Annotated in this window: 44 protein-coding genes, 2 tRNA genes, 3 rRNA genes, 4 pseudogenes and 1 riboswitch (1 of these 54 cut by a window edge); of the genes and pseudogenes, 22 read left to right on the top strand and 31 right to left on the bottom strand. The window is 39.7% G+C overall.

Annotated features, from left to right (window positions below):
• On the bottom strand, nt 1-1,614 hold the 5' portion of the coding sequence (locus QUE03_RS07205; protein ID WP_286266590.1) for a SufS family cysteine desulfurase. Its footprint begins 21 nt before the window's first position; the window shows 1,614 of its 1,635 coding nt (coding positions 1-1,614); it begins with the start codon at nt 1,612-1,614; its stop codon lies beyond the left edge, outside the window.
• 158 nt (nt 1,615-1,772) lie between these two features.
• On the opposite strand from QUE03_RS07205, the gene QUE03_RS07200 reads away from it, so the two are divergent.
• A complete protein-coding gene (locus tag QUE03_RS07200; RefSeq protein ID WP_286266588.1) occupies nt 1,773-1,988 on the top strand; it encodes a hypothetical protein in 216 nt (71 codons plus the stop codon).
• A gap of 8 nt (nt 1,989-1,996) precedes the next feature.
• Here the strand turns inward: QUE03_RS07200 and QUE03_RS07195 are convergent, their stop codons facing one another.
• The 10 genes from QUE03_RS07195 to rimP form a co-directional block, all read right to left on the bottom strand.
• A complete protein-coding gene (locus QUE03_RS07195) occupies nt 1,997-3,553 on the bottom strand; it encodes a hypothetical protein (protein WP_286266587.1) in 1,557 nt (518 codons plus the stop codon).
• A 37-nt stretch (nt 3,554-3,590) separates the two neighbouring features.
• Nucleotides 3,591-4,472 (bottom strand): lipoprotein NlpI, encoded by an 882-nt coding sequence (nlpI, locus tag QUE03_RS07190; protein WP_286266585.1) that lies wholly within the window; start codon nt 4,470-4,472, stop codon nt 3,591-3,593.
• Nucleotides 4,473-4,635: 163 nt separating this feature from the next.
• Nucleotides 4,636-6,759, bottom strand: coding sequence for a polyribonucleotide nucleotidyltransferase (gene pnp / locus QUE03_RS07185; protein WP_286266583.1), 2,124 nt, complete (start codon nt 6,757-6,759; stop codon nt 4,636-4,638).
• A gap of 230 nt (nt 6,760-6,989) precedes the next feature.
• Nucleotides 6,990-7,895, bottom strand: a complete 906-nt coding sequence (locus QUE03_RS07180) for an alpha/beta hydrolase family protein (RefSeq protein WP_286266581.1) — start codon at nt 7,893-7,895, stop codon at nt 6,990-6,992.
• A 159-nt stretch (nt 7,896-8,054) separates the two neighbouring features.
• Nucleotides 8,055-8,324 (bottom strand): 30S ribosomal protein S15, encoded by a 270-nt coding sequence (gene rpsO / locus QUE03_RS07175; RefSeq protein ID WP_286266579.1) that lies wholly within the window; start codon nt 8,322-8,324, stop codon nt 8,055-8,057.
• Nucleotides 8,325-8,475: 151 nt separating this feature from the next.
• Entirely contained in the window at nt 8,476-9,429 is a 954-nt protein-coding gene (truB, locus tag QUE03_RS07170; RefSeq protein WP_286266577.1) for a tRNA pseudouridine(55) synthase TruB, read from the bottom strand.
• 2 nt (nt 9,430-9,431) lie between these two features.
• Nucleotides 9,432-9,827, bottom strand: coding sequence for a 30S ribosome-binding factor RbfA (gene rbfA / locus QUE03_RS07165; RefSeq protein WP_286266575.1), 396 nt, complete (start codon nt 9,825-9,827; stop codon nt 9,432-9,434).
• Nucleotides 9,828-9,939: 112 nt separating this feature from the next.
• Nucleotides 9,940-12,612, bottom strand: a complete 2,673-nt coding sequence (gene infB / locus QUE03_RS07160) for a translation initiation factor IF-2 (RefSeq protein ID WP_286266573.1) — start codon at nt 12,610-12,612, stop codon at nt 9,940-9,942.
• Nucleotides 12,613-12,633: 21 nt separating this feature from the next.
• The gene (nusA, locus tag QUE03_RS07155) at nt 12,634-14,127 is read right to left on the bottom strand and encodes a transcription termination factor NusA (RefSeq protein ID WP_286266571.1); all 1,494 of its coding nucleotides are present in this window, start codon (nt 14,125-14,127) and stop codon (nt 12,634-12,636) included.
• Between the two features lie 24 nt (nt 14,128-14,151).
• Nucleotides 14,152-14,607 carry a ribosome maturation factor RimP gene (gene rimP, locus QUE03_RS07150; protein ID WP_286266569.1) on the bottom strand — a complete coding sequence of 152 codons (456 nt, stop codon included), beginning with the start codon at nt 14,605-14,607 and terminating at the stop codon, nt 14,152-14,154.
• Between the two features lie 426 nt (nt 14,608-15,033).
• On the opposite strand from rimP, the gene QUE03_RS07145 reads away from it, so the two are divergent.
• The 8 genes from QUE03_RS07145 to nth all read left to right on the top strand — a co-directional run bounded on the left by QUE03_RS07145 (nt 15,034) and on the right by nth (nt 23,620).
• Nucleotides 15,034-16,917: an EAL domain-containing protein gene (locus QUE03_RS07145; RefSeq protein WP_286266567.1), complete on the top strand. Its 1,884-nt coding sequence runs from the start codon at nt 15,034-15,036 to the stop codon at nt 16,915-16,917.
• 189 nt (nt 16,918-17,106) lie between these two features.
• Entirely contained in the window at nt 17,107-17,688 is a 582-nt protein-coding gene (rsxA, locus tag QUE03_RS07140) for an electron transport complex subunit RsxA (protein ID WP_286266565.1), read from the top strand.
• Complete coding sequence (gene rsxB / locus QUE03_RS07135; protein WP_286266563.1) at nt 17,688-18,245, top strand: electron transport complex subunit RsxB; 558 nt, start codon at nt 17,688-17,690, stop codon at nt 18,243-18,245. The genes rsxA and rsxB overlap by 1 nt, the downstream gene beginning before the upstream one ends.
• Before the next feature lie 11 nt (nt 18,246-18,256).
• Entirely contained in the window at nt 18,257-20,560 is a 2,304-nt protein-coding gene (gene rsxC / locus QUE03_RS07130) for an electron transport complex subunit RsxC (RefSeq protein ID WP_286266561.1), read from the top strand.
• Nucleotides 20,561-20,563: 3 nt separating this feature from the next.
• Nucleotides 20,564-21,625: an electron transport complex subunit RsxD gene (gene rsxD / locus QUE03_RS07125; RefSeq protein ID WP_286266559.1), complete on the top strand. Its 1,062-nt coding sequence runs from the start codon at nt 20,564-20,566 to the stop codon at nt 21,623-21,625.
• Complete coding sequence (gene rsxG, locus QUE03_RS07120; protein WP_286266558.1) at nt 21,622-22,257, top strand: electron transport complex subunit RsxG; 636 nt, start codon at nt 21,622-21,624, stop codon at nt 22,255-22,257. The genes rsxD and rsxG overlap by 4 nt, the downstream gene beginning before the upstream one ends.
• Entirely contained in the window at nt 22,254-22,961 is a 708-nt protein-coding gene (locus QUE03_RS07115; RefSeq protein WP_286266555.1) for an electron transport complex subunit E, read from the top strand. Before rsxG ends, QUE03_RS07115 begins: the two co-directional genes overlap by 4 nt.
• 26 nt (nt 22,962-22,987) lie before the next feature.
• Nucleotides 22,988-23,620, top strand: a complete 633-nt coding sequence (gene nth, locus QUE03_RS07110) for an endonuclease III (RefSeq protein WP_286266553.1) — start codon at nt 22,988-22,990, stop codon at nt 23,618-23,620.
• Between the two features lie 122 nt (nt 23,621-23,742).
• On the opposite strand, the gene QUE03_RS07105 is transcribed toward nth, so the two are convergent.
• Nucleotides 23,743-24,555 (bottom strand): enoyl-CoA hydratase/isomerase family protein, encoded by an 813-nt coding sequence (locus tag QUE03_RS07105; protein WP_286266551.1) that lies wholly within the window; start codon nt 24,553-24,555, stop codon nt 23,743-23,745.
• Nucleotides 24,556-24,698: 143 nt separating this feature from the next.
• On the opposite strand from QUE03_RS07105, the gene QUE03_RS07100 reads away from it, so the two are divergent.
• Together QUE03_RS07100 and QUE03_RS07095 are read left to right on the top strand one after the other, a co-directional pair.
• Complete coding sequence (locus QUE03_RS07100) at nt 24,699-25,649, top strand: LysR family transcriptional regulator (protein WP_286267785.1); 951 nt, start codon at nt 24,699-24,701, stop codon at nt 25,647-25,649.
• Nucleotides 25,650-25,709: 60 nt separating this feature from the next.
• A pseudogene (locus QUE03_RS07095) lies at nt 25,710-25,880 on the top strand (endonuclease III); the annotation flags it as partial.
• 288 nt (nt 25,881-26,168) lie between these two features.
• Here the strand turns inward: QUE03_RS07095 and QUE03_RS07090 are convergent.
• Entirely contained in the window at nt 26,169-27,857 is a 1,689-nt protein-coding gene (locus tag QUE03_RS07090; RefSeq protein WP_286266549.1) for a glycoside hydrolase family 113 protein, read from the bottom strand.
• Nucleotides 27,858-27,922: 65 nt separating this feature from the next.
• Nucleotides 27,923-28,008, bottom strand: a riboswitch (cyclic di-GMP riboswitch).
• Nucleotides 28,009-28,279: 271 nt separating this feature from the next.
• Here QUE03_RS07090 and QUE03_RS07085 point away from each other — a divergent pair.
• Nucleotides 28,280-28,525, top strand: a pseudogene (locus QUE03_RS07085) (endonuclease III); the annotation flags it as partial.
• 93 nt (nt 28,526-28,618) lie between these two features.
• On the opposite strand, the gene QUE03_RS07080 reads toward QUE03_RS07085, so the two are convergent.
• The 7 genes and pseudogenes from QUE03_RS07080 to maoP all read right to left on the bottom strand — a co-directional run bounded on the left by QUE03_RS07080 (nt 28,619) and on the right by maoP (nt 35,460).
• Nucleotides 28,619-29,377 (bottom strand): GGDEF domain-containing protein, encoded by a 759-nt coding sequence (locus QUE03_RS07080; RefSeq protein ID WP_286266547.1) that lies wholly within the window; start codon nt 29,375-29,377, stop codon nt 28,619-28,621.
• A 214-nt stretch (nt 29,378-29,591) separates the two neighbouring features.
• Nucleotides 29,592-29,891: pseudogene (locus QUE03_RS19635) on the bottom strand (transposase); the annotation flags it as partial.
• A gap of 207 nt (nt 29,892-30,098) precedes the next feature.
• Nucleotides 30,099-30,530 carry an FAD synthase family protein gene (locus QUE03_RS07075; RefSeq protein ID WP_286266545.1) on the bottom strand — a complete coding sequence of 144 codons (432 nt, stop codon included), beginning with the start codon at nt 30,528-30,530 and terminating at the stop codon, nt 30,099-30,101.
• A gap of 244 nt (nt 30,531-30,774) precedes the next feature.
• Complete coding sequence (locus QUE03_RS07070; RefSeq protein ID WP_286266543.1) at nt 30,775-31,440, bottom strand: CDP-alcohol phosphatidyltransferase family protein; 666 nt, start codon at nt 31,438-31,440, stop codon at nt 30,775-30,777.
• A gap of 500 nt (nt 31,441-31,940) precedes the next feature.
• The gene (locus QUE03_RS07065) at nt 31,941-33,932 is read right to left on the bottom strand and encodes a flavohemoglobin expression-modulating QEGLA motif protein (protein ID WP_286266540.1); all 1,992 of its coding nucleotides are present in this window, start codon (nt 33,930-33,932) and stop codon (nt 31,941-31,943) included.
• Complete coding sequence (gene gshB, locus QUE03_RS07060) at nt 33,916-34,962, bottom strand: glutathione synthase (RefSeq protein WP_286266539.1); 1,047 nt, start codon at nt 34,960-34,962, stop codon at nt 33,916-33,918. The genes QUE03_RS07065 and gshB overlap by 17 nt, the downstream gene beginning before the upstream one ends.
• A gap of 156 nt (nt 34,963-35,118) precedes the next feature.
• Complete coding sequence (maoP, locus tag QUE03_RS07055) at nt 35,119-35,460, bottom strand: DUF413 domain-containing protein (RefSeq protein ID WP_286266537.1); 342 nt, start codon at nt 35,458-35,460, stop codon at nt 35,119-35,121.
• A 315-nt stretch (nt 35,461-35,775) separates the two neighbouring features.
• Between maoP and QUE03_RS07050 the strand changes: the two genes are divergently transcribed.
• Nucleotides 35,776-36,606 (top strand): LysR family transcriptional regulator, encoded by an 831-nt coding sequence (locus tag QUE03_RS07050; protein WP_286266535.1) that lies wholly within the window; start codon nt 35,776-35,778, stop codon nt 36,604-36,606.
• A 100-nt stretch (nt 36,607-36,706) separates the two neighbouring features.
• A pseudogene (locus QUE03_RS07045) lies at nt 36,707-36,888 on the top strand (endonuclease III); the annotation flags it as partial.
• 798 nt (nt 36,889-37,686) lie between these two features.
• Here QUE03_RS07045 and QUE03_RS07040 read toward each other — a convergent pair.
• The 3 genes from QUE03_RS07040 to QUE03_RS07030 form a co-directional block, all read right to left on the bottom strand.
• Nucleotides 37,687-38,922: an FG-GAP repeat protein gene (locus QUE03_RS07040; RefSeq protein WP_286266533.1), complete on the bottom strand. Its 1,236-nt coding sequence runs from the start codon at nt 38,920-38,922 to the stop codon at nt 37,687-37,689.
• A gap of 463 nt (nt 38,923-39,385) precedes the next feature.
• Entirely contained in the window at nt 39,386-40,381 is a 996-nt protein-coding gene (locus QUE03_RS07035) for a YncE family protein (protein WP_286266532.1), read from the bottom strand.
• A gap of 180 nt (nt 40,382-40,561) precedes the next feature.
• Nucleotides 40,562-41,449, bottom strand: coding sequence for a LysR family transcriptional regulator (locus tag QUE03_RS07030; RefSeq protein WP_286266530.1), 888 nt, complete (start codon nt 41,447-41,449; stop codon nt 40,562-40,564).
• A 126-nt stretch (nt 41,450-41,575) separates the two neighbouring features.
• Between QUE03_RS07030 and QUE03_RS07025 the strand changes: the two genes are divergently transcribed.
• Both QUE03_RS07025 and QUE03_RS07020 read left to right on the top strand, forming a co-directional pair.
• Nucleotides 41,576-42,061: a VOC family protein gene (locus QUE03_RS07025; protein ID WP_286267784.1), complete on the top strand. Its 486-nt coding sequence runs from the start codon at nt 41,576-41,578 to the stop codon at nt 42,059-42,061.
• A gap of 166 nt (nt 42,062-42,227) precedes the next feature.
• The gene (locus QUE03_RS07020; protein WP_286266528.1) at nt 42,228-42,926 is read left to right on the top strand and encodes a DNA alkylation repair protein; all 699 of its coding nucleotides are present in this window, start codon (nt 42,228-42,230) and stop codon (nt 42,924-42,926) included.
• 77 nt (nt 42,927-43,003) lie between these two features.
• Here the strand turns inward: QUE03_RS07020 and QUE03_RS07015 are convergent, their stop codons facing one another.
• The gene (locus tag QUE03_RS07015) at nt 43,004-43,540 is read right to left on the bottom strand and encodes an NADPH-dependent FMN reductase (RefSeq protein ID WP_286266526.1); all 537 of its coding nucleotides are present in this window, start codon (nt 43,538-43,540) and stop codon (nt 43,004-43,006) included.
• A 260-nt stretch (nt 43,541-43,800) separates the two neighbouring features.
• Between QUE03_RS07015 and QUE03_RS07010 the strand changes: the two genes are divergently transcribed.
• Nucleotides 43,801-44,217: a VOC family protein gene (locus QUE03_RS07010; RefSeq protein WP_286266525.1), complete on the top strand. Its 417-nt coding sequence runs from the start codon at nt 43,801-43,803 to the stop codon at nt 44,215-44,217.
• A gap of 53 nt (nt 44,218-44,270) precedes the next feature.
• Here QUE03_RS07010 and QUE03_RS07005 read toward each other — a convergent pair whose 3' ends face one another.
• Nucleotides 44,271-45,389, bottom strand: a complete 1,119-nt coding sequence (locus QUE03_RS07005) for a pyridoxal-phosphate-dependent aminotransferase family protein (protein ID WP_286266523.1) — start codon at nt 45,387-45,389, stop codon at nt 44,271-44,273.
• A gap of 241 nt (nt 45,390-45,630) precedes the next feature.
• Here QUE03_RS07005 and QUE03_RS07000 point away from each other — a divergent pair, with 241 nt between their 5' ends.
• Entirely contained in the window at nt 45,631-46,950 is a 1,320-nt protein-coding gene (locus tag QUE03_RS07000; protein ID WP_286266521.1) for a M28 family metallopeptidase, read from the top strand.
• Nucleotides 46,950-47,990, top strand: coding sequence for a 2-dehydropantoate 2-reductase (locus QUE03_RS06995; RefSeq protein ID WP_286266520.1), 1,041 nt, complete (start codon nt 46,950-46,952; stop codon nt 47,988-47,990). Before QUE03_RS07000 ends, QUE03_RS06995 begins: the two co-directional genes overlap by 1 nt.
• A gap of 5 nt (nt 47,991-47,995) precedes the next feature.
• Here QUE03_RS06995 and QUE03_RS06990 read toward each other — a convergent pair whose 3' ends face one another.
• On the bottom strand, nt 47,996-48,367 hold the full coding sequence (locus tag QUE03_RS06990; RefSeq protein ID WP_286266518.1) for a GNAT family N-acetyltransferase: 372 nt from the start codon (nt 48,365-48,367) through the stop codon (nt 47,996-47,998).
• Between the two features lie 251 nt (nt 48,368-48,618).
• On the opposite strand from QUE03_RS06990, the gene QUE03_RS06985 reads away from it, so the two are divergent.
• The 3 genes from QUE03_RS06985 to QUE03_RS06975 all read left to right on the top strand — a co-directional run bounded on the left by QUE03_RS06985 (nt 48,619) and on the right by QUE03_RS06975 (nt 51,805).
• Nucleotides 48,619-50,472, top strand: a complete 1,854-nt coding sequence (locus tag QUE03_RS06985) for a DUF885 domain-containing protein (protein WP_286266517.1) — start codon at nt 48,619-48,621, stop codon at nt 50,470-50,472.
• A gap of 170 nt (nt 50,473-50,642) precedes the next feature.
• A complete protein-coding gene (locus QUE03_RS06980) occupies nt 50,643-51,233 on the top strand; it encodes an AAA family ATPase (protein WP_286266515.1) in 591 nt (196 codons plus the stop codon).
• Between the two features lie 176 nt (nt 51,234-51,409).
• Complete coding sequence (locus tag QUE03_RS06975; protein ID WP_286266514.1) at nt 51,410-51,805, top strand: ExbD/TolR family protein; 396 nt, start codon at nt 51,410-51,412, stop codon at nt 51,803-51,805.
• Nucleotides 51,806-51,879: 74 nt separating this feature from the next.
• Here QUE03_RS06975 and rrf read toward each other — a convergent pair.
• From rrf to QUE03_RS06950, 5 genes are all read right to left on the bottom strand, one after another.
• Nucleotides 51,880-51,994 (bottom strand): 5S ribosomal RNA (rrf, locus tag QUE03_RS06970).
• A 162-nt stretch (nt 51,995-52,156) separates the two neighbouring features.
• Nucleotides 52,157-55,037 (bottom strand): 23S ribosomal RNA (locus tag QUE03_RS06965).
• A gap of 389 nt (nt 55,038-55,426) precedes the next feature.
• Nucleotides 55,427-55,503 (bottom strand) — tRNA-Ile (locus tag QUE03_RS06960).
• Nucleotides 55,504-55,532: 29 nt separating this feature from the next.
• A tRNA-Ala gene (locus QUE03_RS06955) sits at nt 55,533-55,608 on the bottom strand.
• A 105-nt stretch (nt 55,609-55,713) separates the two neighbouring features.
• Nucleotides 55,714-57,256, bottom strand: a 16S ribosomal RNA gene (locus QUE03_RS06950).
• The 16S, 23S and 5S rRNA genes sit together here with 2 tRNA genes alongside, the layout of an rRNA operon.
• Nucleotides 57,257-57,671: the final 415 nt, after the last annotated feature.

The raw sequence follows: 57,671 nt of genomic DNA, 5'->3' as shown, positions 1-57,671 counted from the left end.
TTTTTCGACAATCGCACGCAAGCCATTTCCACGTGACGGGCTCAAGTGCTGGATCAAGCCTAATTCAGTAAAGTACCCCTCAATATCAACTGCTCCTATTTGTTCTTTCGTTAAGTGTTGAAATTTCGTCAAGACGATATAAAGCAAACCTCTAATGATCTTCGCGTCGCTGTCAGCAGAAAAGGTATATCTGCCCTGTTCATCAATATGATACGTTAACCAGGCTGAACTTTCACATCCATCAATGGCTGTAGCACGAGTCTTTAATTCCTGCGAAAGCCTCGGCAACTTTTTACCAAACAGCATAATTTGACGATGTTTACTGTCCCACGATTTAGCAACACTAAACAATGCCAATATTTCATCATTTTGTTCGGTATCGTGAGGACGCAAAATATTTACTTCTTCTTGAATCAGCAACTTTAAAGATGAAATAACATAATCAACTTCTTCAAAAGTATTGTACGCAGACAATGAGATTCGTATGCAACCCGTGGCGTTCAAATATTCCATCAATGGCATCGCGCAATGATGGCCACTGCGTACAGCTATCCCCCTTGCATCCAAATAACTCGCCACGTCATGGTTATGTTGCCCATTAATCGAAAATGAAAAAATCGGCACATCTGGTTTATCTTTGACCAGAAATGATAAGGACTCGATGCTGCAGAGCTGTTGATAACAATAATCTAGTAAATCTTGTTCATAGCTTTTTCTATAGCGATGTTCTCTCATAAATTCAATGGCTTTACCTAAGCCAATGACACCTGAAATGTTGGGTGTTCCCGCTTCAAATTTAAATGGTAGATCGTTAAATGTTGTTCCTGCAAAGCTTACCTTTTTAATCATTTCACCACCGACTTGATAAGGCGGCATTGCAGATAAAATACTTTGTTTACCGTACAAGCAGCCAATGCCAGTGGGTCCATACATTTTGTGTCCTGAAAATACGTAGAAATCACATTCAAGATCAATGACATCAATTTGTTGATGAGCGACAGCTTGCGCGCCATCAACTAACACTAATGCACCGACATTGTGTGCTTTTTCTATAATTATTTTCAGCGGATTTATTTTGCCGACAACATTAGAAATGTGATTAATAGCTACTAGTTTAGTTTTGTTGCCTAAGTAACTGTCTAGCTGCTGTATATCGACAACTCCAGACTCAGTTAATGGAAGGACTTTAATATTAACGCCGCATGATTGCGCAATCATTTGCCAAGGAACGATGTTGGCGTGATGCTCTGCGTAGCTTACGACGATCTCATCACCGACAGATAAGTTCTGTCGCCCCCAAGTTTGCGCAATTAAATTTATGCTCTCGGTGGTGCCTTTTGTCCAAACAATTTCATTTACCGATCTTGCATTAATAAAATGCTTAACCACTTCTCTGCAATATTCAAAGGCTTGAGTTGCTTCACTACTCAACGCATGTGAGGCTCGATGAACATTGGCATTTGACTGTTTAAAATGTTCTTCAATTGCCTGCAATACACTCAGAGGTTTTTGGCTCGTCGCGGCATTATCAAGATAAACCAATGGTTTATCATTAACTTTGCGCTGTAAAATAGGGAACTGTTGGCGAAAACGAGATAGATCAAAATCTTCCATTTACAAACTGACATCTAGCAATATTAAAACTGTCACAATTATAACGTAATCTCATCATGTAATCGCACAAAAACAATGTTAAAAATTGGTTAAAATATTGTGTGATTTTTTCTAAATCGACTATAACTAAGTAACCGATGTTATAAAGGACAAGCAGTATGGAAATTTATTCGTGGTTTGAAAATAAAAGTAATGCCAATTCTCAACAACAAGGAAAGGAAGATACGGTTAATAAGTCTGAAATGCTTAACACAAATATGTGGCCAAAAGCTCAAGTAAAAACACCAATGATGATGATGAAAAAGCAAGAATCGATAGAATTAATTGTTGATAGTAAAGATAATAAAATAGACTTCATACAGAAAATCATTTAGCACTCACTCTATTCCCCTTTATTTATTGCGCCAGTGACAATCATGTCATGGTGCTTTTTGTTTCTTTTATTTATTAGCGCCTTTCTTAGCCATCGTTCTGCAGCTTCATCTTCATCTTTTCGATAAAGACTCAATGCCACATTATACTGAAAACTCGGCATAGCATAATCGATAGCATTATCTTGGAGAATATCCAGATACTCCTGTGGAAAATCAGCGTAAGTATGTCGTAACGCTGTAGGCATATTTAATGGCTTATAAGTAAGATGATCACTTTCTTGACAGGTTTCAGCTGAGAATATTCCTATTTCGCTAGCGTATGCTTCAGGTGTACCAATGCGCCAATAACCCTCATGTTGAGTCAGTATTGGCGTGCTATCTTTTATACTATTTCCCCAAGCAAGTTGCTTAATGACCTCAGCCCGTATTTTCTTTCGCTCAAGCGTGCTAATTTGATTACTATGTAACGTCTGGCTCGATTGAATTTGGTTACTATCGAGCAATGCGATATTTAACCCTTTTGAACCAAAAGGAGGCTGACAAGCATTGTGGCCGCTAGGTAATGCATATTCATCAATAAAGCCCAATAGATGGCTAAGTTCATGAATAAACACTTCAAATTGGTCAAAGCGATCCCAATACATAATACCTAAATGAACGTTAGCACCACCACGTGGCAACATTACGCCAATATAATCAGTATTAAGGCTCCCTGTCGCCAGTTTCCAATAACTTTCATTACACATAATTGCACTATTCTCATCGCCAGTACATTTCAATGCGTGCAATGGCGCGTAACTGATCTGTTGAATACAAATGTATGTACTTAGAGGGTGCGTTGAGAAATCATCTTTGATCCTTTTTAAATGTTCCAAATCTTCATATTGAGTAGCAATTAAAGAAATGGAACTAGGACATTGTTTCGTCTGTGTTCTCTCAGCTAGCGCAGCAATATCAGTTCGCGTTGACGTGTGTTCGAACACTTTAAACTCAGTGAGATGTCTCATCACATTTTGTATAATTGGATAAAGAGGCTCATTATGAAACTGAGCTTGAAATGCTATCAACTCATCCATTTTCCCATGCACCAGTAAAGCTTTGGCTCTTAACGCTAGAAAGTTATCGGCCAGTTCAATTGAAGCAATTCTTTCTAGATTGAGCTCTGTATTAACTGGTATTGCGACAAATTCAGTCTCTGCAATGACTTGACTATATTGCTCTTGTTGATAATAAAAACTAATAAGATCAAGTTTGGCTCGTGGATATGATTGCTTACTGCCAAGGTTTAACCAATATAGATATTGTTGTTCATTTCCTACTTGTTTGTAATACATCGCTAACTCATATGTAGCGCTTATATCTTTCGATGCCAACAAAGTTAAGGAGTTAAGCCAATTATCACTACCAGTTGTGTACTGTTTCAATTTTAATTTGAGGGCAGAGATGACATGTATTGAAGCAGCATAATTTACTTGGGCACTCGTTGCCTGCCCCTGTTGTATCTGTTGATTTAAAAACTGTTTTAACGAAAAAGAGCTTGTTGGCAGCAACACCAACAAGCTCATCAACAAAACCTTAATCAATTTCACGCTAATGCACTAGTTACCGAGCATTCGTCGATAACGAATCACGCATTAAATCAAGCTCGAGCTTGGCATATCGATGCTCAACAAATTCATAGACATTGGTACTCAGTGCCAATTTAAAATAGTTTGCAGCGACACGGTTGTCGCCATTGGCTTGATAAAACTTGCCGAGGTAAAAATAGGCTTCACAAAGTCGATCCGTTAGGTCTTTATTCGAACCTATCCCTTGAGTTAAATTAGTAACGAACTGATCCAAACTCAATTCGTCTAAGTAAAGTGCAATAACTTGTTTAGCCCAGACGTTGCTTTGAACCTTTAATGACCGCGCTTTTAAGTTTGTTTTTGCGCTATCTCCATCAACCTCTTTTTCCGCTAAGTATAACCATAGCAATCGGTAAGGGTCATTTTCTTGTTTGCTCAAAAATGTCGAAAAATCATCTGCAGCAAGTTGTGGTCGTCCACCATAATACAAGGCAATACCGCGATTTAAAAAAGCATATTCATGCTCAGGCGACAGTTCGATGGCTGAGTCAAACTGCTCGTAGGCCTGATTAAATTCTTGTAATTGTGTAAAGTGAATACCGATAAAATTATAGGCTTCAATTAAGTCAGGCTTAAGCCTTAATGCGCGATTAAAATCGAGTCTGGCTAGTGAACGCAAACCGACACTATCGTAGATCACCCCTCGATCGTAGTAGAGTTGAGCTTTTTGTACATCACTAATTTCGGCTCGGTGAATAACTTCGGTCAATCGCGCCAGGGCAATTTCGCTTTTATAATTAACAGTCATTGGCTCAGCAATAACTATATTTTCTAAGTTAGCAGAACTCCCCGAAGTGTTCGCACACCCTTGAACAAATATGAATAATAATGCAACGGCTAAATGTTTGTATTTCATTAAGATTAATCACCAAATTTTAACTAGGGCTTCGGCCTGATAAGAGAAATGTACCAGCCAAGGTAAGATAATTACGACAAGACAATAAAGTCAGTATATAAAAAAGGGAGCAATATTGCTCCCATTTTATCTATTGTTTACCGACTAAATCGTCAAAGTAAATTTACTCAGCAGCTGGTGTTTCTTGTTCAGCTGATTCTGCTTTTTCAGCAGCTTCTTTCATGCTTAAACGTACGCGACCTTGACGGTCTACTTCAAGTACTTTCACTGTCACTTCTTGGCCTTCAGTTAATACATCAGACACTGCGTTTACACGCTCTTCAGAAATTTGTGAAATATGAACTAAGCCATCTTTACCTGGTAATACATTAACAAACGCACCAAAGTCAACAATACGTACCACTTTACCTGTGTAAATTGTACCTACTTCGATTTCAGCCGTTAACGCTTTAATGCGGTTGATTGCATCTTCAGCTTGCTTACCATCAGTTGCAGCAATTTTTACTGTACCATCATCTTCAATTTCGATAGTTGTGCCTGTTTCTTCTGTAAGCTGACGAATTGTTGCGCCACCTTTACCGATAACGTCACGGATTTTATCAGAGTTGATTTTCATCGTATGGATACGAGGAGCAAACTGCGAAATATCATCACGATGTGAATTAATCGCTTGGTCCATCACACCTAAGATATGGATACGAGCAGCTTTTGCTTGGTTAAGCGCTGTTTGCATAATATCTTGCGTAATACCTTCAATTTTGATGTCCATTTGAAGTGCAGTAATACCGCCAGTGGTACCTGCTACTTTAAAGTCCATGTCACCTAAGTGATCTTCATCACCTAAAATATCAGAAAGAACTACGTGACTATCGCCTTCTTTAACTAGGCCCATTGCAATACCTGCAACAGAATCTTTAATTGGAACACCTGCGTCCATAAGTGCTAATGAAGTACCACATACTGATGCCATTGAAGATGAACCGTTAGATTCAGTTATTTCAGATACTACACGTACTGAGTACGGGAACTCTTCAATAGTAGGCATAACTGCAAGCATACCTCGCTTAGCTAAACGGCCGTGACCAATTTCACGACGCTTAGGAGAGCCAACAAAACCAGTTTCACCTACAGAATACGGAGGGAAGTTGTAATGAAGCATGAAAGTATCAGTTTTCTCACCTAAGATAGTTTCAATGCGCTGTGCATCACGTTGAGTACCTAACGTTGCCGTTACTAATGCTTGGGTTTCACCACGAGTAAATACTGCTGAGCCGTGAGTTCTTGGCAATACACCCGTCATCACGTCTAATGCACGGATCATTTCAGGATCACGACCGTCAATACGAGGGTGACCTTGAGTAATACGACCACGAACGACATTTTTTTCTAAATCATGGAATAAATCTTTAGCTTCTTGTACGTTAAGCTCTTCATCTTCACTAAGTAACTTTTCAATTACTTCGTTTCTTATTTCTGCAACTTTTTCGTAACGTGATGCTTTTTCAGTAATTTGATAAGCGTCATTTACTTGTTCAGTAGCAAGTTCTGCAATTTTAGCTGTTAATGTTTCATTCTTAGCCGGTGCTTCCCAGTTCCAAGAAGGTGTATTTACTTCAGCTGCAAATTCTTTAATCGCATTTACTGCAATTTGAGACTGCTCATGACCGTATACAACAGCACCTAACATCACTTCTTCAGAAAGCACATCAGCTTCTGATTCAACCATTAATACAGCGGCATCAGTACCAGCAACAACTAAATCTAGTTGACTTGTTTCTAATTCAGACTGTAATGGGTTAAGAATGTACTTACCTTCAGTGTAACCAACACGTGCAGCACCTACTGGACCATTAAATGGCATACCAGTAATAGCTAATGCAGCAGATGTACCTAATAATGAAATAATATCAGGGGCAATTTCAGGGTTTGCTGAAACAACAGTGATAATGACTTGAACTTCGTTAGTAAACCCTTCTGGGAATAACGGGCGAATTGGACGGTCGATTAAACGTGCCGTTAAAGTTTCTTCTTCAGAAGGACGACCTTCACGCTTGAAGAAGCCACCAGGAATTTTACCTGCAGCGTATGTTTTTTCTTGGTAGTTAACAGTAAGCGGGAAGAAATCTTGACCTTCTTTCGCTTCTTTCTTACCAACAACAGATACTAATACGCTAGTATCATCCATGCTTGCCATTACAGCTGCAGTTGCTTGACGAGCGATAACACCCGTTTCTAATGTTACGGTATGTTGACCGTATTCAAATGTTTTAGTTACCGGAGTAAACATTTATTTTATTCCTTAGTTGAGACACTAATTTACCTATTTAAATTAGCTCTATTTTCTATCATTTAATTTTGCACGGTAATTATACTGACAAACGAAAGCATTGCTAGTTTCAAGACAAATTTATACATGTTTGTCGGTAAATATTGTCCAGATTCATCATTTTATCTATTGCTCAGCGAAATTTACCCGTTTGAATCAGTAATAATTCAGCCATATTCAATATTTGTCAGTTATTTTTCCGGTGAGTAGGACTTGTCCGTAGAAGAGTGTAGATCAAACCAGTCGATTACATCGCTCCATATATTCGATGATTTTCGACTGAAAAACTTCATATGACCAATTTCAGATAGCCCATACGCTTCTGGTCTGAATGTTTTTTTCTTGGCATACGCCTTAGCTTTGGTAAAAACGCTCAGCATGTCATCAACGTTTTCATTAATGGCAATACCGTCATCACTCGCGTTGGTCCAAAATGACGGCATATCTAATTCATCATACAAGTGATGATGAACTGTTCGTCCAAAGGCTGTTTTCACGTACCCAGTGCCGTTGCACCATAAGCGCCATTGTTGGGCGGCTTCTTTAGGTAGAGGCTCGCCCATACCAACAACATCTGATTTGGTGTAACCAAATAATAAATTACTCAATGGACTAAACACGTTCATAAAGAAATGAGCTTGAATTTTAAAAGGCATTTTCATATTGCTAAGTTGTCCTGAAGAACAGGCAAAATTAAAAACCGACTTAATGTCTTTAGCGTTATGCATTAGTCCGATCAGCTGTCCACCTGCACTATGGCCTACTAAATGATAATCAACACCAGGAAAATATGTCTTTAGTGCGTCAAGTACTGCGGGCATGTCTTGCTCGCCCCATTGCTGTAGTGAAGCCTTACTTTTTGAGACATGCCCTATTACCGACTGCCCAATCCCTCTATTATCAAACGTGAGTACACCGTAGCCCTGCTCACTTAAATGTTGGGCAAAACTAGCGTAGAACTGGCGTTTTATACCGGTGGCTGGTGCAATCATAATCCCAGCTTTTAATTTCGAAGGACCTTGTGGCGTAAATAAGGATCCCACTAATTGATAACCGTCTTGGCATGTCACTTTTATTGTCGTTATATCTACACCCATTTATATGGCGCCAATTTCAATTGAGTTAAGATCATCATACAGAATAAAAGCAACTGGTCAAACCACCAATATTCAGTAAGGTTTATCTGTTTGAAAAGCTTATTATTGAGGCACAAAAAAAGGAGCCTATAGGCTCCTTTTTCTTAAGCAAAACATCGATTAACGACGTAAGCCTAATTTAGCGATTAAGCCAGTGTAACGTTCAACGTTTTTACGCTTCAAGTAATCAAGTAACTTACGACGTTGGCTTACCATGCGTAATAAACCACGACGTGAGTGGTGATCATGGATGTGCTCTTTGAAGTGACCTTGAAGGTGGTTGATTTGAGTAGTTAATAAAGCAACTTGTACTTCAGGAGAACCAGTGTCACCTTCTTTTACTGCGTATTCTGCAACAATTGCTGCTTTTTCTTGTGCGTTTAAAGACATAATTTTTACCTTAGTGTCAAAGTGTTAATATTCTCACCAAGCCAAACACTAATTCAGCTATGGTGTAAAAGAGCGCGTATTCTAACAGCCAATCATCAGATTGCAAGCTAAAATACGCCAAACGCTAAAGTCATGTCACTGACATGACATTTTAACTGATTATTTCGTCGCTGTGCTCAACAATAATGCGCTTTGGCGCAACCATACCGTCTTCATTGATTTGTCCAACACCGATAAACTCGTTAGTATCATCGACATACACTTGCACAAAACCGTCTTTAGGTGAATTTTGAGCTTGAACAGGGTTACCATGCCGCAAATAAACCACCGATTGTTCATCTACAGAGACGCGAGGCATACCTTCAAGTGCGGTATTCATGGGCACTAAAAGCGGATCTATATAAGTAGAAAGTGTTTCACCTTCTTGCTTTGCTTGTTCAAGCAAACCTTCTAGCTGCTCTAATGTTACCATCTTGTCTCGAGGATAACTGCCAACAGATACGCGGCGTAACATTGAAACATGGGCACCACAACCTAAAAGCTCGCCCAAATCATCCACGATAGTACGAATATAGGTACCTTTCGAAACATGAATTTCTAAATCAACTTCATCATTTTCAAAGCGCAATAAATCAAGTCTAAATACGGTTATATCGCGAGCTTCTCGCGGAACTTCAATACCTTCACGGGCATACTTATATAATGGTTGCCCTTGATATTTTAATGCAGAAAACATTGAAGGTATTTGCTGAGTGGTTCCTCTGAAAGTATCTAACGCTTCTAATAATTGCTTATCAGAGACATCAACCGCTTTTTCAGTAACAATCTCACCATCAGCATCACTCGTTGTAGTTCTTACACCGAGCTTCGCTGTCACTTGATAAGTTTTATCTGTATCAAGTAGAAATTGAGAGAATTTAGTACCTTCACCTAAACAAACAGGCAACATCCCGGTAGCTAACGGATCCAAAGCACCTGTATGCCCTGCTTTTTGTGCAAAATAAATACGCTTCACTTTCTGCAACGCTTGATTTGAAGAAATTTCAAGCGGCTTATCTAATAGCAAAATGCCGTTAATTGGACGGCCTTTACGACGTTTCGCCACAGTTATTCTTCTCCGTCTTCTTCAACATCACCAGAACGACGTTCATCTTCAGCAACCGCTTGGTTAACTAAATTAGTCATTCTTACACCTTCAATCATGGACTTATCAAATACAAATCGTAATTCAGGCATTATTCGTGCCTTGATTCGTTTGGCTAACAGCGTGCGTATATAGCTTGCTGCCTCATTCAAAATCACGATTGACTCTTCAGCACTTTGATCTTCCAGAGTGAAAAATGTAACGAAAACTTTTGCGTAAGCTAAATCTCGCGTCACTTCAACTGCATTAACGGTGACCATGCCTAAACGCGGATCTTTAACTTCACGTTGGATAATCATCGCTACTTCTTTTTGTATTTGCTGACTTACACGGTCAGTACGAGCATAATCTCTCGCCATAGCAAACTCCTAAATACATTAAATTAAGCTACTAAAGTTATAAATTTCATAACTATGATAGCTAAAAATGGGGGCTAAGCCCCCATTTAACAAATTTCATATAATGAAACGATTAAAGTGTTCTTTTCACTTCAACAGTTTCAAATACTTCGATCTGATCACCCACTCTAACGTCATTGTAATTCTTAACACCGATACCACACTCAGTACCGTTTCGAACTTCTTGAACATCATCTTTAAAGCGACGCAGTGATTCTAACTCACCTTCGTAAATTACAACGTTTTCGCGTAGTACACGAATTGGCGCGCTACGCTTGATGATACCTTCGGTAACCATACAACCAGCGATTGCGCCAATCTTAGGCGACTTAAATACATCACGTACTTGAGCAAGACCAATGATTTCTTGTTTGAACTCAGGTGCAAGCATACCGCTCATCGCTTGCTTCACTTCATCAATCAATGCGTAGATCACGCTGTAATAACGCAGGTCAATTTTCTCCGACTCAATAACTTTACGAGCAGATGCATCAGCACGTACGTTAAAACCAACAACAATCGCGTTTGATGCTGCTGCTAAAGATGCATCAGTTTCAGTAATACCACCAACACCAGAGCCGATGATTTTAACTTTAACTTCGTCAGTAGAAAGCTTAACTAATGAGTCAGAAATAGCTTCTAATGAACCTTGAACATCAGATTTAAGCACCACATTTACTTCAGAAACTTCACCTTCAGCCATATCAGTGAACATGTTTTCAAGTTTAGCTTTTTGTTGACGAGCAAGTTTCACATCGCGGAACTTACCTTGACGGTATAAAGCAACTTCGCGTGCTTTTTTCTCGTCTTTAACAACTGTAGCTTCATCACCTGATTGCGGCACACCACTTAAACCAAGGATTTCAACTGGAATTGAAGGGCCAGCAGACTTAATATCTCTACCTAATTCATCACGCATAGCTCGTACACGACCATACTCTAAACCACAAAGTACAATATCACCTTGGTTTAACGTACCTTCTTGAACAAGTACCGTTGCGACAGGGCCACGACCTTTATCAAGTTTTGACTCAACGACAACACCACTTGCCATTTTGTCTACGACAGCCGTAAGCTCTAACACTTCTGATTGTAATAATATTGAGTCAAGTAGTTCGTCAATACCTAAGCCTGTTTTAGCTGACACGTGACAGAACTGAACGTCACCGCCCCACTCTTCCGAGAGGACATCATGTTGTGATAACTCACTCTTAACGCGATCAGGATCAGCCGTTTCTTTATCCATTTTGTTTACAGCGATAATAATTGGCGCATCAGATGCTTTTGCATGCTGAATTGCTTCAATTGTTTGAGGCATAACGCCGTCATCAGCCGCAACAACAATAATAACAATATCCGTTGCTTTAGCACCACGAGAACGCATTGCGGTAAACGCAGCATGTCCTGGAGTATCTAAGAAGGTAATCATGCCGTGGCCAGTTTCAACATGGTATGCACCAATATGTTGAGTAATACCACCCGCCTCGCCTGAAGCCACTTTAGCTTCACGAATATGATCTAGCAATGACGTTTTACCGTGATCAACGTGTCCCATAATTGTTACAACTGGTGCACGAGTGATTGCATCACCTGTATCGCCACGATCTGATAATACCGCTTCTTCAAGGGCATTTTCTTTAACAAGAACCACTTCACGACCCATTTCTTCTGCAACTAAAGCGGCAGTTTCTTGGTCAATCACTTGGTTAATGGTTGCCATCGCACCCATTTTGAACATGACTTTTACTACTTCTGCGCCTTTAACCGACATTTTGTTTGCCAATTCAGCAACTGAAATAGTTTCACCAATACGTACGTCGTTAAGCTTAGTTTCTACTGGCTTTTGGAAGCCATGTTTTAAACTTTGAGGTGCAGATAGTGTTTGCTTACCACGACCTTTACGACCACCACGAGCGTTGCGATCTGGCGCTGCTTTCTTCTTCTTACGACGGCGTCCGCCTTCATCTTCAGAATCCACTTTGTCTTCAGCTTCTTGCGCATATTTAGAAGACGTAACATGAACAACATCATTTTCATGCTTTTTACGCTCTTCGGCTTCTTTCTTCCAGCGTGCTTCATTCTCTTCCGCTAAACGTTTAGCTTCTTCAGCACTCTTACGCGCTTCTTCTTCCGCTTTAGCTGCAAGCTCTGCTTCTTGAGCCACGCGAATACGCTCAATTTCATCAGCTTCGGCACGTTCTTCTGGCGTCATTTCTTTCTTAGCTTCTTCAAGCTCTTTTGCTTTCGCAATTTTTGCTTCTTTTGCTTTAGCATCTGCTACAGCTTTTGCTTCGGCTTTTGCTTTAGCGTCTTCTGCTGCTTTTGCAGCTGCAGCTGCTTTTGCTTCTTCAGCTGCTTTTGCTGCTGCTGCCGCTTCTGCTTCGGCTTGTGCTTTTGCTTCTTCAGCAGCTTTCGCTTCTGCTTCGGCAATTTGCTGCTCTTCGAGGTCGCTGCGCTTGACATAAGTGCGCTTCTTGCGCACTTCTACTTGTACCGATTTTGCTTTACTGCCAGAACCTAGTACTAAAGTAGATTTTTTCTTACGATTCAGCGTCATTTTATTAGGTTGCGCTGCCGACTCGTCGCCATGTTGTTTCTTTAGGTACTCAAGCAGAGTTTCTTTCTCTTGCTCAGTTACCGAATCAGTTACAGTCTTTGTGATGCCTGCGTCAGCCAATTGGCCTACCAAACGTTCGACCGGCGTACCAATTTCATTGGCAAGTTGTTCAACTTTTACTTCTGCCATCTGTTTCGTTCTCCGGCGTTCTTATTCTTCATTAAACCAGCAGATGTTACGAGCAGCCATGATTAATTCACCTGCTTTTGCTTCATCCAGTTCTTCGATATCGATTAAATCATCAACGCCTTGCTCTGCAAGGTCTTCTAACGTACAAACACCTTTACTTGCAAAGACAAATGCTAAATGCTTATCTAAACCTTCAAGGTTTAATAAATCTTCAGCAGGCTCTGCGCCTTCTAGTGTTTCTTCACTTGCTAATGCTTGAGTCGTTAAGCTTGCCTTCGCTCTTTCACGAAGCTCTTCAACGATGTCTTCATTTAGACCATCTATTTCAAGTAATTCACTTGCTGGAACATAGGCAATCTCTTCTAATGAAGTGAAACCTTCTTCCGCTAGCATAGTGGCGAAATCTTCGTCGATATCTAATTTTTCAGTGAATAAATTTAGCACCTTGTCATTTTCAGCTTGATGCTTCTCATTCATGTCATCAACAGTCATGACGTTTAGTTCCCAGCCTGTTAACTGGCTTGCTAAACGAATATTCTGACCATTACGGCCAATCGCCATGGCTAAATTGCCTTCTTCAACAGCAATATCCATAGTGCCTTTGTCTTCATCAACAATAATTGATGCAACTTCAGCTGGAGCCATCGCATTAATAACGAATTGTGCGGGGTTGTCATCGAACAATACGATGTCGACACGCTCACCGCCTAATTCACCAGAAACTGCTTGTACACGAGAGCCTCGCATACCTACACATGCCCCTACTGGGTCAATACGCTTGTCGTTACTTTTAACAGCAATCTTTGCTCGAGAGCCTGGGTCACGAGCTGCGCCCTTAATCTCTAACATCTCTTCGCCAATTTCTGGCACTTCGACACGGAATAATTCGATAAGCATTTCAGGTTTTGCACGAGATACGAATAATTGTGCACCACGAGCTTCTGGTTTGATTGCGTACAATAAACCACGAATTCGGTCACCCGGACGGAAAACTTCACGCGGTAACATGTCATCGCGATAAATAATGGCTTCAGCATTATTACCTAAGTCTAAGATGACACTTTCACGGTTTGCTTTTTTAACAACACCCGTGATTAGCTCACCTACTTGATCTTGATATGCATCAACGATTAATGCACGCTCTGCTTCACGTACTTTTTGAACGATGACTTGTTTTGCTGTTTGTGTGGTGATTCGGTCAAATTTAACCGATTCAATTTGTTCTTCTACATAATCACCCAATACAGTTTCAGGCGCTTCATATTGCGCAGCTGAAAGACTCATTTCTGCAAATGGGTTTTCCATTTGATGATCATCTTCAACTACTAACCAACGACGGAAAGTATCGAACTCACCTGTTTTTCTATCAATGCAAACACGTACAATGATATCGCCTTCATATTTTTTCTTAGTGGCTGTTTCAAGTGCAGTTTCCATCGCCTCAAATATGCTTTCGCGAGGCACTGCTTTCTCATTTGAGACGGCATCTACAACCAGTAAAATTTCCTTACTCATGCTCTTTAGCCTTTATATTAAAGTTTAAAATTTGGGAACCAAGTTTGCTTTGTCAACGTTACTGTGTGGCAACTCATAGTCTTGGCCATCTACAATTACAATTAACATGTCATTTTCTACGGCGTCTAAAACACCTTTGAACTTTCTTCTACCATTTAACGGAATTGAAAGTTTAACGTCGACGGTTTCACCGACAACAGCCTCAAAATGAGCTAAATCAAATAGAGGGCGATCTAAGCCAGGAGAGGATACTTCTAAACTATATTCACTGCTGATCGGATCTTCGACATCCAAAATAGCACTTACTTGACGACTCACTTCTGCACAGTCATCAACGTCAATACCATTTTCATGATCGATAAACAAACGAAGAACGGAATGCTTACCCGCATTGATAAACTCAATACCCAGTAACTCTTTGCCTACTTGTTCTACTGATGGCCTAAGCATTTCAGTTAATTTTTGTTCAAATTTTGCCAATCCAATTTCTCCAGATATAAAAAAAGGGCATAAAGCCCAGCGAAAAATCCTGCTGTATTTGGTTATAAAATAAAGCCCTATAACCAAAAAAACCCCAATTCTGGGGCTTTTATCACTGACCCAGATTCAAGTTAGCACTTGGTGCTAACTTACAACTCAAGAACAAAATAACGCATGCGTTATTTCTCAGTGTGTTCTTGCGTTAAAAATCTGGTGCGAATTATATATTGGCGCCACCGCGATAGCAAGACGTAATGACGATTCCTTTAAATATTAATTGTTGCATAAAGCAAATAATTTACTGCTAAAATCAAAACTAAATAACATTACTATTTACAAGCAGTTAATAGTAAACCTGTAACATTCATGTTATAAGTGCCACTTGAGCTATAAGATACTTCATAACTCGGAGAGCAAACGTTAGTCATGTACACATTTTCCCAATTGCTGATTCGAAATGCGCTACTAGGTATTGTGTTTACAGCCAGTACCACATTATTAGCCTTTTATTTTCTTGCACAGCATAGTGCACAGCAACAAGACCTTCATCAGCAAGGTATTTATTCAGTTGCAAACGCTTTACATAATAATCAAAAGGAAATGTCTAGCACACTTAGGAAGAATGCTGATTATGACATCCTAGTAATTCGAAAATTTTCAAACCAAGAAAGTTTATATAGCTATAAGAATAGTAAAAAAGCGTTTTCATTCGCCTTTTTACAACCAGAACTTAAAACGGTCTCAATGAAAAATATTGACCTAGCCATTGAGTACCAACTTTCTAATGCGAATGAATCGATACTAATAGCCAAATTGCTTAGCGTCGTCGCTTCTGTAATTGCACTATTGATAATATTTGCGACCATTATGAGTAAGCGTCACAGTGAAAAATTTTTCCATGCAATAAATCAGCAGATAAAGATTGATTTAGCACTTATCAAAGCACCAGAAGGTAGCGGTGCAGTAGAGGACTTAGTCGACATACCAGAGCTCAAGCAAGGTATTCTTGAAATTAAACAGCTTATCGAATCACAAGTGGCTAATTCAAGCGTACTAGAAAAAGAAGCCTATACCGATCACTTAACTCATTTGGATAATCGCAATAAATTTGTTCAATTTTATGAAAATGTAATGAGTAAAGAAAGCAAAGTTAGATTTGGAGTGCTAATAATAACACGCTGTAGCGAGCTACAAACCGTTAATCAAATTCATGGTTATCACGAAGGCGATAATTACATTGTCAATGTATCAAAAATATTGAACAAAGGTGTTTCTGCATATCGCTCTGGCGAACTTTTTAGATTAAACAGTTCCGACTTTGCAACCGTATTGCCTAATGTCACGCTTAAAGAAGCTGAAAATTATGCTGCCGATTTAACTAGTCGTTTTAATGAGTTTCAGCAAGCGTCAGATCTTGACTCTGTTGCTTATTCTGGCTTGGTTTATTTTGATCGCACAAAACCACTGGGAGAGTTGCTCGCTTTGGCTGATACAGGTATTAGTATTGCGCAAACGCAACATATTAATGCTTGGTATGTTCAAAAAGACACTGAGTCGCTTAAAAGTAATGATGTAAATCGTGGTAATCAAAATTGGCGTCAAGAAATAGAAAGCGTAGTGGAAAATCAACGGGTAAGTTTGTTAATTCAACCGATCCAACCGACAAATCGAAACAGTAAGGTTTACAGTGAGGTACTTGCTCGATTTTTAAACTCTAATGATGAAATGTTGCCTACAGCTTCTTTTATAGCTATGGCAGAGAAGTTGGATAAGATATCAGCCGTTGATAAGCTTATTATTGAAACAACACTTAATGAGATTGCTTCAAAAAATATTGTCGACCAGAGTTTTGGTATCAATATTAGTGCGCGTACAATAACAGACGAACAATTTTTAATTTGGCTAGAACGACGTCTATTAAGAGAACCAAACATTGCGCCTCGTATTATTTTCGAAATCACCGAGCATGGCTTACAACAAAATATTAAAACCAGTAAACGATTTATTGACATGGTGCATCGCTCAGGTGCAAGAGTATGTGTAGAACGATTTGGTGTGGGGCTTACATCATTTAAATTCTTTAGAGATTTAAAACCTGACTTTATTAAAATGGATAGCACGTACACCCGTGATATTGATGATGATAAAAATAATCAGTACTTTTTACGGTTAATGGTTGATTTGGCCCATCGTTTGAGTATCAATGTCCTGGCAGAAAGTGTTGAAAGTCAGGAAGAAAAGCACACATTAGACCGACTATTCCTCGATGGTTGCCAAGGGTTTTATATTGGCAAACCTAAACCCATATAAAAACATCAACGCCGAAAAAAGTCTGCGAATCAGGCTTTTTTTTTGGATAAAAATCACACACATCAAGGAGCTTGCAATGACTCCTTTCATAGGTAAGGGCATAATTAGTAATAACCCTACAGAAGATATGTTGTTAATTGCGCAATAAAAAAGGATAATGGCCGGACTTTTACCGTCTTTATTATTGGTATGACAGATTATTTGTTATTGCTAGTTGGAACAGTCTTGGTGAACAACTTTGTACTGGTTCAATTTTTAGGCTTATGCCCGTTTATGGGTGTATCTTCAAAAACCGAAACTGCTATTGGCATGTCATTTGCCACGACATTTGTAATGACACTAGCGTCCTTGCTTAGCTATCTAGTGAATAGCTATATTTTAGTGCCCTTATCAATTGAATATTTAGAGACTATGTCCTTTATATTGGTGATTGCGGTAGTAGTGCAATTTACCGAAATGGTTGTTCACAAAACCAGTGCTAACTTATACCGTTTATTAGGTATTTTCTTACCACTAATTACCACTAACTGTGCCGTATTAGGTGTTGCTTTGCTTAACGTAAATAAGCAACATAACTTCTTTGAATCTCTAGTTTATGGCTTTGGCGCTGCCGTTGGTTTCTCACTTGTTCTTGTTATGTTTTCGGCAATGCGAGAAAAACTTGCCAACGCTGACGTACCAAAACCTTTCAAGGGCTCCGCAATAGCCATGATTACGGCTGGGCTAATGTCATTGGCCTTCATGGGCTTTACTGGTTTGGTAAAATTGTAATGGCTAATCTTTTTATCGCGATACTCGTTTTAGGTTTGATCGCCTGCCTATTTGGCGCTCTGCTTGGCTATGCATCCGAACGTTTTAAAGTAGAAGGAGATCCACTTGTTGAACAACTAGACGCCCTACTTCCACAAACCCAGTGTGGCCAGTGTGGATATCCTGGTTGTAAACCCTACGCGGAGGCCGTTGCCAACGGCGAGGCCATCAATAAATGTGCCCCTGGTGGTGAGAGTACCATCAAAAAAATAGCTGATTTAATGGGCGTTGAAGTTCAGCCACTTGACGAAAGCCATGCTAGCGACAATAGCCCTAAAGTTGCCTTTATCATTGAAGAAGATTGCATAGGTTGTACTAAGTGCATACAAGCATGCCCTGTTGATGCCATTATTGGCGCCGCGAAACAAATGCACACCATTATTGCTGATGAATGTACAGGATGTGACTTATGCGTCGCACCATGCCCTGTCGACTGTATTGAGATGTTACCTATCCCACAAACGACAAAAAACTGGCAATGGGACTTAAATGCTATTCCAGTGGCTCAGATTGATTAGGTGATTGAACAGTGCAAGCAATAATAGAACGAATTAAAAAAGGTCAGTTCTGGAAGTTTCATGGCGGCATACATCCTCCTGAGCAAAAATTCCTCACCAATGATAAACCGATTAAGAACAGTGCTATTCCAGAACTGTTAATCATTCCAATTCAGCAGCATATTGGCCTTCCAGCTGATCTCTTGGTAAAACCAGGCGATAAAGTTTTAAAAGGTCAGCCCTTAACTCAGCCAAGCTTACCGATGATGGTCCCCGTACACGCATCAACAAGCGGTGAAATCATCAAAATCGAAGATCATATGGTTGCTCATCCTTCAGGATTAAGTGAACCATGTATTTTTCTTAAACCTGACGGGTTAGATACGTGGCGCAAGAAAGATATTTGTAGTGATTACACGCAGATATCAAGTAAAGAAATCGTTGAAAAAATTGCCAATGCAGGGATTTCAGGGATGGGAGGCGCAGGCTTTCCGACACACATTAAAGTTGATACGAAAGCCAACATCGAGTTTTTAATCATTAACGCCGCGGAATGTGAGCCATATATTACAGCAGATGATCTGCTTATACGCGAACACAGCGCAAAAGTAGTGGAAGGCATAAAAATACTAAAGCAGCTGCTTGCCCCTGAGCATATCCTGATCGGAATAGAAGACAACAAGCCCGACGCTATCGCAACATTGACAAAGGTGACTGAGTCTTTTAATGATATTCATGTTTGCGCCTTGCCGACCAAATACCCTACTGGTGGCGAAAAACAATTAATAAAAGTACTAACCGGCAAAGAAATTCCGAGCGGCACCCTCCCCTCAAGCCAGGGGATTATCATGCAAAATATTGCCACCTGTTTTGCAATCGCAGAAGCAGTCATTGACGATATTCCGCTTATTCGACGTGTTATTACGGTATCAGGTCAAGCATTGGCTAAGCCGCAAAATATTTGGGCTTACCTTGGGACGCCTGTTGCAAGTTTGCTCAGCCAATTTGGCTATAAGCCTGATATGGATATGAAGAGTATTATAATGGGTGGGCCTATGATGGGCTTCACTCTGCCATCTGACCAAATACCTGTTGTTAAATTCACTAACTGCGTGTTAGCACCGTCTGAAAAAGAAATTGATAGTAATCAAAAAGAAGTTGAATGTATTCGTTGCGGCCAATGCGCCGAGGTTTGCCCTAGTCAACTATTGCCTCAGGAATTGCAGTGGAGTGCTAAAGCTAATGACCATGAGCAACTTCAAAAGCTTAACCTCTTTGATTGTATCGATTGTGGAGCTTGCGCATATGTATGTCCAAGTCATATTCCACTTGTCCACTATTACCGTATTGCGAAAGCTGATATTCGTCAAAAACAGTTAATGGAAATCAAAGCAGAAAAAGCAAAAATTAGATTTGAGGCACGTAAATCTCGGCTAGAACGAGAAAAACGCGAGCGAGAAGAAAAACAACGTAAGGCATCTGAAGCTCGTAAAGCTGCAATGAATGCCAAATCAGCTGATGGCAGCAATGCCCAATCAGCCGTAGCGGCAGCACTTGCCCGAGTGAAAGCGAAAAAAACACAACAAGAGCCACAGCCAGATACAGTAAAAAATGGCACTAATGGCTCTTTAACCAATGATGATGATGCAATTGATAAAAAGTCTCAAGTATCAGCAGCCATCGCTCGAGCAAAGGCAAAAAAAGCAGCAAAAGCAAAAATCCAGCAAGATGCAGTGCAGCACGTCAATACAGCTCCTAGCACCACCATCGACGACTCAACAGTTCAACAAAATGAACAAACATCAACATCTCCGAAAAAATCACCAGCCGTTGCTAGAGCAATCGCAAAAGCTAAAGCCAAAAAGCTTGCCGAACAGCAAGCAGAAGAAAATGCTACAACAACAGGTAAACTAGTTATAGAAACAGAAAGCGAACCTGACAAATCTGACAAATCTGACAAATCTGACAAATCGTCGGCATTAGATAAAAAACAAAAAATAGCCGCCGCAGTTGCTAAAGCCAAAGCTAAAAAACTAGCCCAAAAGCAAGTCCATGGTATGGCTGAAGTATCAAAAAACGGTGAAACGCGAGAAAAAGTCGATGACGATACGACCATTCAAGAAAACAAAGAAATCGATAATGAAGTTGAGATAGATAAAAAGGCAAAAGTTAGCGCTGTAATCGCCAAAGCTAAGGCGAAAGCTCAACTCAACAAACAATCAAAAAATGATAGCTCGGCACAAAAGAATTCGAGCAATGACGAAAAGAAAAAGCGAATTGCTGCCGCAGTAGCAAAAGCTCAAGCCAAAAAACAACAACGAACTGAGTCAAATTAACTTATGGCATTTTGGATAGCTAGTTCTCCCCACAATCATATACAGCAAAAAACCTCTGCGCTGATGCGTCTGGTTATATTCGCAACAATTCCTGGCATATTTGCGCAGTGGTATTTTTTCGGTTGGGGCAACCTTATTCATATTGCGCTAGCGGTAATGACTGCGTTGCTGACTGAATTTTTTGTATTATCTTTGCGAAATAAAAACATCAGCCAGCAGATTTTTGACGGAAGCGCCATTTTAACAGCCATACTGATTGGCATTTGCGTACCCGCCATCGCTCCTTGGTGGGTAACCGTAATAGGTAGCGTTTTTGCGATTGCCGTTGTCAAGCAGTTGTATGGAGGCTTAGGCCACAATCCTTTTAACCCTGCAATGTCTGCCTACGTTATGTTGTTAATATCGTTTCCATTACAAATGACCACTTGGTTACCTCCATTGTCTCTTGTATCAATGGAATTAACGTTTCAAGATACGTTATCGGTCATTTTTACCAACAATACACTAGCTGGTTTTTCAACAGAACAATTGCGGACAAGTATTGATGGTTTTACCATGGCAACACCGCTCGACACATTGAAAACGAGCCTAACCACTGGTCATACAATTAATGAAGGATTAAACTCGCCTGTATTTGGTGACAATTTCGCTCTCGGCTGGGAATGGGTCAATGCAGGTTTTTTACTGGGTGGATTATTTTTAATCGTTAAAAAGGCCATAGACTGGACGACCCCTGTTAGTTTTTTACTCAGCTTGTTTGTTTGCTCTCTTGTTGCCTTTTTCATCAGCCCTGATATGAATGCATCCACCATGTTCTATTGGTTTTCCGGTGCAACAATGCTTGGCGCATTCTTTATCTTAACAGACCCTGTCACAGGTGCGACGAGCGTTAAAGGACGACTGGTTATTGGTGCGCTCGCTGGCCTGCTAGTGTTTCTTATTAGAAAATTTGGCGGCTACCCTGATGCAATTGCCTTTGCCGTTTTACTGTGTAATATGGCAGCACCGCTTATTGATCAATACACCAGACCACGCACCTATGGTCATGATTTGGAGCGTAAATGATGAAACTGGCCATAGAGAAAAATGCTCGAATCCTCGCTATTTTCGCTATTGTTTGCACAGCGATTGTTGGAATCACCTTTGAGTTCACAAAGAACCGAATAAAGAAACAAGAGCAAGCTCAATTATTGAGTACACTTAAGAGTATTGTTCCTGCAACGATTCACAACAATGACATGTCTGAACACTGTGTTGGTATTACCGATGAACAGCTTGGCTCAAATACGCCACAAATAGCCTACCTTGCTACGCTGAATGGGCAAGCTGCTGGGGCTGCTATTACCTCAGTTGCTCCTGATGGCTATAATGGCAACATTTTTATCATTTCCGCTTTTACTGTTGATGGCACTATTACCGGTGTTCGAGTATTAAAGCATAAAGAAACACCAGGCCTAGGCGACAAAGTGGAATTACGAAAGAGTGATTGGGTGAAAAGTTTTGATAGTAAGACTTTTGACGACATGAATGAGTCTCGCTGGGCGGTAAAAAAAGATGGAGGACAGTTCGATCAATTTACCGGTGCGACCATTACGCCTAGGGCCGTAGTTAAAGCAGTGAGACAAGCAGCATTATTCTTCAACAAAAATATGTCTTCGCTTTTTGAACAACCGAATATGTGTGAGACAAATCAATGAAAATAACACAAGAATATAAAGATCTCGCCTGGGAAGGATTATGGAAAAATAATCCAGGATTAGTCCAGTTGTTAGGTTTGTGTCCACTGTTAGCTGTTACCTCTACACTTACCAATGCTTTAGGTTTAGGTTTGGCAACGTTGTTAGTGCTAGTAGGCTCTAACGCTACGGTATCAGTTGTTCGCCAATGGGTACCTAAAGAAATTCGGATCCCTATCTTTGTATTGATCATCGCAGCCTTTGTGACCTTAATTCAACTGTTGATGAATGCATTTACTTATGGTTTGTATCAATCGCTTGGTATTTTCCTACCTTTAATTGTAACCAATTGCGCCATAATTGGCCGCGCTGAAGCATATGCCTCGAAAAATCCAGTCAAACAAGCCAGCTTTGATGGTTTAATGATGGGGCTTGGTTTCACTGCTGTTCTCGTTGTACTAGGGGCTATTCGTGAAATTTTAGGACAAGGCACACTGTTTGATGGTGCCGACTTACTGCTAGGAAGTTGGGCCAGTATATTAAGACTAGAAGTATATCAATTGGACACCCAATTTTTATTAGCAATACTGCCTCCAGGTGCTTTCATCACCATGGGCTTTCTGATTGCCATAAAAAATATTATTGACGAGAAAGCAGCAGAACGTAAGCCAAAAGAAACAGAACAATCTATAGAGCGTGTTCGCGTGAATTTTGATGCTCAATAAATTTTATAGATAGAAATAACATAACAATGAATAAAGAAAAACGCTTAGAAATACTGACACGTTTACGCGATGACAACCCCAATCCGACCACTGAATTAAATTTTGATTCACCGTTTGAATTACTCATTGCTGTATTACTGTCAGCTCAAGCGACAGACGTTGGCGTTAACAAAGCCACCGCAAAACTCTACCCTGTTGCAAATACCCCGCAAGCAATACTCGATTTAGGCTTAAACGGACTGAAGTCTTACATCAAAACCATCGGACTATTTAATACCAAAGCCGAAAACACCATGAAAACTTGCCAAATGTTGGTAGACCTCCATGGTGGTGAAGTACCAGAAAGCCGCGAAGCACTAGAAGCCTTACCGGGTGTAGGCAGAAAAACAGCAAACGTAGTACTTAATACCGCATTTGGTTGGCCGACTATCGCAGTCGACACACATATTGATCGCGTTTCAAACCGTACTAAATTTGCCATGGGTAAAAATGTGGTAGAAGTAGAAAACAAGTTACTTAAAGTTGTGCCCGCAGAGTTTAAGGTTGATGTACATCACTGGCTTATTCTACATGGTCGTTATACCTGTGTGGCTCGTAAACCACGCTGTGGCGCCTGCATTATTGAAGATTTGTGTGAGTTTAAAGATAAGACTGAATAATTGATGTTAACTTTGTGCGATCCAAAGACATTAAAAAATAATTGGATTGTTCTAAGTTAATAGAGTAGTAGTAGTTGTGACAATTACCTTAGAGGAATTGTCACAACTTTATTACCTATTGCTTACTTTGATAACTCTTTGGCTGTATCAACAAAAATCCCTTGAATATCATTTGCTTCACGCTCTGATTGACCGCCATGTTTTAAAAAGGCTGCGATAATAGTTTGAGTTTTTTCTTCTTTTGCTCGCTCTAAAAAGTACCTCAACTCTAATTCACTGCCAACATCTTCATCTATAATCGAAGCAGTAATGATCTCTTTGTACATTACGATATCGCGTACTTCCCAACCGCTAACCGTTAATAATAACTGTTGCAGAAACTCATTCATCTCAATTTTAGGAACATATTGAGTGATAATGTTTAATTGCTCAGCTTGTTGAACTGTAAAATCTGCGCCTGTTAATAAAGCTTGTAGAGCCTTCCCTTTACCTAATCGGCGAGCAAATTGTACAGCTCCCTGGCCGCCCGTAGGTATATTTATATATAATTCCGGCTGAGCGAACGCTGAGTTTTCAGTGCCGTAAGCTAAATCACATGCCATTACAAATTCATTGCCTCCACCACGAGCAACACCGTCAACAATAGCAATTGAAAGCTGCTTCATTGCTTTAATATTTGCAATCATGTGATTAAACTCTATTGACGCAGCTTGCCCTCCCTGAGTTCCATTTATAACATTAAGATCGAGATGAGCAATAAAAAATGCGTCATGAAATGACTTAAATACAACGGCTTTAATTTCACGTTCATCTTTTAACGACAAAATAAACTGGTTCAATTCATTAATTAAATCAATAGTTAAAATATTAACAGGCGGGTTTTTAATTAAAACAGTTGCGATACCTGCTTCTTTTGTGATGATGAGTTTATTCATAGTCATTGCCTCTTTGCTTAAGAATTCGTAAATCGATATTGTTCACGACAAGTTCATGAAGCTAATTTAATATCCTTTTTGACATCCAAAAACAGATAAAAATGAATTATAATGTTTCCTTATTGGAACCAATGAGCGAATTTATGGATCTAGCAAGCAGACTATTACTACTATTAGAAGTTTCTGAGTTAGGCAGTTTTGCAAAGGTATCGGAGTACCGAAACGTAAATAGATCTGCTATTTCCAAGCAGATTGTAAAGCTTGAAGATGAACTTGGGGTTCAGTTATTGAATAGAACAACACGTTCGCTGTCATTAACTGTTGCAGGGAGTGAAATGGTCGGCCAAGCAAAACAATTGAGAGACTTACTAAATAACTCTAAACGTTTAGCTGAAAACTATCATAGTGAGCCAAGAGGTGAACTTAAAATTTCTAGCTCGACATTGTTAGGTCGCCAATATGTACAAAAAGCAATATTAAAGTTTCAAACCCTATACCCAGATATTCGAGTAGAGTTGCTACTTGAAGATAGAGTGGTTGATATTGTAGGTGAAGGTTTTGATATAGGGTTTCGTATTGGTGAGCCGAAAGAGTCAAATCTTATTGCTAAACAAATTGCCAGAAATCGATTGTTGATTGTCGCATCTCCTGAATTTTTGCAAAAATATGGAACTCCAAAAACAGTTCCAAAATTGGAAAGTCTGCCAGCGGTTGTTTATTCTGCTCAAGGGCTAGTCATTGATAAATTTAAGTATATGGATAGTTCGGGGAGTGAAGCTCATTTTCAGTTAACTCCTACTTATAGGGTCAATGAAGTTGAAATGCTGATTAATACGGCACTTGCGGGAAATATGCTGGCAGTAACTACTGCTCAGATGATAGAAAACGAAATACTGGATGGTAAGCTCGTTCCCATAATGACACACCTTAACTTAATAGACTATGGTACATTTCACGCGGTCTACCCTCACCGAAATGCGCCGATGAAAACTAAATTATTTATACAAACACTCAAAGAAATGGTTGGGGAAAAGCTCCCAATTTGGGAAACCCGTATACCTGATTTCGACAAAATGTATGGGCATAATTTCTAAGTCTGCTATTGACACAACTAAGAAGACTTTTAGCACCTACTTTCATTATCTTTTGGCTGACCGACTATCGCAGTCGACACACATATTGATCGCGTTTCAAACCGTACTAAATTTACCATGGGTAAAAATGTGGTAGAAGTAGAAAACAAGTTACTTAAAGTTGTGCCCGCAGAGTTCAAAATAGATGTACACCACTGGCTAAACTTGCATGGTCGCTGTACCTGTGTAGCATGAAAGCCTCGTTGTGGCGTTTGTATTATTGAAGATTTGTGTGAGTTTAAGGATAAACAGAATAATTGTTGTTCTTCGATCATTTCTGATGAATTGTTTGACATTATGCCAAAGTATTGGTGTTTCTTATAAAAATAATAAACAGTAGCCTCATAAAAAATTTTCTATGAGTATCCTTTAGCCTCTACTTAAAAAGACAAACCCTCACCGGTGCCACTGTGAGGGTTCATCAAAGTATTAGCGGCTTTCAAAACGCATTTTAAATCAAGTGATAGTTCGCTTAAAACATTAATCAATGATCATTGGTTCATATGCTTCAAACTCACCCGTATACCAATATTTAATAATTTTTTCTGCTGGTTTCCCTCTAATCGATTGTGACATATTAGGAAAACCTTCTACGGTATTGATACGTTGATTCTCATCGGGTATCAAGGTATCTGATAACCAATACCCAGTCGCAGTAGTTGTACCTAAGGTATCAAAGTAAGGTTGATTATCAGCGGCTCGCAACAACCCTTCGGTAAATATTGCTTGTGCAGAAAAATCGGTTTTTACTTCACTTTGAACACAATCAGTTGTAATACCATTGATAGTTCCTGATGTGCAGAAACCATCTTCAATCCAACCTGTTGATAAAAATGAGGCGTGGCTCTGACCAAAAAAGTTAAAAATTACTTTAGGGATAGTTTCACTTGAATTATACCAACAAGGTTGGCTATCTAAGCAACGCCATTGTTTATGGGTATCTTCAATAAATTGAGTCGCCCGCTCTGCTATTAATTCAACAGTAGCAGTGGCCACTTCATCATCTGTTAGTAGATGTCCGAATGGTAATATCATGCCGTCAACTTTATCGAATACACGCTTATCATTCCATTGAGGACCATCACCAACATAAATTTTTCCAGTGAACCTTTCCTTAATTTTATCAATGATGCCCCCCATTCTTTCCATGTAATAATCTTTAAGTTCGTCTGTCTCTTCCTGAGTGTGATGTTCGTCTATTCCACAATGAAAACATAGCCACATAGCACTCCAATCTGCTGAAATAGCACCTACGCCGAGTGTTTCTAGGCGTTCTGCTTCCCACAACATGTGAGTTTCATGTGTATCCATAATTTTCTTTAATAGCGGCATATCTACTCTGACATAACCAGTCTCAAGTAGCCCGTCGAACAACCAATTTTGATTTGTATCTTGTCCTAAGAACTGCCAAATATAGTGAAGCTCCAAGCCTAATTTTTGACCTTCCTCTACAATGTATTCAATCACCCAATCATCTAAATGCTTAGAGTTATGGTCCACCAACCAAGAGTCGGCTTGAACATCTTGCCAGTAGCCGAAATTATAGATAGAAACTGTGTTTACACCGTGATTTTTTAATCGCTTTAATGTCGTTCTGTACATTAATTTGATGTATTGTGTTTCTGAACAGTCTCGGATCCAGCTAGCGCCTTTTCCTTTGTAATTGTTATAAATCCACTCAACGCCATAATCCTTAAGGCCAACCCCTTTATAGCTTTCATCACTAAAAAAGTTTTGTGGCATTGGAGACTCATAGTCACCTAGGTATGATTCATAAACCATTGCGCTATGAGGGTTTACACAAGAGCCTTCTGAATTATCGCTGTTAACGGTAACAATTGTACTTGCAGCAATACTTCCGCATGTCAGTGTAAAAGTTTGCTCGCCAAAGTCATTCATAACAATGGATTCACTACCAGATAATGACTTTTCGCCAGTCCAAGCGCCAGAAGCTGTACAAGATGATGCGTTAGCACTTGACCAAGTGATTGTTGTAGATTCTTCTACCATCACTGTCATTGGGTTTGCTGATATAGATACTGTCGCAGAAGTTGGGGCACTTCCATCACCATCGTTAGCGCTGCTTGAGCCACCACCTCCCCCACAACCAGATAGTATTAACGCCAGTGACATAGATAATGTGACTGAAGATTTAAAGATGTTAGACATTTATACCTCATATAATGTTAGGTAAAAATGATCTACATTGATGTGATATAAAATATGTCCGTATATTTTGTAACCCCACGACCGTATGTAAACCACTTAGGCTGGTAGTTTTGCGTCCATTAACTTTTGCTAATGGTTGCCCTTAAAAATATGTTGGACAGTGTAACAGAGTGTAACCTAGATGATTGTTATTTTTTTGTAAGCATTCAGAAGCTATTTTAGTTCAGTTAATCCGCTTCAATAATATAACCTGGTTCATGCCTTGGGATAAAAATGCTGCTGCACAAGGAGGTCAAGTGATACATTATAAAGCCTTTATCGCTGCTTTGATGGCAAGGCAGCCATCAAAATTATTTTATCGATTAATAGCAACGCTTTCGATTAGTAAAATTAGGCTTTAATAAAAATCTACCATGGTTATCTTTGGCTGGCCAACAATAGCGTTAGATACTCACATCGACCGCGTATCAAATCGCACTATATTTTCCATGGGGAAAAATGTATTAGAAGTTAAGCAAAAACTTTTAAAAGTAGTACCTGCAGAATTTAAAGTGGATGTTCGCCACTGGCTAATTCTTCATGGTCGTTATATTTGTGTTGCCCGTAAACCAAAATGTGGTTCATGTATCATTGAAGATTTGTGTGAGTTTAAGGATAAAACAGAATAAAATTAATTTCTATAATGGTATAACAACCATTAAAAAATGAAACTCAACTTAAAACTTAAGCTTATTTCGGGGGATATCTTACCCTTCTCGAGATTATTTGAGTTTTCCTTGCCATATTTCATAGGCAACATCATTTTTTTTATTATTTTTAACACTGTACATTAATTCATCTGCGATTTTCATCGCTTCTTTTAAATCCGTAGGTAACGTTTCAAAAGTGACAATACCCACACTAAAGCTCACATTCCATCCTTTGCTAAGCATTTTTGTTCTTAGCTCTTCACTCGCTTTGGCAAATGCACTTTTTACTTCTGCTTGGCTAGTTTCGGGAAATATGACTGAAAATTCATCACCTCCCAATCTAGCGATAATATCTGTTTTTCGTAAGCTAGACACTAAGCAATTCGCTACAGAAATAAGCAATTCATCCCCCTTTAAATGCCCTATCGAATCATTGATTTTTTTAAAGTTATCGATATCGATATAAGACAGAGAAAACACATGCTTATATCTGATTGAACGGAGAATTTCATTAGCTAAATCTAGATAAAAGCTCCTAGAATTTGAAAGCCCAGTTAAACTGTCAGTACTAGCCATAACAAACTCTGAATTATGGACTCGTCTATAGTTAATAACTAATAGTGATACTAAAATATAAGTGGTCAGTCTTAATAATACATAAATAATTGATTCTCCCGAAAAAGTGAACGAGTCTATCGCTATTACATTTATAAACAAAGTTATAGAAACAATAAAAACAGACAATATGATGCCTGCTACTCGACTACCGTACCAGCTAAGGACTACGATAGGTATTAAAAGTAACGGCTCTATCATTGCAAAATGATTCACAAAAAATCCTAGTAGTACGATAGATAACGTAACCAAAAAACAGATAAGCACAACGAAAGACCTAGAATATTCATCTAGCCGACTAAGTATTGTTTTCACTGGAACCAGTTATTTTCATATGTTGCCATTTCATTCAGCCAAAAAAACGGAAGGAATAGGATAGTTTAGCTCTTTTTTACCCAAACGTAATGTTGTCAACCAATGGGGAGCCAATTCATTTATCACAAGAAGAAATTAAAACGGATATTTTAAGTTTTGAAGAATTTTTTAACTCGTCCGCAAAGTACGCGGCGACTTCCTTTAATAGGTCACCTTCTTGCTGATTGCGCTTCAATTCTTTTTCAAGCTCTCGAATGCGCTTCTCATGCTCGGATAATTCTTGATAGTGATCGCTGTTAGTGCCATAGCGCTTTAACCAGATGTAAAAACTGTATGTCGAGATATCTAGATGCTCAGCAACACTTGCGACGAAATGGCGTTTTTCAGTAACTTGTTTAACTGCTTGTATTTTAAGTTCTTCGGGAAAATATTTTAGCGTTCATTCATCCTCCTAGTACACAAAGTTTGCAACTTATTTGTGTCTAGGAAAATCTGGTCGATTCAAAATGTAGAAACGTTGAAACTCTCGTGAACGTATATGTTAACAACCTGAGCTATGAGTTCTATTTTTGATCGACCTTATACATTTACATTGACTAATACTTACTCTTTCGAAAAAGAGTTATGACCAATAACTAAATTGCGGAGGTGCAATTACCTCTTTGAGCTTATCAAGCTTATTATTTATAGCTGTTGAACTTGTTTCTGAATTTCTTGTAACATAACGCATGATCCCCATTTTATTAGGTAGTTCATACATATGCTGCATATTATCACCTGCAACATGGATATCAATTTCATTCAATTCATAAAAACTAGCATCAATATTAGGGGTTAGCGGTGCAATGATCACCTCATCAACACACTTGATATTCCTAATAATTTCACAACGTTGTTCGCAAGAAATAACAGGGATTCGTTTATAAGACTTAACATCTTCATCGGAATGTACGCCAACAATCAAATAGTCACCAAATTGTTTGGCTTTATTGAGTACTGACACGTGACCGACATGAAATAAATCAAATACTCCACTTGTATATACTTTTTTCATTTTGTTCTCCAATCATGGAATGAATAACAAAAGAATTTTTATTATTCATTCCATTAAATTTTTTACAACAAAACAGCCTCATTAGAACAACACAAGCCACTGTTTTTATTACATTTTTACAAAAACATCAATGAGAAAACCGAATTTACTCTGCTGACCTGAACTTCACTGACCAAAAACCAGCATTCATCATGTTCTAGATATAATACTTATAGAGTTATTGAGGTAAATAACGTTATAACCTTCAAACGTTCGAAAATAACAACCAGCCGTATGCAAGCGTTATAGCAAGAGTGTATAAAGCAAGAACATAATACCAAACTCCACCATTAAGCTTAGGTGTTCTTATAGGGGCTACATTTAAAACTGATAATGCAACGAGAGTGGTATAAAGCACGACGGTGAAAGCGGCTGTAGTCATAATACTTTCGAATAAAAAAACAAATACAAGAATGATGGCATTGTTATCATATGCAAGTCCTTTGTAAGCAGATTCGCCAGACAAGCCGAAAACGTTGAAATAACTTAACCGTAATACCCCTGCTGCAACAATTAAAAAAGCACCAGGGAATAACATCGGATCATAATGTCCGTAACTCAATAAAATCACAGCAGGACAAACTCCAAAGCTCACAATATCGATAAGGGAATCGACTTGCCCTCCAATTTGACCTTGGATAGCCGTTCTACTTTTCATTATTCTCGCGATTTTGCCATCATTCCAATCAAAGAATACGGCCCAAATTAACCCTATCATTGCGGCAGGATAATTTCCGACTAAGGCAAAAAATAACGCTAATAACGCAAAGAAAAGACCGACTAAAGAACAGATATTCGGAGGGTCAAAGGCAAGTGATAATATCGAAGGTGTCTCAATAGGTTTGAGGCATGGATTTTTTACAGGTAACATAAAATTCTCATTTAAATTAAATGTATGATTACGTGAATTTAATCTAAAAGAGAGAACAATTTGTCGATATTGTTATCGGGATTAGCTCGTTTTATGCTGAAATTATTAATAGGTAGTATTTATAACATCAAATATATAGGCAATTGAACATTTGTTGTTAATTGATGATAACTGCCATCAATGTAACACACTTGTGTCAGTCAATCTCATTTACTTTACTAAAACTTGTTTTCTCAGTTAATATGAGTGCTCAAAACCAGTTACTAATTTTTTTATGAAAACTTAGTTGGTGATTAAATAATTGGAGCGTACCAAGACGATCTACCTTGTGCACTCTTTTTTTAAACCGCTCAAGCGACATATTTGAGTCGTAAGCAAAATACTTCAAAGTAACTCCATTGCTTAGAACCAATCAAAACAGGTTACACAGTGGTAATGACTGACTCATGATAGACAGATAAAAAAGCTAAAAGCTTTCCTTTTCCGATTGACGCTTTATATTATTTTATTGAGTTAACAATAAAGTCTAATACTTTGTCACCTGATGACGTGTACGAAGTATCAAATAACGGCACAGGTCTATTTAACAGACCACGCTCTACCATTTCAGAGATAACGTCAAAGTCTAACAAACCCGTTTTACCCACCAACAAATTATCAATCGACGTTTCTTTAGCAAGGTTTAATATGTCCCTAAAGCCTGTTAAGTATAAATAATCTTTAGTAAAGCCACCACCTCGGTAAACACGAGTAGTTAGCGTAAAAGCGAACTCCTTATCTAATGAAAATTCATTCATCAAAGCGTGATAGGTTTTCACAAAGTCGCCATGCTCTAGCATGTACTGAACGGCAATAACCCTAAGAGCAATAATTTTAAGGCGTTGAATTGTTAAACTACCAGAGCAATATTCACTGTAAAGCGCGATGCCTTCTTGCGTATGAGTATTACCGGTTAAGCCCAAACTAAACACTTTTAGAGGGTGTTTTTTGGCATTAATAGTGGTTAGCATATGAATACCAAGCTCGTGATAAGCAAAGGCATGTAACTCTTTTTCTGTAAACTTGGCTTCCTTATTAATAAGCAATAGCGCTTTCTCATTATTTACCATTGCTTTAGCAACTATTTTGGCTGACTTTTCAACCTTACATTTTAGCCCCCATTCTTGAGCTTGAAACCTAAAGTATTCGATCGCCTCATCGGCATTAAGGTAAACATCAGGTTCAAAAAATTCATCGTCGTTTAAATGTAAAATAAAGCGGGCATTGGCAATGTCTGTATGGCTTGGCTCACCATAATATTTAAGCGAGTTATAAACAAACTCATCCGTACCTATAGAAGTTAACAAGTCAATTTTACTGGCCAAGTTGTCAATAACGTGGCGATATAGCGTTGCAATCCCAGCATCGAAAATATCGTCAACCGGTAACTTATAAAGGTTCTCTCGAAACTTATATGGATTTAAGTTTAACTGCTTGTAGTTAAAGTTAGGTGCTAAATAACTGTTTCTTTTTAGGAAACGATTCTTCTGACTAGATAAATTAACCGGGTTAATAAAATTAAGCGTTTCAACACTTTTACACAGTGAAAACAGCTTTTTATCTAATTCGATGACTTCTGGACTAATATTTGAAGAAAGGATGTCCGCTTTTTGGGTACGGGTTTTCTTAGTGTAACGACGCATGAAAAACGCTGCGGTTTCACTGATAGCATTCTTAAAGCCAGATTTAAGATTATCGAGTACTAGCGGGTATACTTGTCCAGAAGTTTCGTCCATAAACACTTTTTTTACTTCTGTTGGTAGCACAATTGTATTGTCAAAGTGCGCATTGATATGTGAAATTAAATACCCTCTACCATGAAAAACTTCATCAGTTGCAGCTCTTACTTCAACATTCGGTAATTCAATTTTGTTTAGTTGACGCTCGAATTGACTGATAACTTTACCCCAACGCTCAACATCAATTTGTCCTGCACCAATATTGAAGGTTGGTGTATCTTTTTCTATGCGCTTGTAATTGTATGAGTGAATATCAAAAATAATGGCATTGCCAAACTGCTTTTCTATGGCAGCGACTATCGCTTCAAGCACGTTATAGAATGACTCATGCTTATCATGACTAATAGTACGTTGCTTTTGCGTTAATGGCTTTTGCCATACTTGCTTATCCCATGCAGTTTTAAAATAAGTAGAAAGTGTTTTTGCACGGTTTAGATCGTACTCAAAACGAGAATCATTACCAATAAGCTGAATTGGAAAAGAAGAAATCAACTCATCTGTGTATGGATCTTCTTCATAAAATCGTTCTTGCTTTGATAGCAAGAACGATTTACCTAATTCTGAACGAAGTCGATGTCCATTGTGGATCGCAGCACAAATTAGTGGAGTATATTCGTCAATTTTGACGATAAATGAGCCATCATTCACTTCTGCATGAAAACACTCTCGTTTCTTGATGAGTTGGATACACTCTTTCTCAGATAGCGTTTGCATCTTCAATGACCTTTCTAAACTCTGTTTTGCGATTCATTACGAGCTCTTTTGCCTGTACTACACTTTCTACAAAATCAATAACCTGAACTTGAAGTTTCACCCTATTTAACTTGTTAATACGAACAATGCCGCCTGGGCTTAACACATTAACTTCAATGAGCTTTCCGCCAATAACGTCTACCCCAGTAAAATAAAGACCATCTCGCACTAATTTAGGGCCAATGTATTTGCATAATTTTTTTTCTTGTGCAGTGAGTTTATGTTTAACAACACTACCACCCGCATGAACATTCGAACGCATATCATTTGAAGCTGGTATACGCTTCATTGCACCTATAGGCTCGCCATTAAGCATTAGAATTCGAACATCGCCTTCTTCTGCACCATGTACATAATCTTGCAAAATAACGTAGTTACTGCCTTTACCATGCTCGTCACCTCCGATATAGAAATCGAGTAATGATCTGAAGCTTTGCCGTGCATTTTTCTCAAGCACAATAACCCCTCTACCGCCATAGCCATCTAGAGGTTTTAAGATCATTCTATTACTTTCCGACTCGTCAAAAATCCGCTCTAGGTATTCACGATTTTTTGAGACGTGAGTAGCAGGAATAAACTCACTTTCGGTATCTTGAAAAGAGGCGGTATAAACCTTGTTATTAGCAACACGCAGGCCGTCAAGATCGTTCATAATAAATGTATCGCCACGTACTGAGTCTAAGAAATTCAACGCCAAAGTATCAAGTGGAGGGTTAGCTCTCATTATAACTGCATCAAAACCCGCAAGTGGAAGTTGAGCACGTTTGAAGTCTGCCGTTTTATAGAAACTCGGAACATTGTCTGAGTACTTTGTTTCTTTTGTAAAAACATCACAGAATGCACTGGCGACACTATCACGGATTGTTAAGTTGTTAACCGTTGAAAGCGCAACCGTGTGGCCACGTTTTACACATTCATGAATGAGTCTCAGAGTTGAATCTGTCTCAGGTTCTATGCGTTCCCAAGGGTACATGATAAAACAAATTTTCATTGGCTTCGCCCAACTAGAGGATACGTTTTACTCGTATCGTTATTTTTGGCGGAGCATACAGAAAACTTGCCGTAATGACTGCTAAAAAATAATTGTCGTTAAGTTAAAAAATATTTATAAATAGCTCATCCTTGAGTCGTCAATCCTATAAATAAATTAAGTAAATGAAAGTTCGTTTTCATTAAGCTCTTTTGTTTTAGCATTACTCACAGAAAACCCATGATGAACACGGCTTTTTTCAACGACTGTAAGATATTTTTTCCATAGGTTGGCTGAATAAAGTTCACTTTCATTAGAGGTTGCCATTGCCTCTACAAATTGTACTTCTTCTTCATTTGCAGGTAATAAATTTCCATTACACAAGTCTTCAAATGTCTTTCCATATAGAGCAAGTTCATCTGATTCCCGTTTATTGAAATGGCCACTACGAGAAATACCGTGTGGAAACGAGTTATCACCGTAAAATAAATTTTGTCCTATTCTTATCGATGTTTTCATTGTAACCCTCCTGTCTATTGAAAAATTAATATTGTAAGTTCACTGTAGGTATTGAAAGTTTAATCATTGGATATTTCTAGACCAGTTTGAGCCGCTAAGTGGTAATGCTTCGATGTAAGGTTTTTCTTTTTTAATGATTGTACTACTCGTATCCAATAGGGATTAAAATAGATCAAACTTTACTCCTGTAAATTCTCCTACATATCACTTCAAAGAAATTTAAGAGAAAAATTATTAATTGAAAAACAAATAATATTTGTCGCATCGATAACTTTTATTTACATTAGCCATAATTGAATTACTTTAGGTATTGGCGTGGATATTAGAGTTTTTAGAACATTTATTGCAGTAGCTGATAATAAGCACTTTGGCAGAGCGGCAGAAACTTTGTATATAACCCAAGCTGCTGTTAGCGCACGTATTAAGCAGTTAGAGGAGTTTTACGCTGCTCAGTTAATTATTCGTGAGAAAAACAACTTAAGACTAACCCCTTCAGGTGAAGCCCTGCTCTCTCATGCCCATCTGATGGTAAGCCAGATGGAGCAATCTAAGGTGGCACTTTCTATTGCTAGCCAACAAAAAATATCTTTCAATATTGCAGCTACGCCTAATGTATGGGATGCATTTTTTAGTAATAGAATTCACGATGCTATCGAACTATTCGAAAATGTATCGCTAAGCACTGAAATATCAGTTCGAGAAGCTATTCAACGAAAATTAGATGATAGGAGCCTTGATGCTGGTTTGTTGATGGATCCTATCAAAGATGACGAATTCACAAACGAATTAATTGGCCATTTTGACTTATCTCTAGCTGGCTCACGCCCCAAATTTCACAAAGATGTAGACGATTATATTCTTGTTGATTGGGGCATTACTTTTCGAAAAGAGCACGCTCTTCACCACAAAGTCATCCCGAATTTTAAAACTTCTACCGCGATGATTGCGCTTGAAGTTATTCTGTCAAAAGGTGGTTTTGCCTACCTTCCTACAGAATTAATAACCGAAAATATAAAATCGAAAGAACTATGTGAAATAGATACGCCAGTCCAAATAAAAAGACCTATATTTATGGTACACCGAAAAAACAATGTCAATGACGAACTCATCAGCCAATTTAAAAATTTATTGATGAAAAATCAATAAGAAAAACCTGAACACCTTATTTTAGCTCTCAAGTGAACATAGAGAAATAAGTTAAGTCGGAGTTACTTTGTGGAAATCAGTATCAGTAGCGTCAATCGTTAATATACTTAACAACACCTATCTACAATTGTTATCTTTTGATTGGTCGATAATCGCTGTAGAGACACATATCGATGGCGTAATAAACCGCACTAAACTTGCCATGAGTAAAACGTGGTAGAACTAGAACAGAAACGACTAAAGGTAGTACCGAAAGAGTTTAAAGTCGATGTACTTCACTGGCCTATTTGGACTAAACAGCAGTCGTTGATAAAATTAAACTCAATGTGCACAATGCTAAATTTGACTAAATATGTTTTCAAAGTAATTTTACAAAAGTGCCAAAAAACTTAAAAAAACAATGACGGGCCTTATGATCTATATGATGAGGGTGAATATAGACGTAAGCAAAGTTAAGGCGTGGTAGCTCTGCTCATTATCATCGCAACCATCGACGTCTTAGTTTACATTTTGTCGAACTACATAATAAATACACGCGTTATTGATACTTTCAGAACTTCTCAATATTTTATTAATATCACTCGTTTTTTTGGAGGTGAACGCTGTGTTTGGGTTCACTCAGCTCCAAAGCTAGAGACGAATGAACCTATGGAAGTCTACTCTCTCCCATCTTATCAAAGCTCGGTGAATCATAAAATTGGTTACCCTGTAATGGTAGTCTACCGAGGTTAATTATCTATTGATGAACAGGTGGTTACTGAATACGCTTCTAACGAAAAGTCTGTCAATTGAAGCGCCGTAACGATTTACCAATCAGGTGGTGTTATCCAGAGGTTTGTATAGCGTAATCTTGATTTAAGTATTCATAAGAAGTTTCATGATCAATACAAAAAAAGACTCAATGATATATACGCATCAGACTTTACACGTTATTACGGGTTGAGCGAAAAAAAACTTAAAGGCATCGTTATTCATCAATGCAAACCACTTATTGTGATTCAATGTTCATTGAAAGCTGACAGTAAATCTGGGCCGGCTTTAAACACATTGCAGATTTTTTGAAATTCACTAAACACCTATTCAATTAGTATGACTATTCAAGTCTTGTATATATACAGCGCCTGACTCCTGCCCCTTAGCATCATGATTTGGCGTACCAACGACAGCAACACCATTAGATAAGTCTATGCTCCATCCAAATTTGTCTTCAGTCATACTATTTTTAGCTACAAATTTGGATGTATAGCGCCAGCCTTCAGCACCATTTTTGTATACATACAGCGCTCCAGTATTGGAACCGTTAACATCATGATTCATTGCACTTATGATTGCTGTATCGCCGCTCAACGCGACACCACGTCCAAACCTATCGTCACCTCGCCCATCGGGTGAAGTCAATTTAACTTGTTGTGTCCAGGTATTGCCATCTCTTACAAAAATATATGCAGAGCCTGCATCTATGCCTAATGCTTCAGTGTCATCTCGCCTTGCCGAAATTAATGCGGTATTTTCAGACAGCGCAACCCTGACACCAAATATATCAGTCTTAGCACCGTCAGAGGCCATAAGTTTGGCCTCTTGCCTCCACTGCATGTCGTCAAGAACATAAACGTACACTGCGCCAGCGTTTTCCGCTTTTTCGTCATGTAAATCAGCACCAACTAGAATCGTATTACCATCAACAGCAACGCTTATACCAAATAGATCCCCAGCTACGCCATCATTAGCTGTGATTTTAGCTAGATAGTGCCATGTACTGTTTTCGCGTTTGTATATGTAAGCGGCTCCTGAGTCGACACCCAATGCGTCGTTTCGTGGGGCACCAATGACAAGGTAGTTTTCGGTGAGCGCGATACTTTGACCAAAAGCATCACCCGCTTTTGCATCGGGCGCCGTGATAATATAACGCTGCTGCCAAGTGTTCATTTTACGTTCAAAGTAGACAACGGCGCCCGAGTCTGTCCCCTTATCATCCCTTCGCATAACGCCTAACATAGCAACATCATTTTTCAAGGCTACTTTACCGCCAAGTGTATCGTCAGCAAAGGCCGGGGAAGCAACCAATTTGGCTTGTTTTCGCCAACCATTATCGCCAAGCTCGTAGACGTATGCTGCCCCAGCATCTATGACACCATAGGAGTCCGCTTTAAATGCACCGACAAGTGCTGTGCTACCATCAATGGCAACATCATAGCCAAAAGAGTCTCCTACTTTGCCATCATCCGCTAGAATAATATCTTGCGCTGCAAAGCTATTCGTAGCAAGTAATGTAAGAGTTGCAAAAATGTGACGTTTTACTTTATGTAATAATTTCACCTGTGTGTTCCTATCGGTTTTAAACTTGTAATAGCAAAAAGGTACTTATAAATGGCCCTTTCTCATTCTACAATAATTACTCCAGCTGCCAGGTTTTGTCGTAGTAATGTGTGATCAGTGTTCTCTAGGTGGTGATAAATGCCCAATTCCAATTTTTGTATAGCTATTCAAAGGGTTTAATGCTTTGATAGCTTCCAAGGATAAATCCTTGTCGATTAAAGCTTGAATAATATTATGTATCATTGAACAAAGTGATACTTTCTTCTAACTCATTTAAGGTCGCTATTGGTTCGTGCCCTGCGATTATTTTTGTATCTTCGTTAGCAACTTCAGCTATTTTTTTGATACCGGTAACCTAACCCGCTACCGAGTCACTATTGTCGATATCGATAGATAGGATTGGTTTATCCAAATCTGAACTTATAGTGATTTTCGTGTAGCACGCCTCATTAGAAAATGTAGGCTATTGCATTACCAGTGATGAATATCCTATTCCATCAGGCCCATCGCCTGTAGGCAGTTCGAATAACGTTTCCCCTGACCGTATATCAACAACAATCACCTTGTCTTTACCATTGGCAGACATAAACACAGTGCGATCATCAGAATAAAAAGCCACGCCATTAGGTGTCGTCGACCAACCAAAGTCTACTTGATGCAATTTTTTTTTATTACTTACATCAATTACATCAAGCGTATTATTTTTAAAGTCAGGGATCACCGCAAACTGTTCATCTCGTGTCAATAGCACCCGATATGGAAAACTAAACCCACTCCATTGTTTTATTATTCCACCATCTTTTAAATCGAACACAGTGACTAAGCCATCTTCATTGCTTCCCACCCAAAGCTCTGAGCCGTCTTTATTTATGGTGATTGCTTCAGGTATTGCCGGGGTTGAAATTTTTTGAAGCAAAGCCCCTGATTGAACATCTAATTCAGATACCGTATCCGAACCCATATTCGTGGTATATACGCGCGAGCTTGAGTCAGGCAATGCCACCATATGAGAGCCTTTTTGTTTAGTATTGAGCACCTTTTCAATTTTCCCTGTCGTAATATCAACAACCACAACACTGTCTGAGCCTTCAGAAGAAACAACGACTTTTCGCTGGTCTTTTAGAAACAACACCCCGTGAGGCCTAGGATAAAGAGATAAATCAATTGTTCTTAGCTTTCTTGCACGTTGAACATCAAAAACAGTCAAACTATTCCCGCCTATATAATTAGTGACTACGGCCAAGCGACCACCTGCGCTCATTGCCAATTCGTGTGGCCCCTTGCCAGTTTCACGGGTGAACTTAATTTGCCGACTCTTAAGATCAATAAAATTAACCGTATTGTCGTTCTTGTTTACAACAACGATTGTACCCGACAAGCTCTTATCGTTTGCCTGCGCCCCTATGCTGATCAAGCATCCCAATAAAAGCATATAAACTAAGACATTAGTAATTTTCATGGCGACTCCTTTTGAACAAATAGGCTAGATATTTCCTTTTCAAAAAGCAAAAAAGGGTTGTAAGAAAGTATTCTATGCTAGTTACTCAACATTACGAACACGATACTTTCTCAAAAGAAGGTTTACGTAAACTTAAAGAAATATGTTTGATAAACACACACGAGAATGAAATAAGCAAAATTATCGCCAAATGCGTTCAACTACATTGTTTATAGTTTTAAAACGTGCAGGTAATACTCTTTGTTTCTGTTTAACTAAATAAAGCGTTTCAATAACGGGTTTGTTGAGTTTTATCACCTTCAAGCGATTAACATTGTGGAAACTTTCCACAGCACTTTTTGGTAACACAGTAAAGCCAATTCCTGTCGATATAGGTTCAAGTATTTGGCTTATTTGGTTAATTGCTCCAACAATAGGAATGCTACTTATATCGACTTGTTCTAGATTTTGCTCAGTATTTTGCGAAAAGTACAAAGATAAATAATGCTCAGCATCAGGATGATGTATAAGCCCCAACTCCATTGTTAATTTAGAAATATCGACATCAGTATCAATATTTGCAGGCACTACTAAATACAGCTCTTCCTTTCCTAGCTCTTTAGCGTCATAAAAAATTTTATTTGGGATGTCTGTGACTATACCTTGATCAATGACACCTTCTTTAATATCAAATAGTATCTGATGATTTGGCGCCGCTTTGAGTTTTACCACCAGATTTGGATGTTGGCACTGTATTTCCAAAAGCTTGGGATATAACAATAATGAGACTGAGCCAGAACAAGCTAATGTGCAATCACCTGAATACGGATCATCAAAAGCTAGATGCTCAAAAAGCGTGTGTTCAGCGAACATCAATTTTTTAGCATAGTGATATACTAATCGGCCTTGTTCAGTAATCACGAAAGACTTTTTAGTTCTTATTATTAATGAATGCCCGCAAGCTTTTTCAAGTTTATTGATGTGCTGACTAACCCCAGGTTGAGTCATGAATAGCTTTTCAGCCGTTTTTGTAAAATGCCCAGAATCAACTAAGGCAACAAAGGTGTTCAACCAATTAGGGTTTAGCATCACCACTAACCTTCATAACGTTAAATAATCAACTTAATAATATTTGATAATTTTTATTAATCAAATACTTCTTATAAAATTACCTCATCGAATCAATAGATAGCTAATTATTCTTGGAGAAACATGATGAAAATGAACCATGTGGGTATTATGGTAGGCGATATGAGCCAAGCCGTTGAGTTTTACACTAAAGTGTTAGGGCTCAAAATAGTTATGAACAACACAAAAGTTGTTGAAGAGCGTGAAAGTGCAATAGGAAAAATGTGTATTGCTGTTTTTGGTGAAGGATTTGAGGGATTCAATATTGCTCATTTAGTTACTACTGACGGCATTGGTATTGAACTATTTGAAATGAAAAATAGAGAAGAACGCCACAACGTAAATTTTTCTAGATTAGGCATATTTCATTTTTGTTTGCAAACAGATGATTTCGAAAGTGTAATGAAAAAGACAGAGCAATTTGGCGGTAAAGTAAGAATGGACATAATGCGCTATCATCCAGAAGATGATGGTAAACCAGCTAAAATGGTCTATTTAGAAGACCCATTTGGTAATCTTTTTGAACTCTACTCCCATAGTTATGAAGAAACCTATTCTTCGGAGTATGACTAGTCAGTCAGCATCTTGGGCTGGCATACGTATCAGCCCTAACTTATGCAGTTGACTGCAAATGTGTACTTTACGTGCCTAGGTAGAAATATATCTATCAATTTTGATCTGTTTTACTACAATATTGAATACGATTAATAAAGCGGTGACGCTCTCTTACGAGTCAAAGATGGATCAAGTGCAAGTGTTTGAGTTGTTAGAAAAACATCAGAATATACGAGGCATCGATCACTGGAATAAAATGGAAAATACCGGCGGTTTAACAAGTTTCGGCATCGGCTTAACCATACAACGAAAACTCGCTAAACAAATCGGTAAAAATCGTGAACTGGCACAAGCATTGTGGGCATCAAAGAATTATGATGCCAAAGTATTAAGTTTACTGATTGACGATCCTAAGCAAATAACTTTTGAACAAGCGGAGCAGCAAGTACAGCAGTTAAACGCTGGTATGTTGCGTCATGTTTTTTCATCTTGTGACGCTACCTTGGCCAAGTCACCTATAGCTTTTGCACTCACACAACGTTGGCTCGACAGTGATCAACCCACTCGCCGTAATTGTGCTTTTGGGCTGGTCTATGAACTGTCTAAGAAAAAGTCTAAGATTTACACCGATGAATTCTTTATGTCAGTGATTGATGACATAGCTCAAAACTTTAACCAAGAACCCAAAAACGTACGGCTTGCGATGAGTGCAGCTTTAATGGGAATAGGTAAGCGCAACGTAAACCTTAATCATGCGGCTCTCACTCTCGCTGAAAAGTTAGGTTCAATTGATTTTAATGAAGTTGGGCAAAATTGCGATCCATTTGACGTAGCTAAGCACCCAACCAGCGGCTATTTAAGAAAAAAATTGGGGATAGAATAAATAGTCAGCAGCACTGTTTTTCAACGAAAAAACTGAGAAGATGTGACTTATAACCAAATATTAAGTCGCTTTTCTCGTTATAAATTGATGTGATTTAAGTGACTGACGACATCTTTAAATCGTTCATTAAGCTCTTCATGTTTTATGACTTTTTTCTTAAGATCAAAATTATCGTAAAAACTTGGAATTGATAAGCTAGCTTTTACATTTCCATCAAAGTGAGGGGCGGATTGCAGCGCCGAAGCTAATACACTGGCACCTCCCCTAGAGCCTGGTGAAGTTGATAACAGTACCATTGGTTTATGCTGAAACACTTTAGGTTCAATTCTAGAGCACCAATCAAACAAGTTTTTATACGCAGCGGTATACGATCCATTGTGTTCGGCAAAAGAAATTATAATACCGTCACTTTCTGCTATTTTGGCCAGAAAGTCTTTGGCCAGTTGAGGGTGGCCAAGCTCTTCTTCTTTGTCTTGACTATATAAAGGTAACTCATAGTCATTCAAATCAAGTAACTCAACCTTTACTTTATCAAGCAAGCCTAACGCGTAGCTTACCAACTTTTTATTAATAGAGTTCTTATGGTTACTCGCAGCAAATGCAATTATATTCATTACGATTCCTTATATACTTAATGCTCAGGTTACTCAATATATTGTAGTTCTAAAAAAGTAACTTAGAGATTTTTTAGCCGTTTTGTGCATGATGAAAAGTCTTTATTAAATAAGTTTAACAGTTAACGAATAAACTATAGTTTTCATTGCAAAGCTGCACCATTAATATGCTAATATTTTCCAGTAAATTCACTAGCCTAGACTGTAGCCTTTGAGCTGAAACATACACATCCTCTAGAAGATTAAATTAAGGACTACCTATGAAGTTATTACACACGATGGTCAGAGTCTCAGATCTCGACGCCTCACTTCATTTTTACTGCGATTTATTGGGCTTCAAAGAAGTTCGTCGTCATGAAGTGCCCGAAGGGAAATTTACCTTAATTTTTCTTAAAGCTGATGAAGGAGAACATGAAATTGAATTAACCCATAACTGGGGTTCAACTGAAAAATACTCAGATGGCCGTAATTTTGGTCATTTAGCAATTCAAGTTGAAAATATATATGAAAGCTGCCAAAAGCTGATGGATGCTGGTGTCACCATAAATCGTCCACCACGCTGCGGGCATATGGCTTTTGTACGTTCACCGGATGGCATCTCCATCGAGCTTCTGCAAGACGGTAAGTTAGCGCCGCAAGAGCCATGGGTAAGCATGGAAAATACTGGCGTTTGGTAAAGCTTCGAACCAGATGAGTTAGTGCGCTTTACAGCAAAGCGCACGATTACCTATTACTTCAATGCTGTAGTTAAAGCGGACAAACATAAAGCGACATTTTCTTTTCTCGCCGCATGTCCCATCAAACCAATTCGCCAAGCATTGCCAGCAAACTCTCCTAAGCCTGCCCCTATCTCTAGATTAAACTCATTCAATAATAATGCACGAACAGCTGCATCATTAACACCGTGAGGGATTTTTACCGTGTTTAGCTGAGGCAAACGCTCATCTTCAGGAACAATAAATTCCAACCCTAAATTATCTAATCCCTGTGCAAGTATTTTGTGCATATCGGCATGACGTTTCCAGCTGTTTTCTATGCCTTCTTGTTTAAGCATTAACAAGGCTTCATGCATGGCATACAGTGAATTAACCGGAGCCGTGTGATGATAAGCACGCTTACCTTCACCTGACCAATATCCCATCACTAGTGACTGATCCAAAAACCAACTTTGAATGGGAACGTCTCGCTCTTTAATAACCTGTGTTGCTTGCTCACTAAAGCTGATAGGTGAAATGCCTGGCACACAGGACAAACACTTTTGGCTACCAGAATAAATAGCATCAATGCCCCAATCATCAACTCTTAACTCAACACCGCCAAGTGACGTTACTGCATCAACAATGGTTAAACAGTCATATTGTTTTGCTAACGCACATAATGTTTTCGCATCTGACAAAGCGCCTGTTGACGTCTCGGCGTGAACAAAAGCAACAAATTTAGTTTCTGGATTTTGCTTTAGTGCATCCTCAAGTTGCTGTGGTTGTACCGCTCTACCCCATGGAGAGTCAACAACGATAGGCTTAGCGCCAATTCGTACGACATTTTCTATCATACGCTGGCCAAAAACCCCGTTACGACAAACAATAACTGTATCACCTGGAGAAACTAAATTGACAAAACAAGCTTCCATTCCAGCCGAGCCTGGCGCGGATAAGGCAATGGTATATGGGTTGGAAGTCTGAAACGCATATTGCAAGAGCGCTTTAAGTTCATCCATCATCGAGACAAAACAAGGATCTAAGTGCCCAATTGTTGGCCTAGCCAATGCAGAAAGAACGCGTGCACTAACATCAGATGGGCCTGGCCCCATTAATGTGCGCTGAGGGGGTATAAATGAACTAATTGACATATTGGAATTCTCTTGTGTACGAAAAACAGTTTTGCTATTAAGCATCACTCTATCACGAACCGTAACTATCATTTAAATCAATATAACAAATACAAAACATAAAAATTAAGAATATTGGTTGGTATGACTTTAAGGGTGATGCTCAACTTGTACTATGCTCCTTTTTCTCCAACTTTACCTTTGCATCTACTCTCAGCTGAATTATCCTAACCCGTAAAGATCACATAATAACAATAGACACATGAAAAAATTCTCCTTAAAAACAGCTGCATTAATTGCCAGTATGCTCGGGCTTAACCTCCACGTGAATGCTGCACCAATCTCACTTGAATCCGTAAAGAACGATATCACTTATCTTGCCAGTGATGAACTTAAAGGCAGGGCCAGTTTCACAGCTGAGCTTGATGTCGCAGCCAGTTATATTGCTAATCGCTTTAAGAGCATTGGATTAAAACCTTTTAAGAGTCACTACTTACAACAATTTCCTATCTACTCTTTTACTCCTGAGAAAATTTCGTTATCACTAAATGGCATTACCATTTCAAATGAAAAGTTAGCTCTAGCAAGCACGGCTAAGCAAATACATTGGACACAAGACAGTGATGTAAACATTACCTACATCAAAGACAACCATGACTTTCGGTCAACACTTAAAAAGCTCAATCAGGCGGGAGGGGATCACTTAATCCTCATCGATCCTACGCATCAACCACTTTTTGAACGGTACAAAGCCTATTTTCATAACGGATTAACCAAACTAAATAACAGCAACCAAGGTTCGTTATTATTGGCAATAACCAATATTACAGAGTTGGAGCAATTCTCTGCTAGTGGTAAAACAACCATTGCCAATAAAACACTCACTAATGTTGTGGGCGTGTTACCGGGAAAAAGTAAAGCCTCTGAAGTTATTTTATATTCGGCGCACTATGATCATTTAGGCACTCGCATCATCGAAGAGCAGCAAGATCATGTTTTCAATGGGGCTGATGATAATGCATCTGGTACAACGGCGATTATTAACCTCGCTCAACATTTTGCTAACACCCGTGATAACGAAAGAACATTGATTTTCACTGCATTTACGGCAGAAGAAATTGGCGGTTTTGGCTCGAAATACTTTTCGCAACATATTCCAGCAGACAATATAACAGCGATGATAAACATTGAAATGATAGGCAAGGCATCTAAGTTTGGCCCTGGAAAGCTATGGATGACGGGCTCAGAGCGCTCAAACTTAATTGATATACTCAATGATTCGCTCCGTAAAAACAATGAAAAAATATACGCCGATCCTTACCCACAAGAGCAACTTTTTTATCGTTCAGACAATGCAACATTAGCGCGTTTGGGTGTACCTGCACATAGCTTTAGTACCACACAATTAGATCAAGACCAGCATTATCATAAAGCAAGTGACGAGATTGAAACCATCAACTTACAGTCAATGACAAACGTGATAAAAGCTCTAGCACTAGCGACAAAAAGCCTAACACAAGGTAGTGTAACGCCGACAAGAATTGATACCAGTAAAGTTAGAGCATCAGGAAAAATTTATTAATGTCTGAACTCCCCAGAGTCGCTATATTTGGCGCGGGTTCTATTGGCTGCTATATCGGTGGCTGGTTACTTCAAACGTACAACGAAGCACCAGAGCGACTACTGTTTATTGGACGAGATACACTTAAAGCTAAGCTAGAATCAGGACTTAAAGTGACTGACTATAATGGCAATAGTTTTGTCAGTCACTCCATCTCTTCTGTAATGTCAACAGGACAAGCAGAGGAACAGACATCTGTGCCCATCGATATCTTGTTAGTCACAATTAAATGTACCGCAATCAACAAATGTATTGATCAACTTTCAAAATTCATCACTGAAAAAACTGTCATAGTTTGCTTGCAAAATGGCATTGGTAGTGAAAAGCCAATCAAAGAGCATTTTACCAAAAATAACATTGTGTGCGGAGTGGTAGGTTTTAATTCTCTCGAAGTAGAGACTAATCATTATCATCGAGGTACCGCGGGAGAAGTGATAATTGAAGACCTAAACTTGCCTGTGATTAACAAGCTGATCAACATACTAAATCAAGTCAATATTGAGACTGAATTAACCCAGCAAATTGACGCAATTCGATGGGGCAAGCTTTTACTTAATTTAAATAATGTCGTTAATGCACTTTCTGGTGTGCCTTTAAAGGAAGAGCTGTCTGACAGAAAATATCGCGTTGTATTAGCGCAAGCGATGCGTGAAGTCCTCAATACACTAAAGCGAGCAAACATTACTCCAGCGAAACTCACGGCAGTATCGCCTAACTTGCTGCCATTTATATTAAAATTACCGACCCCCATTTTTAAGCTTGTGGCCAACAAAATGTTAGCCATAGATCCACTAGCAAGATCTTCAATGTGGTATGACATTGAAAATGGTGTAGAGACTGAAATTGACTTCATTAATGGTGCAATACTAGCTATTGCCCAGAAATACCATACGCAAACACCAATTAATCTTCAGCTCGTTAAATTGATGCACAAGGCACAAAAAAACAGTACCGGTAGTCCAAAGTTCAATGCTGATGATTTATATAAAATGCTGTTTTAAGTGCCCTAATCAATAGGCAATGAGTATTGCATGTAATATTGAAGATCATCTTGATTAACCACTTCATAGCCATGTCTGCTGTACAAATTTTTAGCAGGATTCGCCAAAAGTACGCTTAAAGTGATGTTCTTATTTTTCAATTTCGCTTTATTTTTAACGACATCCAGAACCATGCTACCAAGGCCTTTGCCGTGATATTTAGGTAATATCTGTAATTGTCGAATATGTAAGCTTTGCGCCAATACGCCAAGCTTTAACACACCAATAGGTTCATTATTTAACAAGATAAGATTCGAGTCGTTGAAATGTTCAAAAACTCGCGCACGGTGTTGCTCATCGGTCATAAAAAGCCCTGCCCGCTCTAAATGCTCAGTCATAGACAGTTTTCTCAGGCTCAGTAGGAAGCTAACATCTAAAACAGACGCTTGCTTAAAGCTCACTTTATATCTGGTTTTCTCTTTATTCAATGCTCTGTAGTTTTAAGGTAAAAGCCAATATGCAAAAATATCTCTTATATATGGCAATTTAACAACCATTTATCGTAGTTTTACGTCTATTTATCGAGGCTATGTTGATTACTTGTACTAAAACGTAGCAAACTGTCAAAAATCTAATAAAAGGAAGACAAATGCAATTTAAGAAATCGCTACTAGTTCTTGCAATTACAGGTTCACTTTTAAGTGCTTGTTCTCAAGAAGCTACACCAACTAACCAGCAAGCGAACAATGAAAATAAAAGTGCTGAAGTAGCTGACGTTCAAGCAAAATCTGAATCTCAATTAGCCAACGAGCTTTTCGACCAAATCTTTGATGAAGGCATTGATCGTAGTCCTATGATGCAAACTTACTTAGGCATCAAAAAAGACTATGACAAATGGAACGATATTTCTGAAGAAAATAGCCTGAAAGAATTAGCAATCACTAAAGCTGATTTAAAACGAATTCAAGCATTAGACGTTAGTAAATTAGATAAACAAACTAAAGTAAGTTACGCCCTACTAGAACAGAACCTACAACAAGAAATTGATGACTTTAAATGGCGTCACCATAACTACCCTGTTAATCAAATGTTTGGCCTTCATTCACAAGTGCCTGCATTTTTAATTAATCAACACAGCATCGACAACGAGAAAGAAGCGCAAGACTACATCGCACGTATCAATGGTGCGAATACACTGATAAATCAGTTAATCGATGGTCTAAAAATTCGAGAAGAAAAAGGTATCATTGCACCTAAGTTTGTTTTCGAACATGTTATTCGTGATTCTGGGAATATAATTACTGGAGCACCGTTCAACGATGGTGAAGATAGTCCAATCCTTGCTGACTTTCGTAAAAAAGTTGAAAAGCTTGAGCTAGATGAGGCAAATAAAGCGACATTATTAGCTGACGCTACTACAGCATTAACGACAAAATTAAAGCCAGCCTACGAAGATCTAGTTAGCTACCTAACAGCCTTAGAAACTAAAGCTGATACACGTGATGGTGCGTGGAAATTCCCTGAAGGTGAAACATTCTTTAACAATGCACTAAACCGCACAACCACAACAGACTTAACCTCTGAGCAAATTCATGAGATTGGCTTAAGTGAAGTAGCACGCATTCACGATGAGATGCGTGAAATTATGGCAAAAGTTGGTTTTGAAGGCGATTTAGCTGCTTTCTTTGAGTTCATGCGTCATGACAAGCAATTTTATTACAACGGTGATGAAGAAGGTCGTGCTCGTTACTTATCTGAAGCAACAGCTATGATCGACACCATGAAAACGCGTTTAGACGAGTTATTCTTAACTAAGCCTAAAGCAAGCTTAACAGTGAAAGCCGTTGAAGCATTCCGTGAAAAATCTGCGGGTAAGGCTTTTTATCAACAACCAACACCCGATGGTTCACGTCCAGGCATTTACTACGCTAACCTTTACGATATGGAAGCGATGCCTACGTATCAAATGGAAGCATTAGCTTATCATGAAGGTATTCCTGGTCATCACATGCAAATAGCTTTGAAACAAGAATTAGAGGGTATTCCTAAATTCCGTAAATTCGGTCGTTATACTGCCTACACTGAAGGTTGGGGACTTTATTCCGAAATGATCCCGAAAGAGATCGGTTTTTATCAAGACCCGTATTCAGACTTTGGTCGTTTAGCAATGGAGTTATGGCGCGCATGTCGTTTAGTCGTGGATACAGGTATTCACACTAAGAAGTGGAACCGTGAACAAGGCATTGAGTACTATGTCACCAACACACCAAACGCCAAATCTGACGCTGTAAAAATGGTAGAACGTCATGTTGTAATGCCTTCACAAGCAACCGCTTATAAAATTGGTATGCTGAAAATCGTTGAGCTGCGTGAGCAAGCTAAAACTAAGCTAGGGGACAAGTTTGATATACGTCAGTTCCATGACGTAGTCTTAAGCCAAGGCCCAGTACCATTAAACGTATTAGAAACTATGGTGAACGAGTACATTGCGGCTAACCTATAGGTTACAGTGTTAACTGCTAACATTTAAAGGCTCCTTCAGGAGCCTTTTTTATAGCCATCATTTTAATGAGCCAAATCAATTTACTAAATGATTAAAAACAGTATTCTATAATTTAATCATTGTATTAATAACCGCTCAAAATTCTTAAGAAACAAAATAGGCTTTGGATAATGCATAAACTAAATATTAAAAAACGGATCGTACTGACTGGCGGCCCAGGTGGAGGAAAAACGACAGCATTAGACCTGATCAGAAGAGAATTTGCTGGAAAAATTGCTTTAGTGCCTGAATCAGCAACCATGATATTTAGTGGAGGAATTGAGCGTACAATGGACGATGATGTGCTTAAAGCTCAACAAACAGCCATTTTTCATTTGCAAAAGAACTTGGAAGACATTCAAAGAGCCACTTATCAAGATTGTTTAATTTTGTGTGACCGAGGAAGTTTAGATGGCCTCGCCTATTGGCCAGGTAGCAACGAAGATTTTTTCAAGACTATGAATACAAGCTTAGATGAAGAACTTAATCGATACGATGCGGTTATATTTTTTGAGACTGCAGCTAAATCGGGTGAAAATATAAGAAGTAATAACCCAATTCGTAATGAATCAGACCAAAAAGCCATAGAATTAGATGATAAACTCCAACAAGTATGGTCAAAACACCCAAACTTCAACTTGGTGGGTAGTTCTGAGTCCTTCATTAGAAAAGTTATGTTTGGCATTATGACTATTGAGAATGTCATAGGTCAATATAAGTAATTCTCTTTAGTTAGCCTTCCAATATAGTGATAAAAACCTCACCTTTATTACCTTAATTTGCTAGTCATATTTAAATAGCTAATACTTATTACGATATTATTCGTATAAAAGCTTGCTATTACGAAAAAAATCGTACATCTTTTAGACACAACTAGAATAAAAACTTGGAATGATGAATGTCTCGAAAACGTAAATTTGATGAACAACAAGAAGGTGAAGTAGACATGACGCCGATGCTCGACATCGTGTTTATTCTACTTATATTTTTTATCGTCACTACATCCTTTGTTAGAGAGGAAGGCTTGCTCGTTAATAAACCTAAAGCAAACAAAGCTCAAAAAAGTGATAGCCCGATAATTCTTGTCAGAATAAGTTCCACTGGTCTTATAACCTTTAATGGTAAATCAGTAGATATTGAGCGCCTTGCAGCAAGAATTGAAAGCTTTACGGCAAAAAGTCCAACAACATCCGCAGTCGTCATTCCAAGCTATGAAACAACTCATGAAAATGTAGTAAAGGTAATTGATGAAATTAAGCAGTTTGAGGACATTATTGTTTCAATAGGAAAATAGCAGAGTATTTTGTAGTACTAAACGCCAGACGTAAAAAAGCCCGACTCTTTCGAATCGGGCTTTTCATAATAGAAGCTTGACAATGTCCTACTCTCACATGGGAACTCCCACACTACCATCGGCGCTATTGCATTTCACTTCTGAGTTCGGCATGGGATCAGGTGGTTCTACAACGCTATTGTCGTCAAGCAAAAAAACTACAATCTTGAAAGCTGATGACGTGCACGAATGCACTAATATCGCAATGACATGGATGTCAGTGAGCGATGTAAATACTTATCTAAATCTAATCAGTAACACGAGTACGTGACTTTTATTCATGTCAGACACACAAAACCACTTGGGTGTTGTATGGTTAAGCCTCACGGGCAATTAGTATCAGTTAGCTCAAGGCCTCACAACCCTTACACACCTGACCTATCAACGTTGTAGTCTCCAACGACCCTTTAGGGGACTTAAAGTCCCAGTGAGAACTCATCTCAAAGCCTGCTTCCCGCTTAGATGCTTTCAGCGGTTATCAGTTCCGAACGTAGCTACCGGGCAATGCCATTGGCATGACAACCCGAACACCAGAGGTTCGTCCACTCCGGTCCTCTCGTACTAGGAGCAGCCCTCTTCAATTCTCAAACGCCCACGGCAGATAGGGACCGAACTGTCTCACGACGTTCTAAACCCAGCTCGCGTACCACTTTAAATGGCGAACAGCCATACCCTTGGGACCGACTTCAGCCCCAGGATGTGATGAGCCGACATCGAGGTGCCAAACACCGCCGTCGATATGAACTCTTGGGCGGTATCAGCCTGTTATCCCCGGAGTACCTTTTATCCGTTGAGCGATGGCCCTTCCATACAGAACCACCGGATCACTATGACCTGCTTTCGCACCTGCTCGACGTGTCTGTCTCGCAGTTAAGCTGGCTTATGCCATTGCACTAACCGTACGATGTCCGACCGTACTTAGCCAACCTTCGTGCTCCTCCGTTACTCTTTAGGAGGAGACCGCCCCAGTCAAACTACCCACCAGACAGTGTCCCCAAGCCCGATTAGGGCCCTAGGTTAGAACATCACGCATACAAGGGTGGTATTTCAAGATTGGCTCCACCACATCTAGCGACGCGGTTTCAAAGCCTCCCACCTATCCTACACATGTAGGAGCAATGTTCACTGTCAAGCTATAGTAAAGGTTCACGGGGTCTTTCCGTCTAGCCGCGGGTATACGGCATCTTAACCGCAAATTCAATTTCACTGAGTCTCGGGTGGAGACAGTGTGGCCATGATTACGCCATTCGTGCAGGTCGGAACTTACCCGACAAGGAATTTCGCTACCTTAGGACCGTTATAGTTACGGCCGCCGTTTACCGGGGCTTCGATCATGAGCTTCGCAGAGCTAACCCAATCAATTAACCTTCCGGCACCGGGCAGGCGTCACACCGTATACGTCATCTTTCGATTTTGCACAGTGCTGTGTTTTTAATAAACAGTTCCAGCCACCTGGTTACTTCGACTCTCCTGTGCTTACTCCGCAAGGGATTCACACTAGAGAGCGTACCTTCTCCCGAAGTTACGGTACTATTTTGCCTAGTTCCTTCACCCGAGTTCTCTCAAGCGCCTTAGTATTCTCTACCTAACCACCTGTGTCGGTTTGGGGTACGGTTCCTATATATCTGAAGCTTAGAAGCTTTTCCTGGAAGCATGGCATCAATGACTTCAAACCCTTGGGTTCTCGTCTCGTATCTCAGCCTTAAGAAGACCCGGATTTACCTAAGTCTTCAGCCTACATACTTTCACACGGACTACCAACGCCGTGCTCACCTAGCCTACTCCGTCCCTCCTTCGCAATATATAGAAGTACAGAAATATTAATCTGTTTCCCATCGACTACGCGTTTCCGCCTCGCCTTAGGGGCCGACTTACCCTGCCCTGATTAACATGGGACAGGAAACCTTGGTCTTTCGGCGGGGGAGTTTTTCACTCCCCTTATCGTTACTCATGTCAGCATTCGCACTTCTGATACCTCCAGCAAACCTCTCAGTTCACCTTCAACGGCTTACAGAACGCTCCCCTACCACTTAACTTAAAAGTTAAATCCGCAGCTTCGGTGCATAGTTTAGCCCCGTTACATCTTCCGCGCAGACCGACTCGACTAGTGAGCTATTACGCTTTCTTTAAAGGATGGCTGCTTCTAAGCCAACCTCCTAGCTGTCTGGGCCTTTCCACATCGTTTCCCACTTAACTATGACTTTGGGACCTTAGCTGGCGGTCTGGGTTGTTTCCCTCTTCACGACGGACGTTAGCACCCGCCGTGTGTCTCCCGGATATCACTCATCGGTATTCGGAGTTTGCAAAGGGTTGGTAAGTCGGGATGACCCCCTAGCCTTAACAGTGCTCTACCCCCGATGGTGTTCGTCCGAGGCTCTACCTAAATAGATTTCGGGGAGAACCAGCTATCTCCCGGCTTGATTAGCCTTTCACTCCGACCCACAAGTCATCACCGCATTTTTCAACATACGTGTGTTCGGTCCTCCAGTTGATGTTACTCAACCTTCAACCTGCCCATGGGTAGATCGCCGGGTTTCGGGTCTATTCCTTGCAACTAAACGCGCAGTTAACACTCGCTTTCGCTACGGCTCCCCTAATCGGTTAACCTTGCTACAAAAAATAAGTCGCTGACCCATTATACAAAAGGTACGCAGTCACCCGAAGGCTTCCACTGCTTGTACGTATGCGGTTTCAGGTTCTATTTCACTCCCCTCACAGGGGTTCTTTTCGCCTTTCCCTCACGGTACTGGTTCACTATCGGTCAGTTAGGAGTATTTAGCCTTGGAGGATGGTCCCCCCATATTCAGTCAACATTTCACGTGTGCCGACCTACTCGATTTCATGGTAAGTTTGTTTTCGTGTACGGGGCTATCACCCTGTATCGCTAAGCTTTCCAGCTTATTCCACTAACTTACAAACCACTTAAGGGCTAATTCCCGTTCGCTCGCCGCTACTAAGGAAATCTCGGTTGATTTCTTTTCCTCGGGGTACTTAGATGTTTCAGTTCTCCCGGTTCGCCTCACTTAGCTATGTATTCACTAAGTGATAGTGTCTTATGACACTGGGTTTCCCCATTCAGAAATCTGAGTCTATAACGGTTTTTATCACCTCAACTCAGCTTATCGCAGATTAACACGTCTTTCATCGCCTCTAACTGCCAAGGCATCCACCACATACGCTTAGTCACTTAACCATACAACCCTAAGTAGTCTTAGAATGTTCGGAGACTAATCCGAACTAATCGTACAGCCTGACATTTTCACGTACTCTCACATCTTTCGATGTAGATGAGTTACTTGATTTAGATTTTTTATTAACATTCTCCGAGGAGGAGAAGTTAATCAGCTTGTTCGATAAACGATAAGGTTATCTCACTCGCTGTTGGTATCTATATGTTGATGTATTGAAACGCGCGACACGTTCAACACCATATAAACACCGGGTATTTATATCAGCTTTCCAGATTGTTAAAGAGCTTCAAACTAGCGCGCATTCGGCTAATTCGTGGTTTAAAAAACCAAATTTAAATCATCTTAAAAAAGATAGCTTAAATTTGGTCATTTAATTCTTTGTGAAGAAGATTGGTAGGTCTGGGCAGACTTGAACTGCCGACCTCACCCTTATCAGGGGTGCGCTCTAACCAGCTGAGCTACAGACCTGCATAAGTACCTAAGTACTACACAATAAGTGGTGGAGCTAAGCAGGATCGAACTGCTGACCTCCTGCGTGCAAGGCAGGCGCTCTCCCAGCTGAGCTATAGCCCCTTATTATGCTAGGGTTTTACTTTTCTTCTTCTAATTTGTTATCAGTGCAATTTGTGTGAACACTCATGAAACCCGAAGGCTTCCATCAGGCGTTTTACTTCAAGATAAGGAGGTGATCCAACCCCAGGTTCCCCTAGGGTTACCTTGTTACGACTTCACCCCAGTCATGAATCACAAAGTGGTAACCGTCCTCCCGAAGGTTAGACTAGCTACTTCTTTTGCAACCCACTCCCATGGTGTGACGGGCGGTGTGTACAAGGCCCGGGAACGTATTCACCGTAGCATTCTGATCTACGATTACTAGCGATTCCGACTTCACGGAGTCGAGTTGCAGACTCCGATCCGGACTACGACGTACTTTATGGGATTCGCTCCACCTCGCGGTCTTGCTGCCCTTTGTATACGCCATTGTAGCACGTGTGTAGCCCATCCCGTAAGGGCCATGATGACTTGACGTCGTCCCCACCTTCCTCCGGTTTATCACCGGCAGTCTCCTTAAAGTTCCCGACATAACTCGCTGGCAAATAAGGATAGGGGTTGCGCTCGTTGCGGGACTTAACCCAACATTTCACAACACGAGCTGACGACAGCCATGCAGCACCTGTCTCAGAGTTCCCGAAGGCACTAAACTATCTCTAGTAAATTCTCTGGATGTCAAGGGATGGTAAGGTTCTTCGCGTTGCATCGAATTAAACCACATGCTCCACCGCTTGTGCGGGCCCCCGTCAATTCATTTGAGTTTTAACCTTGCGGCCGTACTCCCCAGGCGGTCAACTTAGCGCGTTAGCTACGCTACCCACAGATCAAGTCTACAGACAGCTAGTTGACATCGTTTACGGCGTGGACTACCAGGGTATCTAATCCTGTTCGCTCCCCACGCTTTCGTACCTCAGCGTCAGTATTTGTCCAGGTGGCCGCCTTCGCCACTGATGTTCCTTCCAATCTCTACGCATTTCACCGCTACACTGGAAATTCCACCACCCTCTACAATACTCTAGTTTGCCAGTTCAAAATGCAGTTCCAAGGTTGAGCCCTGGGCTTTCACATCTTGCTTAACAAACCGCCTACGCACGCTTTACGCCCAGTAATTCCGATTAACGCTCGCACCCTCCGTATTACCGCGGCTGCTGGCACGGAGTTAGCCGGTGCTTCTTCTGTCGCTAACGTCACAGTACTAGTTTATTAAACTAGCACCTTTCCTCACGACTGAAAGTGCTTTACAACCCGAAGGCCTTCTTCACACACGCGGCATGGCTGCATCAGGCTTTCGCCCATTGTGCAATATTCCCCACTGCTGCCTCCCGTAGGAGTCTGGGCCGTGTCTCAGTCCCAGTGTGGCTGATCATCCTCTCAAACCAGCTAGAGATCGTCGCCTTGGTAAGCCTTTACCTTACCAACTAGCTAATCTCACTTGGGCTAATCAAATGGCGAGAGGTCCGAAGATCCCCCCCTTTGGTCCGTAGACATTATGCGGTATTAGCAGTCGTTTCCAACTGTTGTCCCCCACCATAAGGCATATTCCCAAGCATTACTCACCCGTCCGCCGCTCGACGCCAAAGTAGCAAGCTACTTTTCGTTTCCGCTCGACTTGCATGTGTTAAGCCTGCCGCCAGCGTTCAATCTGAGCCATGATCAAACTCTTCAATTAAAATCGTTTGTGCATCATAAGATGCGGCTCAATGAATTCTGTACATTTAAAACATATGTTCTTATAACCCGAAGGTCATAAGTAGTTTTGCGTGAACTTCATCATTAAGCTGTTTTTTTTGTCCCGAAGGACTATGTAAAATCAACACTAATGTGAGTGCTCACACAAATTGCATGATAACTAATTGTTAAAGAACAATGCCTCGATGAGACATTAAAAGTTAAATCGCATTCGTTTAACTTCTTGCTTCTGGCTATTCAACCGTGAGGCTGATGGCTCGTTGAAGCGGATGCGCATTTTACGCTTCCTGATTTCAATGTCAACAAGTTTTTAAAACTTATTTTTTGAAGCGTTTATCTTAACTTTCGTTTAGTTAAACATTCCAAAGTTTGAAACCAACCTCTTGGGCTTGTCC

Origin of the sequence: Thalassotalea atypica (assembly GCF_030295975.1) — a bacterium.
GTDB classification, from domain to species: Bacteria; Pseudomonadota; Gammaproteobacteria; order Enterobacterales; family Alteromonadaceae; genus Thalassotalea_F; species Thalassotalea_F atypica.
This window is presented reverse-complemented; position numbering and strand designations above follow the sequence as displayed.

Excerpts from the sequence above, each read along its gene's own strand:
- QUE03_RS07200 (WP_286266588.1), top strand. The coding sequence starts at position 1,773 with ATGGAAATTTATTCGTGGTTTGAAAATAAAAGTAATGCCAATTCTCAA.
- QUE03_RS07195 (WP_286266587.1), bottom strand. The coding sequence starts at position 3,553 with ATGAGCTTGTTGGTGTTGCTGCCAACAAGCTCTTTTTCGTTAAAACAG.
- nlpI (WP_286266585.1), bottom strand. The coding sequence starts at position 4,472 with ATGAAATACAAACATTTAGCCGTTGCATTATTATTCATATTTGTTCAA.
- pnp (WP_286266583.1), bottom strand. The coding sequence starts at position 6,759 with ATGTTTACTCCGGTAACTAAAACATTTGAATACGGTCAACATACCGTA.
- QUE03_RS07180 (WP_286266581.1), bottom strand. The coding sequence starts at position 7,895 with ATGGGTGTAGATATAACGACAATAAAAGTGACATGCCAAGACGGTTAT.
- rpsO (WP_286266579.1), bottom strand. The coding sequence starts at position 8,324 with ATGTCTTTAAACGCACAAGAAAAAGCAGCAATTGTTGCAGAATACGCA.
- rbfA (WP_286266575.1), bottom strand. The coding sequence starts at position 9,827 with ATGGCGAGAGATTATGCTCGTACTGACCGTGTAAGTCAGCAAATACAA.
- infB (WP_286266573.1), bottom strand. The coding sequence starts at position 12,612 with ATGGCAGAAGTAAAAGTTGAACAACTTGCCAATGAAATTGGTACGCCG.
- nusA (WP_286266571.1), bottom strand. The coding sequence starts at position 14,127 with ATGAGTAAGGAAATTTTACTGGTTGTAGATGCCGTCTCAAATGAGAAA.
- QUE03_RS07145 (WP_286266567.1), top strand. The coding sequence starts at position 15,034 with ATGTACACATTTTCCCAATTGCTGATTCGAAATGCGCTACTAGGTATT.
- rsxA (WP_286266565.1), top strand. The coding sequence starts at position 17,107 with ATGACAGATTATTTGTTATTGCTAGTTGGAACAGTCTTGGTGAACAAC.
- rsxB (WP_286266563.1), top strand. The coding sequence starts at position 17,688 with ATGGCTAATCTTTTTATCGCGATACTCGTTTTAGGTTTGATCGCCTGC.
- rsxD (WP_286266559.1), top strand. The coding sequence starts at position 20,564 with ATGGCATTTTGGATAGCTAGTTCTCCCCACAATCATATACAGCAAAAA.
- rsxG (WP_286266558.1), top strand. The coding sequence starts at position 21,622 with ATGATGAAACTGGCCATAGAGAAAAATGCTCGAATCCTCGCTATTTTC.
- QUE03_RS07115 (WP_286266555.1), top strand. The coding sequence starts at position 22,254 with ATGAAAATAACACAAGAATATAAAGATCTCGCCTGGGAAGGATTATGG.
- nth (WP_286266553.1), top strand. The coding sequence starts at position 22,988 with ATGAATAAAGAAAAACGCTTAGAAATACTGACACGTTTACGCGATGAC.
- QUE03_RS07105 (WP_286266551.1), bottom strand. The coding sequence starts at position 24,555 with ATGAATAAACTCATCATCACAAAAGAAGCAGGTATCGCAACTGTTTTA.
- QUE03_RS07100 (WP_286267785.1), top strand. The coding sequence starts at position 24,699 with ATGGATCTAGCAAGCAGACTATTACTACTATTAGAAGTTTCTGAGTTA.
- QUE03_RS07090 (WP_286266549.1), bottom strand. The coding sequence starts at position 27,857 with ATGTCTAACATCTTTAAATCTTCAGTCACATTATCTATGTCACTGGCG.
- QUE03_RS07075 (WP_286266545.1), bottom strand. The coding sequence starts at position 30,530 with ATGAAAAAAGTATATACAAGTGGAGTATTTGATTTATTTCATGTCGGT.
- QUE03_RS07070 (WP_286266543.1), bottom strand. The coding sequence starts at position 31,440 with ATGTTACCTGTAAAAAATCCATGCCTCAAACCTATTGAGACACCTTCG.
- QUE03_RS07065 (WP_286266540.1), bottom strand. The coding sequence starts at position 33,932 with ATGCAAACGCTATCTGAGAAAGAGTGTATCCAACTCATCAAGAAACGA.
- gshB (WP_286266539.1), bottom strand. The coding sequence starts at position 34,962 with ATGAAAATTTGTTTTATCATGTACCCTTGGGAACGCATAGAACCTGAG.
- maoP (WP_286266537.1), bottom strand. The coding sequence starts at position 35,460 with ATGAAAACATCGATAAGAATAGGACAAAATTTATTTTACGGTGATAAC.
- QUE03_RS07035 (WP_286266532.1), bottom strand. The coding sequence starts at position 40,381 with ATGAAAATTACTAATGTCTTAGTTTATATGCTTTTATTGGGATGCTTG.
- QUE03_RS07030 (WP_286266530.1), bottom strand. The coding sequence starts at position 41,449 with ATGCTAAACCCTAATTGGTTGAACACCTTTGTTGCCTTAGTTGATTCT.
- QUE03_RS07025 (WP_286267784.1), top strand. The coding sequence starts at position 41,576 with ATGAAAATGAACCATGTGGGTATTATGGTAGGCGATATGAGCCAAGCC.
- QUE03_RS07020 (WP_286266528.1), top strand. The coding sequence starts at position 42,228 with ATGGATCAAGTGCAAGTGTTTGAGTTGTTAGAAAAACATCAGAATATA.
- QUE03_RS07015 (WP_286266526.1), bottom strand. The coding sequence starts at position 43,540 with ATGAATATAATTGCATTTGCTGCGAGTAACCATAAGAACTCTATTAAT.
- QUE03_RS07010 (WP_286266525.1), top strand. The coding sequence starts at position 43,801 with ATGAAGTTATTACACACGATGGTCAGAGTCTCAGATCTCGACGCCTCA.
- QUE03_RS07005 (WP_286266523.1), bottom strand. The coding sequence starts at position 45,389 with ATGTCAATTAGTTCATTTATACCCCCTCAGCGCACATTAATGGGGCCA.
- QUE03_RS07000 (WP_286266521.1), top strand. The coding sequence starts at position 45,631 with ATGAAAAAATTCTCCTTAAAAACAGCTGCATTAATTGCCAGTATGCTC.
- QUE03_RS06995 (WP_286266520.1), top strand. The coding sequence starts at position 46,950 with ATGTCTGAACTCCCCAGAGTCGCTATATTTGGCGCGGGTTCTATTGGC.
- QUE03_RS06990 (WP_286266518.1), bottom strand. The coding sequence starts at position 48,367 with ATGACTGAGCATTTAGAGCGGGCAGGGCTTTTTATGACCGATGAGCAA.
- QUE03_RS06985 (WP_286266517.1), top strand. The coding sequence starts at position 48,619 with ATGCAATTTAAGAAATCGCTACTAGTTCTTGCAATTACAGGTTCACTT.
- QUE03_RS06980 (WP_286266515.1), top strand. The coding sequence starts at position 50,643 with ATGCATAAACTAAATATTAAAAAACGGATCGTACTGACTGGCGGCCCA.
- QUE03_RS06975 (WP_286266514.1), top strand. The coding sequence starts at position 51,410 with ATGTCTCGAAAACGTAAATTTGATGAACAACAAGAAGGTGAAGTAGAC.